The 57,671-nt window shown below is 65.6% G+C and carries 50 protein-coding genes and 1 other RNA gene (1 of these 51 running past the window's edge); 28 read left to right on the top strand and 23 right to left on the bottom strand.

Annotation, left to right across the window (positions count from 1 at the left end; all coding sequences use genetic code 11):
- Positions 1-1,350, bottom strand: partial view of a sensor histidine kinase gene (locus AC1D2L_RS23490; protein WP_476848323.1) — the 5' portion only. 171 nt of this gene lie to the left of the window's left edge; 1,350 of the gene's 1,521 nt are visible here — the first part of the coding sequence; its start codon is at positions 1,348-1,350; its stop codon lies beyond the left edge, outside the window.
- Between the two features lie 310 nt (positions 1,351-1,660).
- On the opposite strand from AC1D2L_RS23490, the gene AC1D2L_RS23485 reads away from it, so the two are divergent.
- The 4 genes from AC1D2L_RS23485 to hemA all read left to right on the top strand — a co-directional run bounded on the left by AC1D2L_RS23485 (position 1,661) and on the right by hemA (position 7,108).
- The gene (locus tag AC1D2L_RS23485) at positions 1,661-3,076 is read left to right on the top strand and encodes a sensor histidine kinase (protein ID WP_476848322.1); all 1,416 of its coding nucleotides are present in this window, start codon (positions 1,661-1,663) and stop codon (positions 3,074-3,076) included.
- The gene (locus tag AC1D2L_RS23480) at positions 3,036-4,850 is read left to right on the top strand and encodes a putative bifunctional diguanylate cyclase/phosphodiesterase (RefSeq protein WP_476848321.1); all 1,815 of its coding nucleotides are present in this window, start codon (positions 3,036-3,038) and stop codon (positions 4,848-4,850) included. Before AC1D2L_RS23485 ends, AC1D2L_RS23480 begins: the two co-directional genes overlap by 41 nt.
- 235 nt (positions 4,851-5,085) lie before the next feature.
- Positions 5,086-5,772 carry an OmpW/AlkL family protein gene (locus AC1D2L_RS23475; protein WP_476848320.1) on the top strand — a complete coding sequence of 229 codons (687 nt, stop codon included), beginning with the start codon at positions 5,086-5,088 and terminating at the stop codon, positions 5,770-5,772.
- A 124-nt stretch (positions 5,773-5,896) separates the two neighbouring features.
- Positions 5,897-7,108, top strand: coding sequence for a 5-aminolevulinate synthase (gene hemA / locus AC1D2L_RS23470; RefSeq protein WP_476848319.1), 1,212 nt, complete (start codon positions 5,897-5,899; stop codon positions 7,106-7,108).
- A 45-nt stretch (positions 7,109-7,153) separates the two neighbouring features.
- On the opposite strand, the gene AC1D2L_RS23465 is transcribed toward hemA, so the two are convergent.
- The 11 genes from AC1D2L_RS23465 to rpmH all read right to left on the bottom strand — a co-directional run bounded on the left by AC1D2L_RS23465 (position 7,154) and on the right by rpmH (position 17,977).
- A complete protein-coding gene (locus AC1D2L_RS23465; protein WP_476848318.1) occupies positions 7,154-8,347 on the bottom strand; it encodes an O-succinylhomoserine sulfhydrylase in 1,194 nt (397 codons plus the stop codon).
- A 99-nt stretch (positions 8,348-8,446) separates the two neighbouring features.
- On the bottom strand, positions 8,447-9,184 hold the full coding sequence (locus AC1D2L_RS23460) for a pyrimidine 5'-nucleotidase (RefSeq protein WP_476848317.1): 738 nt from the start codon (positions 9,182-9,184) through the stop codon (positions 8,447-8,449).
- Between the two features lie 173 nt (positions 9,185-9,357).
- Positions 9,358-10,254, bottom strand: coding sequence for an acetylglutamate kinase (gene argB / locus AC1D2L_RS23455; protein ID WP_476848316.1), 897 nt, complete (start codon positions 10,252-10,254; stop codon positions 9,358-9,360).
- Positions 10,255-10,342: 88 nt separating this feature from the next.
- Positions 10,343-10,714 carry a DUF423 domain-containing protein gene (locus AC1D2L_RS23450; RefSeq protein WP_476848315.1) on the bottom strand — a complete coding sequence of 124 codons (372 nt, stop codon included), beginning with the start codon at positions 10,712-10,714 and terminating at the stop codon, positions 10,343-10,345.
- Between the two features lie 95 nt (positions 10,715-10,809).
- Positions 10,810-12,462, bottom strand: a complete 1,653-nt coding sequence (locus tag AC1D2L_RS23445; RefSeq protein ID WP_476848314.1) for an ABC1 kinase family protein — start codon at positions 12,460-12,462, stop codon at positions 10,810-10,812.
- Positions 12,463-12,529: 67 nt separating this feature from the next.
- Positions 12,530-13,741 carry an alpha/beta hydrolase gene (locus AC1D2L_RS23440; protein ID WP_476848313.1) on the bottom strand — a complete coding sequence of 404 codons (1,212 nt, stop codon included), beginning with the start codon at positions 13,739-13,741 and terminating at the stop codon, positions 12,530-12,532.
- A 117-nt stretch (positions 13,742-13,858) separates the two neighbouring features.
- Positions 13,859-14,524: a ribosome biogenesis GTP-binding protein YihA/YsxC gene (gene yihA / locus AC1D2L_RS23435; protein WP_476848312.1), complete on the bottom strand. Its 666-nt coding sequence runs from the start codon at positions 14,522-14,524 to the stop codon at positions 13,859-13,861.
- A gap of 151 nt (positions 14,525-14,675) precedes the next feature.
- Positions 14,676-15,338, bottom strand: coding sequence for a CatB-related O-acetyltransferase (locus tag AC1D2L_RS23430; RefSeq protein ID WP_476848311.1), 663 nt, complete (start codon positions 15,336-15,338; stop codon positions 14,676-14,678).
- Between the two features lie 97 nt (positions 15,339-15,435).
- On the bottom strand, positions 15,436-17,313 hold the full coding sequence (yidC, locus tag AC1D2L_RS23425) for a membrane protein insertase YidC (RefSeq protein WP_476848349.1): 1,878 nt from the start codon (positions 17,311-17,313) through the stop codon (positions 15,436-15,438).
- 54 nt (positions 17,314-17,367) lie between these two features.
- Positions 17,368-17,790 (bottom strand): ribonuclease P protein component, encoded by a 423-nt coding sequence (gene rnpA / locus AC1D2L_RS23420; protein WP_476848310.1) that lies wholly within the window; start codon positions 17,788-17,790, stop codon positions 17,368-17,370.
- A 52-nt stretch (positions 17,791-17,842) separates the two neighbouring features.
- Positions 17,843-17,977 (bottom strand): 50S ribosomal protein L34, encoded by a 135-nt coding sequence (gene rpmH, locus AC1D2L_RS23415; RefSeq protein WP_066616447.1) that lies wholly within the window; start codon positions 17,975-17,977, stop codon positions 17,843-17,845.
- A 231-nt stretch (positions 17,978-18,208) separates the two neighbouring features.
- Here rpmH and ffs point away from each other — a divergent pair.
- The 4 genes from ffs to recR all read left to right on the top strand — a co-directional run bounded on the left by ffs (position 18,209) and on the right by recR (position 21,259).
- Positions 18,209-18,305, top strand: an RNA gene (ffs, locus tag AC1D2L_RS23410) — signal recognition particle sRNA small type.
- 141 nt (positions 18,306-18,446) lie between these two features.
- Positions 18,447-20,300, top strand: a complete 1,854-nt coding sequence (locus AC1D2L_RS23405; protein WP_476848309.1) for a DNA polymerase III subunit gamma/tau — start codon at positions 18,447-18,449, stop codon at positions 20,298-20,300.
- Positions 20,301-20,324: 24 nt separating this feature from the next.
- Complete coding sequence (locus AC1D2L_RS23400; RefSeq protein ID WP_476848308.1) at positions 20,325-20,645, top strand: YbaB/EbfC family nucleoid-associated protein; 321 nt, start codon at positions 20,325-20,327, stop codon at positions 20,643-20,645.
- Between the two features lie 8 nt (positions 20,646-20,653).
- Positions 20,654-21,259, top strand: coding sequence for a recombination mediator RecR (recR, locus tag AC1D2L_RS23395; protein WP_476848307.1), 606 nt, complete (start codon positions 20,654-20,656; stop codon positions 21,257-21,259).
- 54 nt (positions 21,260-21,313) lie between these two features.
- Here the strand turns inward: recR and AC1D2L_RS23390 are convergent, their stop codons facing one another.
- Positions 21,314-22,048 (bottom strand): outer membrane protein, encoded by a 735-nt coding sequence (locus AC1D2L_RS23390; RefSeq protein ID WP_476848306.1) that lies wholly within the window; start codon positions 22,046-22,048, stop codon positions 21,314-21,316.
- Between the two features lie 241 nt (positions 22,049-22,289).
- On the opposite strand from AC1D2L_RS23390, the gene AC1D2L_RS23385 reads away from it, so the two are divergent.
- From AC1D2L_RS23385 to AC1D2L_RS23375, 3 genes are all read left to right on the top strand, one after another.
- Entirely contained in the window at positions 22,290-23,351 is a 1,062-nt protein-coding gene (locus AC1D2L_RS23385; protein ID WP_476848305.1) for a YihY/virulence factor BrkB family protein, read from the top strand.
- Between the two features lie 5 nt (positions 23,352-23,356).
- Positions 23,357-24,598, top strand: coding sequence for an NAD(P)/FAD-dependent oxidoreductase (locus AC1D2L_RS23380; protein WP_476848304.1), 1,242 nt, complete (start codon positions 23,357-23,359; stop codon positions 24,596-24,598).
- A gap of 122 nt (positions 24,599-24,720) precedes the next feature.
- Positions 24,721-25,581, top strand: a complete 861-nt coding sequence (locus tag AC1D2L_RS23375) for a VOC family protein (protein ID WP_476848303.1) — start codon at positions 24,721-24,723, stop codon at positions 25,579-25,581.
- Positions 25,582-25,587: 6 nt separating this feature from the next.
- On the opposite strand, the gene AC1D2L_RS23370 is transcribed toward AC1D2L_RS23375, so the two are convergent.
- From AC1D2L_RS23370 to AC1D2L_RS23345, 6 genes are all read right to left on the bottom strand, one after another.
- Complete coding sequence (locus tag AC1D2L_RS23370; RefSeq protein ID WP_476848302.1) at positions 25,588-26,040, bottom strand: GNAT family N-acetyltransferase; 453 nt, start codon at positions 26,038-26,040, stop codon at positions 25,588-25,590.
- A complete protein-coding gene (gene cysK / locus AC1D2L_RS23365) occupies positions 26,037-27,014 on the bottom strand; it encodes a cysteine synthase A (RefSeq protein WP_476848301.1) in 978 nt (325 codons plus the stop codon). Before cysK ends, AC1D2L_RS23370 begins: the two co-directional genes overlap by 4 nt.
- Positions 27,015-27,097: 83 nt before the next feature.
- On the bottom strand, positions 27,098-27,550 hold the full coding sequence (locus AC1D2L_RS23360) for an RrF2 family transcriptional regulator (RefSeq protein ID WP_476848300.1): 453 nt from the start codon (positions 27,548-27,550) through the stop codon (positions 27,098-27,100).
- Complete coding sequence (gene dut, locus AC1D2L_RS23355; RefSeq protein ID WP_476848299.1) at positions 27,547-28,032, bottom strand: dUTP diphosphatase; 486 nt, start codon at positions 28,030-28,032, stop codon at positions 27,547-27,549. Before dut ends, AC1D2L_RS23360 begins: the two co-directional genes overlap by 4 nt.
- A 3-nt stretch (positions 28,033-28,035) precedes the next feature.
- Positions 28,036-29,298, bottom strand: coding sequence for a bifunctional phosphopantothenoylcysteine decarboxylase/phosphopantothenate--cysteine ligase CoaBC (gene coaBC, locus AC1D2L_RS23350; protein ID WP_476848298.1), 1,263 nt, complete (start codon positions 29,296-29,298; stop codon positions 28,036-28,038).
- Between the two features lie 161 nt (positions 29,299-29,459).
- Positions 29,460-30,914, bottom strand: a complete 1,455-nt coding sequence (locus AC1D2L_RS23345; protein WP_476848297.1) for an AMP nucleosidase — start codon at positions 30,912-30,914, stop codon at positions 29,460-29,462.
- Between the two features lie 206 nt (positions 30,915-31,120).
- Here AC1D2L_RS23345 and AC1D2L_RS23340 point away from each other — a divergent pair, with 206 nt between their 5' ends.
- Genes AC1D2L_RS23340 through AC1D2L_RS23330 form a run of 3 tightly spaced genes read left to right on the top strand, consistent with a single transcriptional unit; the run spans position 31,121 to position 32,640 of the window.
- A complete protein-coding gene (locus tag AC1D2L_RS23340; RefSeq protein ID WP_476848296.1) occupies positions 31,121-31,666 on the top strand; it encodes an SRPBCC family protein in 546 nt (181 codons plus the stop codon).
- A gap of 46 nt (positions 31,667-31,712) precedes the next feature.
- The gene (locus tag AC1D2L_RS23335) at positions 31,713-32,195 is read left to right on the top strand and encodes a DUF1579 domain-containing protein (RefSeq protein ID WP_476848295.1); all 483 of its coding nucleotides are present in this window, start codon (positions 31,713-31,715) and stop codon (positions 32,193-32,195) included.
- A 31-nt stretch (positions 32,196-32,226) separates the two neighbouring features.
- The gene (locus AC1D2L_RS23330; protein WP_476848294.1) at positions 32,227-32,640 is read left to right on the top strand and encodes a VOC family protein; all 414 of its coding nucleotides are present in this window, start codon (positions 32,227-32,229) and stop codon (positions 32,638-32,640) included.
- Positions 32,641-32,826: 186 nt separating this feature from the next.
- On the opposite strand, the gene mutM is transcribed toward AC1D2L_RS23330, so the two are convergent.
- The gene (mutM, locus tag AC1D2L_RS23325) at positions 32,827-33,717 is read right to left on the bottom strand and encodes a bifunctional DNA-formamidopyrimidine glycosylase/DNA-(apurinic or apyrimidinic site) lyase (protein ID WP_476848293.1); all 891 of its coding nucleotides are present in this window, start codon (positions 33,715-33,717) and stop codon (positions 32,827-32,829) included.
- A 97-nt stretch (positions 33,718-33,814) separates the two neighbouring features.
- On the opposite strand from mutM, the gene ubiE reads away from it, so the two are divergent.
- The 14 genes from ubiE (at position 33,815) to AC1D2L_RS23255 (ending at position 54,409) form a co-directional block, all read left to right on the top strand.
- Complete coding sequence (gene ubiE, locus AC1D2L_RS23320) at positions 33,815-34,579, top strand: bifunctional demethylmenaquinone methyltransferase/2-methoxy-6-polyprenyl-1,4-benzoquinol methylase UbiE (RefSeq protein WP_476848292.1); 765 nt, start codon at positions 33,815-33,817, stop codon at positions 34,577-34,579.
- A 130-nt stretch (positions 34,580-34,709) separates the two neighbouring features.
- Positions 34,710-36,266, top strand: coding sequence for a 2-polyprenylphenol 6-hydroxylase (gene ubiB, locus AC1D2L_RS23315; RefSeq protein WP_476848348.1), 1,557 nt, complete (start codon positions 34,710-34,712; stop codon positions 36,264-36,266).
- Positions 36,267-36,614: 348 nt separating this feature from the next.
- A complete protein-coding gene (locus tag AC1D2L_RS23310) occupies positions 36,615-37,388 on the top strand; it encodes an enoyl-CoA hydratase (protein WP_476848291.1) in 774 nt (257 codons plus the stop codon).
- A 234-nt stretch (positions 37,389-37,622) separates the two neighbouring features.
- Positions 37,623-38,600: a threo-3-hydroxy-L-aspartate ammonia-lyase gene (locus AC1D2L_RS23305; protein ID WP_476848290.1), complete on the top strand. Its 978-nt coding sequence runs from the start codon at positions 37,623-37,625 to the stop codon at positions 38,598-38,600.
- Positions 38,601-38,777: 177 nt separating this feature from the next.
- On the top strand, positions 38,778-39,044 hold the full coding sequence (rpsT, locus tag AC1D2L_RS23300; RefSeq protein WP_476848289.1) for a 30S ribosomal protein S20: 267 nt from the start codon (positions 38,778-38,780) through the stop codon (positions 39,042-39,044).
- 869 nt (positions 39,045-39,913) lie between these two features.
- Positions 39,914-41,368 carry a chromosomal replication initiator protein DnaA gene (gene dnaA, locus AC1D2L_RS23295; RefSeq protein WP_476848288.1) on the top strand — a complete coding sequence of 485 codons (1,455 nt, stop codon included), beginning with the start codon at positions 39,914-39,916 and terminating at the stop codon, positions 41,366-41,368.
- A gap of 285 nt (positions 41,369-41,653) precedes the next feature.
- The gene (gene dnaN, locus AC1D2L_RS23290) at positions 41,654-42,769 is read left to right on the top strand and encodes a DNA polymerase III subunit beta (RefSeq protein ID WP_476848287.1); all 1,116 of its coding nucleotides are present in this window, start codon (positions 41,654-41,656) and stop codon (positions 42,767-42,769) included.
- A gap of 5 nt (positions 42,770-42,774) precedes the next feature.
- Positions 42,775-43,908, top strand: a complete 1,134-nt coding sequence (gene recF / locus AC1D2L_RS23285; protein WP_476848286.1) for a DNA replication/repair protein RecF — start codon at positions 42,775-42,777, stop codon at positions 43,906-43,908.
- Positions 43,909-44,101: 193 nt separating this feature from the next.
- On the top strand, positions 44,102-45,955 hold the full coding sequence (gene recQ, locus AC1D2L_RS23280) for a DNA helicase RecQ (RefSeq protein WP_476848285.1): 1,854 nt from the start codon (positions 44,102-44,104) through the stop codon (positions 45,953-45,955).
- A 119-nt stretch (positions 45,956-46,074) separates the two neighbouring features.
- Positions 46,075-48,498, top strand: coding sequence for a DNA topoisomerase (ATP-hydrolyzing) subunit B (gyrB, locus tag AC1D2L_RS23275; RefSeq protein WP_476848284.1), 2,424 nt, complete (start codon positions 46,075-46,077; stop codon positions 48,496-48,498).
- A gap of 203 nt (positions 48,499-48,701) precedes the next feature.
- Complete coding sequence (locus AC1D2L_RS23270; protein ID WP_476848283.1) at positions 48,702-49,319, top strand: TniQ family protein; 618 nt, start codon at positions 48,702-48,704, stop codon at positions 49,317-49,319.
- A gap of 1,683 nt (positions 49,320-51,002) precedes the next feature.
- Positions 51,003-52,166: a patatin-like phospholipase family protein gene (locus AC1D2L_RS23265; protein WP_476848282.1), complete on the top strand. Its 1,164-nt coding sequence runs from the start codon at positions 51,003-51,005 to the stop codon at positions 52,164-52,166.
- A gap of 61 nt (positions 52,167-52,227) precedes the next feature.
- Positions 52,228-52,998 carry an acetoacetate decarboxylase gene (locus AC1D2L_RS23260; protein WP_476848281.1) on the top strand — a complete coding sequence of 257 codons (771 nt, stop codon included), beginning with the start codon at positions 52,228-52,230 and terminating at the stop codon, positions 52,996-52,998.
- 262 nt (positions 52,999-53,260) lie between these two features.
- Positions 53,261-54,409 (top strand): flavin-containing monooxygenase, encoded by a 1,149-nt coding sequence (locus AC1D2L_RS23255; protein ID WP_476848280.1) that lies wholly within the window; start codon positions 53,261-53,263, stop codon positions 54,407-54,409.
- A gap of 242 nt (positions 54,410-54,651) precedes the next feature.
- Here AC1D2L_RS23255 and AC1D2L_RS23250 read toward each other — a convergent pair whose 3' ends face one another.
- The 3 genes from AC1D2L_RS23250 to AC1D2L_RS23240 all read right to left on the bottom strand — a co-directional run.
- A complete protein-coding gene (locus AC1D2L_RS23250) occupies positions 54,652-55,587 on the bottom strand; it encodes a ShlB/FhaC/HecB family hemolysin secretion/activation protein (protein WP_476848279.1) in 936 nt (311 codons plus the stop codon).
- Positions 55,588-55,633: 46 nt separating this feature from the next.
- Entirely contained in the window at positions 55,634-56,449 is an 816-nt protein-coding gene (locus AC1D2L_RS23245; protein ID WP_476848278.1) for a POTRA domain-containing protein, read from the bottom strand.
- Positions 56,450-56,487: 38 nt separating this feature from the next.
- Positions 56,488-57,671: MBG domain-containing protein (locus AC1D2L_RS23240; RefSeq protein ID WP_476848277.1), on the bottom strand; the 1,184-nt coding region annotated here is incomplete at its 5' end.

Below are 57,671 nucleotides of genomic sequence, written 5' to 3'. Positions count from 1 at the left end.
GCCCTGGCCCTCGCGGCTTTCGACGATGATGTCGCCGCGCATCAGCCGGCAGAGTTTGCGCCCGAGCGCCAGGCCAAGTCCAGTTCCGCCGTATTTGCTGGAGCTGGAATCGTCGCCCACGGTGAACTGCTCGAAGAGATGGCCGATCTGATCCCTGGCGATACCGATCCCGGTGTCTTCGACGCGGATCGAGGCGCATCGCGCTCCCTCGGGGCCGACCTTGCTGGCGCGCACCGTGATCGATCCCGCCTTGGTGAACTTCACGGCGTTGTCGAGCAGCTGGAGCAGCACCTGCTTCAGCTTGGCGCCGTCGCAGACGATGGCGCCCAGGCCGGGCTCGAGCTGGACCGTGATCGTGTTTCCGGCCTTGTCGGCCGCGGCCCTGAAATGCTCGGCCGCGCTCTCGATCAGCGGGGCGAGCACGATCTCGTCGTTGTCGAGTTCCATCTTGCCGGCTTCGAGCTTCGAGAGGTCGAGCACCTCGTTGACCAGGTGCAGCAGGTGATGACCGGCGCTGTGGATGCGTTCGAGGTCGGCTGCCGTTTCGGCGTCGTTCTCGTCGGTGGCGTCCTCGAGCAGCAGCTGGCTGTAGCCGATAACGGCGTTGAGCGGCGTGCGCAGCTCATGGCTCATCTTGGCCAGGAAGTCGGCCTTGGCCGCGCCGGCACGCTCGGCCGCCTCGGTCGCTCGCCGCAGTTCGGCGGCGGTCTCGAGATGGCCGCGCATTTCGGCCTCGAGCTCGCTCTGTGAGGCCAGGACCCGGGCGTAGAACAGCGCCATCATGGTGACATAGAGCGAGGCCGCCACGGTCGAGACCAGGCCGAGCCCCTGCAGCGAGGCGAAGTCCATCTCCGGCGCGCGGGCGTAGCCCGCCATGGTGAAGCCCCAGAACGCCATGAAGTTGAGCGCGAACATGCCGAGCACGAGCAGGCGCAGCTTGTGGGAGGAGCCTAGATAGAAGAAGGCCAGCAGCGGGATGGTCAGGACCCAGGGCAGGGTCGGCGAGGTGACGCCGCCATAGAAGAAGCAGCTCCACAGGATGCAGAACATCAGGTTCTGGATTGAGATCAGGGCCAGCACGTTATAGTGCCCGACTGCGCGCAGCACGAACGGGAAGATCCAGAAGCCTGTGATCGAGGCCGCCAGGACCGCGACCGCATAGCCGGGGTTGGGGTCGAGGACGAACAAGGCGAGCGGCACGGTGTTGCCGAGGAACGGCCCGAACAGATGGCTGATCAGGAACATCCGCGCCTGCTTGCGCGTCTCGCGGTCAGCGGCGATATCAGCCGGGATGAACCAGTCGACGAGTTCGTTCAGGGCGGCCTGGGAGGTCGGAAAGGAAATCGCCATGTCGACCTGTCGGGCTGGGCCTGCCGCCATTGCGGCGGCCATCGGGTCCGTCGCGCCGCTTCGGTAGCACTACGACGCAGGCGCTACTATCCGGCGGCACTCTTAAGGCTGCGTAAATCCGCGCCATAGGAAAGCCATGCCGATCCAGGCCAGGCTTCCTCCAATGGTTTGATGGTTCGGGAGCAAGCATAGGCACAAGGGCCTAAAGCCCCTGACCTAACGCAGCGGAGACCGAATTTTAACCAACTCGCCGCTATCACCTTGATTGAAAAAAATTATGCCAGAAGGCTGCGATGTCAGAGACAGGTAAATGAACAGGTTGATCTCTTTCATCGACGGTTTCATTCCGGATGCTGCGAAGTTTGAACGTTCAGAGCTCAGTCTCGCGCGCAACTTCGTCTTCACGCATCTATTCGGTCCCCTGCTGTCGCAGGCGATCGCGCTGTTCCTATACATGACGGATCCGAACCCGGGCCTCGCCTGCTGGATCGTGATTGTCTGCACCTGGCTGTTCTGGGTCCTGCCGTTCGTACTCAAGTACACGCGCAATCTGCAGCTTTCTGCATTGCTGTCGGTAGAGCTGCTCGCTTTCACCGCGCTTTTCGGCTCGTTTCACTATGGCGGCGTCTCGTCGCCCTTCCTACCCTGGCTGATCGTCAGCCTGCTGCTCGGCTTCTTCTATCTCTCCGAGAAGCCGCTGCTGGTGATCGGTCTGCTGGCGCTCAACATCGGCAGCTTCTACATCGCCTATTATATCTATGGCTTCCCGCAGCTTGTGCCGCTGTCCCAGCTTGCGCCGGTCGGCTGGATCTCGATCCTCTCGGCGACGATCTACATGTCCTGGATGGCGATCTACTACGCCAACATCATGTCGATGCGCTCCGATATCGAGCGCGAGACCGAGCGCCACCGCGCCACCGCGATCCGGTTGCGCCAGGCCAAGGAACTCGCAGACGCCGCCAACCGCTCCAAGTCGATCTTCCTGGCCAAGATGAGCCATGAGCTGCGCACCCCGCTCAATGCGGTGATCGGCTACAGCGAGATGCTGCTGGAAACCTTCGAGCCCGACGAGAAGAACGAGCACAAGCGCCTCGACCTCACGCGGATCAACGCCGCAGGCAAGCACCTGCTCGCCCTGGTCGCCGACGTCCTCGACCTCTCGAAGATCGAATCGAACAGCATCGAACTCAAGATCGAAAGCTTCGATCTCGCCGAGTTCGTCCGCGATGTCGTGACGACGACGCAGCGCCTGGCGGCCGAGAAGGGCAACTCCCTGACGTTGAATTGCGTCGGCCAGCTCGGCATGGTCTCGACCGACGCCACCAAGCTCCGGCAGATCGTGCTCAACCTCATCAGCAATGCCTCCAAGTTCACGGAGAGCGGCGCTATCGGGCTCACCGTCCGCCGCGACCGGAAGCTGGCCGGCGACTGGATCGAGATCCAGGTCCGCGATACCGGCATCGGCATCACGCCCGACCAGATGCAGCGCCTGTTCCAGAATTTCGGCCAGGCTTCCGCCGCGACCTCGGGCAAATACGGAGGCACCGGGCTCGGGCTCGCGATCAGCCAGAAGTTCTGCGCGCTGATGGGCGGCGCGATCAGCGTCACCAGCGAGCCGGGTCGCGGCTCCTGCTTCACGGTCCGCGCGCTTGCCGACCTGTCACCCGACGAGGAGGTGGCGACCGATGCCGCCCTGGCCTCCGATCATCCCGCTCTGGCTGTCTGAGGCTCGAACGATGACTGCTATGGACGGATTGCGGGCGGCTGATACCGGGGAGGCCCAGGAGGGCGCCCTTGTGGCTGCGCTTCCACGACTTCTGATCGTCGACGACGTCGAGGACAATCGGAACATCCTGGCGCGGCGCTTCCAGCGGCGAGGCTTCGACATCGTCGAGGCGTCCAGCGGCAAGGACGCGCTGGCCCTGATCGCGGCGCGCAGCTTCGACACCGTGATGCTCGATGTGATGATGCCGGAGATGGACGGCATCGAGGTGCTGCGACGCATCCGCGCCGAGCATTCGGCCAGTGCGCTGCCGGTGATCATGGTCACGGCCAGGAGCCAGAGCGAAGACGTGGTCGCGGCCCTGTCGCTCGGCGCCAATGACTATGTCACCAAGCCGGTCGACTTCAGCGTCGCACTGGCCCGCGTCAACAGCCAGATCGAGCGCAAGCGCGCCGAGGAACAGGCGCAGGTCAGCGCCGAGCGGCTTCGTCTCATGAATGCCGAGCTCGAGCAGCGCGTCACGGAGCGCACCGCCAACCTGCTTGCGGCCAATCTCCGGCTCGAGAACGAGATCGCGCAGCGCCAAAAATCAGAGGCGCGCAACCAGTATCTCGCCCGGCACGATATCCTCACCGGCCTCGGTAACCGTCTTCTGTTCAACGAGACCCTGTCCAGGGCTTTCGCGGACGCCCCCCTCGAGGCGCGCAAGGTTTGCGTCCTGTTCATCGATCTCGACGGCTTCAAGGGCGTCAATGACGGTCTCGGCCACGCCATCGGCGACGGGCTTCTGCGCCTCGTGGCGAGCCGTCTGCGCGACGCGGTCGGCGATGGCGAACGCCTCGCCCGGCTGGGCGGGGACGAGTTCGCGCTGATGACCTGGTGCGACGGAACGGTCGAAGAGCCCGCCGCGATCGCCGCGCGGTTGATCGACGCCCTCGCGGTGCCCGTCGACATCGGCGGACATACCGTCCATATCGGCGCCAGCATCGGCATCGCCATCGAGGATGCCCAGTTCCGCACGCCCGAAGATCTGATCAAGGCGGCCGACATGGCGATGTACCGGTCCAAGACGGATGGTCGCGGCGTCTGGCGCCTGTTCGACCCCGCCATGGACGCCTGCGCGCAGGCGCGGCGCATGCTCGAGATCGATCTGCGCAACGCCCTGAACGAGGGCGAGCTGACGATGTTCTATCAGCCGCTGCTCGATCTCAAGACCAAGAGCATCACGGGCTTCGAGGCCCTGATGCGCTGGCGCCATCCCGAGCGTGGCTATGTCTCGCCGGCAGACTTCATCCCGGTCGCCGAGGATCTCGGCCTGATCGTTCCCCTCGGCGAATGGGCCCTGCGCGAGGCTTGCATGGAGGCGGTGAAATGGCCGGCTCCCATCCGCATCGCGGTCAATCTGTCTCCGATCCAGTTCCTTCGCGGGCAGATCGTCGCCTCGGTCGTGAGCGCGCTCGCCTCGTCGGGGCTTCCCGCCCAGCGCCTCGAGCTCGAGATCACCGAATCCGTCATGCTGGAGAAGAGCTCGACCAATATCGAGACGCTCCAGCAGCTGCGCGAGCTCGGCGTGCGCATTGCCATGGATGATTTCGGCACGGGCTATTCGAGCCTGAGCTATCTCCGCAGCTTCCCGTTCGACAAGATCAAGATCGACCAGTCCTTCATCCGCGATATCGGAGACGATGTCGAAAGCCAGGCCATCGTCAGTGCGATAACAGCCCTGGGGACCAGCTTCGGCGTCACCATCACGGCCGAAGGCGTCGAGACCCAGTAACAGTTCGATCAGCTCAGCGCCAATGGCTGCATCGAAGTCCAGGGCAAGCTCTTCAGCATGCCCGTGCCCGCCTCCGCCGTCGCGCAACTCCTTCTGGATTTCCCGGCGCTGCCCAGAACCGACTAGCGCGAACGCTGCGCGCCCCGCGCGGAGGGGCTTAAATATTCTTTAAGGTTAACAAGCCATGGTCCTCTGATCGGGATCAGCCGCGGTCCCTTGCTTTGGATATGACACGATGCGCCTCCGCTCGGTTGCTCTTGGTCTACTGTATGGCGTTGCCGGGATCGCTGGTGCTAATGCCGCCGACATCACCCTCCCCAAGAGCTACGCTTCGCCGCCGGAACTGGATTTCAAGCGCTTCTACATCCATGCGGGTCCCGCAGGGCTGTTCTACTCCGAAGGCGCCAAGATGCATGCCGCCGGAACGGTCATTCCGGGGGCCGATGTCCGTATCCCGAACTCGCTGACCTTCGCCATCGAGGCCGGCTACTTCCTGACACCGAACTTCGCGATCGGCTTCGCCGGCGGCTACCCGCCTCTGGTCAAGGTCGAGGCCAAGGGCTCGATCAACGGACTCGGGACGCTCGGCAAGGTGGCGGGCGGCCCGACTGCGCTGACCGCCCAGTACCATTTCACCGGCATGGGCAACTTCCAGCCCTATGTCGGTATCGGTCCGAGCCTGATGATCATCTTCAAGGACCAGGACGGCGCGGTCACGGAACTGAAGACCGACCATGCGCTCGGCATCGCCGGCCAGATCGGCTTCAACTACATGATCAACGACAACTGGGGCGTCTTCGTCGACCTGAAGAAGGTCTATCTGCGCGCCCGCACGGCCGGCAATATGGGCCCGGCGCCGATCAAGGCGACCGTGACGCTCGATCCGCTGGTGCTCCACACCGGCGTCACCTACCGCTTCTGAGCAACTGCCGGGGCCGCCTCATGGCGTCGGCATGGCCGCGCGCCAGCGCGAGGCGCGACACCGCGTAGCATTCCCCTGAACGGCGCGCTTGCGTAGGACAACCGGCGACCGCAGGAGGTTGCCGATGGACTACGAAGGCTTTTTCCGCAAGGAACTCGACGGATTGCACGCCGAAGGGCGCTATCGCGTCTTTGCTGACCTTGAGCGACAGGCCGGCCGTTTCCCGCGCGCGACCTGGCATGGCGCGGGTGACCCGCGCGAGGTCACCGTCTGGTGCTCCAACGACTATCTCGGCATGGGCCAGCACCCGAGCGTGCTCGGCGCGATGCATGAGGCCCTCGACCGCTGCGGCGCAGGCGCCGGCGGCACCCGCAACATCGCCGGCACCAACCACTACCATGTCCTGCTCGAGCGCGAACTCGCCGATCTCCACGGCAAGGAGGCGGCGCTGCTGTTCAACTCCGGCTATATGTCGAACTGGGCCTCGCTCTCGACGCTGGCCTCGCGACTGCCCGGCTGCGTCATCCTGACCGACGCGCTCAACCACGCCTCGATGATCGAAGGCATCCGCCATTCGCGCGCCGAGCGCATCATCTTCAACCACAATGATGCCGAGGATCTGCGCCGCAAGCTGGCCGGCGTCGACCCGGCACGACCGAAGCTGATCGCCTTCGAGTCAGTCTATTCGATGGACGGCAACATCGCCCCGATCGCCGAGTTCTGCGACATCGCCGACGAGTTCGGCGCCATGACCTATCTCGACGAGGTCCATGCGGTGGGCCTTTATGGCCAGCGCGGCGGCGGCGTCAGCGAGCGTGATGGCGTCGCGGACCGGCTCACGGTGATCGAGGGCACGCTCGCCAAGGGCTTTGGCATCATGGGCGGCTACATCGCGGCGTCGGCCGCGACCTGCGACTTCATCCGCAGCTTCGCCTCGGGCTTCATCTTCTCGACCTCCCTGCCGCCGGCGCTGGCCGCGGGCGCGCTTGCGGCCGTCCGCCATCTCAAGGTCAGCCAGAGCGAACGGGCAGGGCAGCAGGAGCGCGTCGCGACGTTGCGGGCGCGGCTCGACGCCATAGGCATCCCGCATCTGCGCAATCCCAGCCACATCGTCCCGGTGATGGTCGGCGACGCAGCCCTCTGCAAGCGCATCAGCGACGAACTGCTCGAGCGATTCTCGATCTATGTCCAGCCGATCAACTACCCGACCGTGCCGCGCGGCACGGAGCGGCTGCGCATCACCCCGTCGCCCATGCATAGCGATGCCGACATCGAGCATCTGGTCGGCGCGCTGAGCGCGATCTGGGGCCAGATCGGGCTCAAGCGCGCAGCGTAGGTTCAGCAGGCGCCGCGGCGTTGCCGTCGCCGCGCCTGTGCAGCCTCAGGCGGCGAGTGCCTGCCTGAGATCGGCGATCAGGTCGTCGGGATGCTCCAGGCCGATCGAGAGGCGGATCATGCCGTCGCTGACGCCCATGCTGGCGCGCACTTCCGGCGTGAAGCGCTGATGCGTGGTCGTCGCGGGGTGGACGATCAGGCTCTTGGCGTCGCCGAGATTGTTGGAGATCCGGATCAGCTTCAGCGCGTCGAGCACGCGATAGGCCTCGTCCTTGCCGCCCGCGACCTCGAAGGCGATCAGGGTCGAGGGGCCGCTCATCTGCTTGGCGATGATATCGGCCTGCGGATGGTCCTTGCGGCCGGGATAAACCACCTTGCTCAGGCCGGGCTGTTCGGCGAGCCAGTCGGCGACGAGCCCGGCGCTGTGCGTCTGGCGCTGGACGCGGATCGGCAGCGTCTCGAGCGCCTTCAGCATGACCCAGGCGTTGAACGGCGACATGCTCGGGCCGGTCTGGCGCAGATAGGTCTGGATATCGGCTTCCAGAAATTCCTTCGAGCCCAGGATCAGCCCGCCGAGGCAGCGGCCCTGGCCGTCGATATGCTTGGTGGCGGAGTAGATCACGCAGTCCGCGCCAAGTTCGAGGGGGCGCTGGAAGAGCGGCGAGGCGAAGACGTTGTCGACGACGAGCCGCGCGCCGGCAGCCTTGGCGACCTCTGCGACGGCTGCGATGTCGATGACCTCGAGCGTCGGGTTGGACGGGCTCTCCAGGAAGAACAGTTTTGTGTTGGGCTGCACGGCCTGGCGCCAGGCCTCGATGTCGGTGCCGTCGACCAGCGTCGCCTCGATGCCGTAGCGCGGCAGATGGGTCTCGACGACATAGCGACAGGAGCCGAACAGGGCCCGCGAGGCGACGATGTGGTCGCCGGCGGCAAGCGGAGCCATCAGCGCGGCCGTGACGGCGGCCATGCCGGTCGCGGTGGCCAGGCACATCTCGGCGCCCTCGAAGGACGCCATGCGCTCCTCCAGCATCGCCGTGGTCGGGTTTGAGAGGCGGCCGTACTGAAAGCCCGGATCCGTGTTCAGAAAGCGGCCTTCGGCCTGCGCGGCGCTGTCGTAGACATGGCCCTGCGTGAGGAACAGCGCCTCGGAGGTCTCGCCGAACTGCGACCGCATCGTGCCGTCATGGACGAGCCGCGTTTCCCGATGCAGTTGAGGGGCGCCGCTCTCAGAGGCTGACATTATAACACTCCAATCCGTTCGATATAACGGATGAGGGGAATAACAGCTTCGCCTTCGTTCGTAAAGAAGAACGATTTTCCTCTCAGGGAAACACTCGCGTCAGCCGCCTGTCGCCGCTTTGCCGAGGGGGAGGAGGAAGCCGGTGAGGTCGCTGGTGACGTGATGGACATGCCCGGCCTCGATCGCGGCCTGCTCCCAGGCCTCGCGGAAGGGATCGGGCGTGCGCGGAATGATCAGCACCGTCTTCATGCCAAGGGCGCTCGGCACCAGCAGGTTCTTCTCGATGTCCTCGAACATCGCCGACCGGCCGGGATCGACGCCGTGCTTGGCCAGGAAGTTCTCGTAGGTGACGCGTTCCGGCTTGGGCACGAAGCCGGCATGCACGATGTCGAAGATGTCCTCGAAGTGATGCAGGATGCCGAGCTTGCCGGCCACGTTCTCCGCATGCGCGACCGAGCCGTTGGTCAGGATCAGCTTGCGGCCGGGCAGGGCCGCGATCGCGTCGCCGAGCGCCGGGTTGGGATCGAGCAGGCTGAGGTCGATCTTGTGGGCGAAGTCGAGGAAGACGTCGGGGTCGACGTCATGCTCTTCCATCAGCCCCTTCAGTGTCGTGCCGTAGCGCTGGTAGTAATATTTCTGCAGGGCGCGCGAGGACAGGCCGTCGAGCCCGAACAACTCCGTCAGGAAGAGCGTGATGCGCTCGTCGACCTGGGGCCAGACCTTGGCCTCGTGCGAGTACAGGGTGTTGTCGAGATCGAAGATCCAGTGGTCGACATGCGCGAAGGCTTCGGTCTGGAGCGGCGGGACGGCACTGGGGATGTGGCTATGTGTGTTCATGGGACCCAAGCATGTGGCGAGCCGAAGCTGACATGCAAGGCTTCTGCAAAGGCTTAAGGTCGCAGGGGCGGATCAGGGACGTCATTGCGAGCGTGGCGATGCAATCCGGGAACGCAGAACCCTGCGTTCCCGGATTGCATCGTCGCTGCGTTCATCGCAATGACGCACCGCCTTCAGCGGCGGATGATGGTGCCCAGGCCGGTATCGGTGAAGAGCTCGATCAGCGTCGCATGCGGCACCTTGCCGTCGAGGATCACGACCGCCTCGACGCCCTTTTCCAGCGCGTAGATGCAGGTCTCGATCTTGGGGATCATGCCGCCCGAGATCGTGCCGTCGGCGATCAGGCGGCGGCATTCCTCGACCGTAAGCTCGGGGATCAGCTCCTTGTCCTTGGTCAGGACGCCGGGAACGTCGGTGAGGAGCAGCAGGCGCTTGGCGTTGAGCGCGCCGGCGATGGCCCCGGCGAAGGTGTCGGCATTGACGTTGTAGGTCTGGCCGTCGGCCGCCGCGCAGACCGGCGCCAGCACCGGGATCAGCTCCGCCTTGAGCACGGCGTCGAGCACGGTGGTGTCGACGGCTGCGGGCTCGCCGACGAAGCCGAGGTCGAGCACCTGCTCGATGCGGGAATCGGGGTCGACGATCGTGCGCGTCACCTTGCGCGCGGTCACCATGTTGCCGTCCTTGCCGCACAGGCCGATAGCCTTGCCGCCCTCGCGCGAGATGTAGCCGACGATCTCCTTGTTGACCGAGCCGGCGAGCACCATCTCGACGACCTCGACGGTCGCGGCATCGGTGACGCGCAGGCCCTGCTTGAACTCGGACTGGATGCCGAGCTTCTTCAGCATAGCCGCGATCTGCGGGCCGCCGCCATGGCAGACGACGGGCTTCAGGCCAGACTGCTCGAGCAGCACCACGTCCTCGGCGAAGTCCTCGGCGGTCGCGGCATCGCCCATGGCGTTGCCGCCATATTTGATCACGATCACTTCCTGATCGTAGCGCTGCATATGCGGCAGGGCCTGCACCAGAAGGTCGGCGGCCTGCGACGGCGTCATATGGGCAGGAGTGATCATGCGGCGGGCTCCACGAGGCGCGAAGGTGAACCGCGCCGGTGCGCCTTCTAGATGAGTTTGGCCGGCTGCGAAAGCATTCCGGCGCGGCTCACCTGCGCGGTGCGAACAGGGCCGAGAGCGCCAGCAGCAGCCAGCCGCCGAGCATGCAGAAGCCGCCAATCGGCGCTGCGCGCGGGAACAGCGCCTCGTTTGCGAAGCCGCGACGGCTGAGGTCGGCGGCAAACAGCGCGACGCCGAGGATCATGATCGACAAGGCGAGCCGCGCCAGCCAGTCGAGCAGATGCCCCGATTTGCGGGCGACCGTCGCGCCGAACAGTAGCGGCGCATGGAACAGCAGCATCTGCCCCGCCGTCTGGATGTTGCTGGTACCGGTGACATGGGCCGCGGCCGCGAGCAGCGCGACGCCGGCGAGCCCCATCAGGGCGGCCAGCGAAAGATGGATACGCGCGGCGGTCAGCATGGTCGGCTCCGGCTTCTCGATTGCAGGCGTCTCGATAGTAGGCGTCTCAATGGCACGGCTGCGCTCCGCGCGGCAGAGACATGCCGTCGCAGCGTTCAGCGCCGTCGCGGTGTCGCAAGCCAGACGATCCCGCCGGCGATGATCGCAAGCCCGACCCAGGCCGTCAGCGGGATGCCCAGCAGCAGCGGGCCGAAATCGAGCATGCGCGGCGCCAGGCCCAGCGCGAAGGCGGCCGTCACCACGGCCACGGCCAGCCGCGTCGCCGCCCACCGTATGTCCTCGCCGATCCGGTCCAGCCCCTTCAATTCGACATGGGCGGCGATGCGCCCCTGTTTCAGCCGCAGTGCGAGGAGGCGCAGCAAGCCAGGGGCCTGCGCCGAGAGGCCAGCGAGATCGAGCGCCAGCGCCTGGCCCTTCTGCAGCAGTTGCTCGGGGCTGTAGCGCGCCCGCATCTGCGCCTTCACGATCGGCTCCGCCACGGCGATGGCGTCGAATCCGGGGTCGAGCGTCTTCATCACGCCGTCGACCGAAAGCAGCGCCTTGAACAGCAGCGCGAGGTCGGAGGGCAGGGCAAGGTCATTTTCGCGCGCCAGCGCCATGAAGTCGGTGATGGCCGCGCCCAGCCGGAGCGGCGGACGGCCGTGGCGCCCGACGAAGACGTCGCAGGCCGCATCGAGCCGCGCGAGATCGACAGGCTGGGCGCCCGACCACTCGACCAGCAGCGCGCTGACCGCCTCGCTCTTACCGGTGACGATGGCGCCGAGCAGGTCGATCATCTGGTCGCGCCGCCGCGCGCCGAGCCGGCCAACCATGCCGAAATCGATGAAGGCGACCGCGTTGCCGGGCATGGCGCGCAGGTTTCCGGGATGCGGATCGGCATGGAACACGCCGTCGACCAGCGCCATCTGGAGGAAGGCCTCTGCGCCGCGACGGGCGAGAACCTTGCCGTCGAGCCCCGCTGCGGCCAGTGCCTGCCGGTCGGTCGGCACGATGCCGTCGATGAACTCCTGCACCAGCACATGCTCGCTGGTCCACTGTGCATGGATGCGCGGAATGCGGATGTGCGGGACGGTCGCGAGGTTGCCGGCGATCTCCTCGCAATTGCGCCCCTCGGTCGCGAGATCCAGTTCCTCACCCATCGCGACGCCGAGATGGTGGAGGATTTCGCGGGGCCGGTAGCGGGCCAGATCCGCGCGCTGCTTTTCGAGCAGCCCCGCGGCATGGGAAAGCAGGCGCAGGTCGGCCTCGATCATCGGGCGCAGCCCCGGCCGGCGCAGCTTGACCACGACCGCCTCCCCGCTGGTCAGCGTCGCGCGATGTACCTGCGCGATCGAGCCGGCCGCCAGCGCCTGTGTATCGAACGCGGCGAAGACGGCGTCGGGCGGGCCGCCGAGTTCGGTCTCGACCTGCGCGCGGATATGATCGAACGGCGTCGGCGCGACATGGCTCTGGAGCTTCTCCAGCTCCTCGAGCCATTCCGGCGGCAGCAGATCGGCGCGGGTCGAGAGGATCTGGCCGAGCTTGACGAAGGTCGGGCCCAGCGCCTCGATGGCGTGGCGCAGGCGCTCCGGCAGCGACTGCGCCTCCGTGGCGTCCTCGCCAGAAAAACTGCTGCGGCCCGGCAGCAGGCCGGGCAGTCCCAGCCGGGTGAACAGCGGATCGAGACCGTGGCGGGCCGCCACGGCTGCGATTTCGGCCAGGCGCTTGCGATCTCGCGCCGCGGCCCATGTGGTGTCGAGCATGCTCATGTCGGGTTCCGGTGCCTCGGCCGAGAGAAACCCCGGCCGCCCCGCAAGGTTGCCCGCGTGCCGGCTTCTATCGCGCGTCGAACCACTTCTTCCACTCTGGAACCGCCTTGGCGAAGGTGCCGCGATGGCTGGTGTCGCCGGTCGAGACCGCCTCGACCTGATCGTTGCCGATGGCCTTCTGGTAGGTAGCGCCCAGCTGCCCGATTTCGGTGCGTATCGCCTCGTCGGTTTCGCCGTAATAGGTGCGCATCGGCGAGCGGAAGACCCAGCGATAGGCCTGCGTCGCCGCCACGAGACGGCCATAAGCGGATTCGGCGAAGAACTCCGGATTGAAATATTCGGCCCGGATCAGCTTGCGCAGGTCGGTGGGAACGTCGGCGGCGGCGAAGGGCTGCCGCTCATACGCCTTGCGCGCGACCGCATAATACTCGTCGTTCAGGACGGACCGCGCCAGCCCGGGAACGCCGTAATAGCTCTCGAAGGAGAAGGAGGAGAGGATGAACAGCGAGTTCACCCACGGCGCGTCGATCGTGCGCGGAAAGTTGAGAAAGCCGTTCAAGGCGGCAAAGATATCGACCGGGGCGCTGGCCGTTGCGGCAGCCCTGACGACGACACCGGCCTTTTCCAGCTTCTGGAGAAACGCCATCGTCACGAAGCCGCCCTGCGACCAGCCGGCGATGAACAGCTTGGTGGCGGAAAGCTTCATGTCGGCGAGCACGGCGCGGCTGGCTATCAGCAGATCATAGGTCGCCTGCTGGTGGCTGGCAGTGACCATGTAGCCTTCGGGCTCGTTGGAGGTTCCGAGGCCGAAATAGTCGGCGCCGATGACGACATAGCCCTGCCCCGCGAACTGGGCGAGCATGAGCTGCGTCTCGGGCGACTGCGCGGCAAAGGACGGAACTTCCTCTTTCCCGTAGACCGTTCCGTGCTGGTAGGAGACCATCGGGAAGGCGGTCTCGGCCGTGTCGGGGATCGCGATCAATCCGCTCGCCACTGTGGGCTGGTTGCCGCGCTCGGGCACGACGGAGGCATAGGTGACCCGGTAGAGCTTCACGCCATTGCGGGCCGGGCTGTAGGTCACCGGCAGGCCGGAGAATTTCGGCGTGTCGACCGTGAGGATCTGGTTGAGCCTGGCGGTGTCCCAACGCTCCAGGAACTCGTACTGGATGCCGGGTCCGACACGAACCGCGCCGCTCTGCTGGGCCAGCGCCGGATAGCCGGCCAAGAGGCTCGCGAGTGCAAGCATGCCCAGTGTGAGGAAACGTAGGAATGACGTCATGGAGCCCCCCGGCTTGCGGGGCGCGCGATAGCCGCGACGCCCGGCCTCGAAATCGACCGGGACGCTAGCGACGAGCCGTAAACATAAGGTGTTGAAGTCCCCGGGGCGGGAACGCGGTCAGCCGCGCTCGGCCAGCACGCGGCCGACGGCGGCGCGCAGCTCGGGTATGCCCAGCCCTGTCTCGCTCGAGGTCATCAGCACCTCCGGGAAGGCTGCCGGGCGGCGCTTGATCTCGTCATAGGTCGCCTCGCACATGAACTGCTGGTCGGCCTTCTTGAGCGCGTCGCCCTTGGTCAGCACGACCTGATAGGACATCGCCGCCTTGTCGAGCGTCTCCAGCACGGCGTTGTCGACATCCTTGAGCCCGTGGCGGGCATCGATCAGCAGATAGACCCGCATCAGGTTCGGCCGGCCGCGCAGGTAGTTGTGGATCAGGTTGGTCCAGGAGGCGACCTTGGCGCGCCCGACGGCCGCATAGCCATAGCCCGGCATGTCGACGATGCTCAGGCGCTCATCGCCGCCGACCTGCCTGAAAAAGTTGAGCTGCTGCGTGCGGCCGGGCGTGTGCGACGTCCGCGCCAGCGCGTTTCGGCGCGTGACGGCGTTGATCAGGCTCGACTTGCCGACATTGGAGCGGCCGGCAAAGGCGATCTCCTGGCCCACCATCGGCGGCAGGTCGTCGATATGGGTCGAGGCCCAGACGAAGTCCCACGGGCCTTCGAAGAGCTTGCGGGCGTCCTCGATCTCTTCCGTGGTGTAGGGCTTGGTGATTGCGTTGGTCATGGCTTCTGCTCGCCTCGAAAACAGAAGCCCTCATCCTGAGGAGCCGCGTAGCGGCGTCTCGAAGGATGCTTCAGAGGGTGCTGGAGCATCCTGCGAGACGCAGCCTGAAGGCTGCTCCTCAGGATGAGGGCTGAGGATCAATGGGGCCTTGTTACACGGCTGAGCGTAGCGCGTCGATGTCGGCGGCTCCGATCAGCGCGATATTGCGCGAGATCTTGTCCGCGTCCCAGTCCCACCAGCGGATAGAGAGCAGTTCGGCGACCACCTCGGGCGCGAACCGCGTCCGCACCACCCGCCCGGGATTGCCGACGACGACCGCATAGGGCGGCACGTCGCGCGCAACCTGCGCCCGCGTGCCGATGATCGCGCCGTCGCCCACCGTGACGCCAGGCATGATCACGGCCTCGCGGCCGATCCAGACATCGTTGCCGATCACGGTGTCGCCGCGATGGTTGGCGCCGGCCTGCTTCAGCGTCGCGGGATCGCCGAGGCCGAACATCGCGAAAGGGAAGGTCGAGAAGCCCGACATCGGGTGATTGGCGCCGTTCATGATGAACTGCGAGCCTTGAGCGATCGCGACGAATTTGCCGATGATCAGCCGGTCGCCGATGAAGTCGAAATGATAGCGCACGCAACGCGCGACGAAGTGTTCGGGGCCTCGGGAGTCGTCGTAATAGCTGTAGTCGCCGACCTCGATCAGCGGGTGGTCGACGATGGCCTTGAGGAAGGCCGTGCCCTTCCAGCCCGGGATTGGGTGGCGGGTCAGCGGATCGGGCAGGGTCGCTTCTGGCAAGGGCGTTTCCGGCAAGGGCATTCTGGACGAGCTCATTCTCGACGAGCGCATTCTGGACGAGGGCGTTCGGGCGAGGGCTCAAAGGCGAAGGGCGGGGAAATCCCCGCCCTTCATTGTCTCACTTCTTGTTGCTGTTGGCCGGCTTGGCTGGGGCTGCTACCGCCGTGGCGGCTGCCGTCTTCTTGCCGAACAGGCCCTTGAGATTGTCGAAGAGCTCGATCTTCGCGCCGTGCTTTTTCATGATGTAGCCCTGCTGCATCACCGAGAGCGTGTTGTTCCAGGCCCAGTAGATCACGAGGCCGGCCGGGAACGAGCCGAGCAGGAAGGTGAAGAACACCGGCATCCAGGTGAACATCATCTTCTGGACCGGATCCGGCGGCTCCGGGTTCATCTTCATCTGGATGAACATCGTGATGCCCATCAGGATCGGCCAGACGCCGAGATGCAGCATGGCGGGCGGCGTGAAGGGCAGCAGGCCGAACAGGTTGAACATGTTGGTCGGGTCCGGCGCGGCCAGGTCCTTGATCCAGCCGAAGAACGGCGCATGCCGCATCTCGATGGTGATGAACAGGATCTTGTAGAGCGCGAAGAACACCGGGATCTGCAGCAGCACCGGCCAGCAACCCGCGACCGGGTTGATCTTCTGGGTCTTGTACAGCTCCATCAGAGCCTGCTGCTGCTTCATCTTGTCGTCGGCATAACGCTCGCGGATCGCGACCATTTCCGGCTGCACGGCCTTCATCTTCGCCATCGAGGCGTAGGATTTGGAGGCGAGCGGGAAGAACAGCAGCTTCAGGAGCAGCGTGACGCCGAGGATGGCGATGCCGAAATTGCCGACATGCTTGTAGATCCAGTCCATCACGAAAAACATCGGCTTCGTGATGAAGTAGAACCAGCCCCAGTCGATCAGCAGCTCGAAGCGCTTGATGCCGAGGTTCTTCTCATAGCCGTCGATCGCCGCGACTTCCTTGGCGCCGGCGAACAGCCGGGAGTCCGAAGCCATGCTGGCACCCGGCGCGACCGTGACGGCCTCGCCGAGGAAATCGGCCTGATAGGTGCGCGCGCTGCCGGTCTGCACCGAGGAGTAGCGGCCCTCGTATTTGCGGGCCTGATCGGGGACGACGGCGGCAGCCCAGTACTTGTCGGTGATGCCCACGAAGCCGCCGACGGCGTCCTTCCAGACCTTGCCGTTGGTGCCGGCGGATAGCAGCGGCTCCTTGTCGACATGGTCATAGGTGAATTCCTGCAGGCCGTGCTCGCCGAGATTGCCGATCAGGCCTTCATGCAGGACGTAATAGCCCAGCGTCGCCGGCTTGCCGTGACGCACGACCTGGCCATAGGGGAACAGGGTGACGGGCGCGCCGCCCTTGTTCTCGACCTCGTCGCGGATCGAGAACATCGCGTTCTCGTCGATATTGACGATGCGCTTGAAGGTCAGGCCCTGGCCGTTGTCCCAGCTCAGGGTCAGAGGCGTGCTGGGCTTCAGCACCTGTGCGTCGGCGGTCCAGACGGTCGAGGCGTTGGGCAGGGGCGTCGAGGTGCCCGGTGCGCCGACCCAACCGAAATCGGAGTAATAGGCGTTCGGGCCGCCAAGCGGCGAGAGCAGGACGATGATGGGGCTGTTGGGGTCGACGGTCTCGCGATAGGCCTTCAGCGAGATGTCGTCGATGCGGGCGCCGGTCAGCGAGATCGAGCCTGCGATCTTGGGCGTGTCGATCTTGACGCGCGGGCTGCGGGCCAGCGCCTGCTCGCGGGTCTCGACGGCCGGCGTCGCGGGGACGGCGGCCGGCACGGCGGCGCCGGTCTGGCCGGGCACGGAGGGCGCCGGCACGGCTGTCGAGCCGGGCGGGACCGTCTGGGTCTGGGTCTGCTGGTTCTGCTGCGCGATCTGCTTCTGCTTCTCCATCTGCGGCACGCCGTAGAAGAACTGCCAGCCGAGCAGCACGACCACGGAGAGCGTGATCGCGAGAAGCAGATTGCGGTTGTCTTCTTTCATCATGATCGGAAACAGGTCTCGCTGACGCCCGTGGGCTTTATGATTCTGAAGGCTTTAGGATTGCGGACGCGGCTCGCGCTGCTGCTCGCTCGACGGCCGCTTGCCGGCCCGGGGCCCGCGACCTTGGCCAGGTCGGGCCGGCCGGGCGCGCTCGATCGTAACCGAGAGCTCGGCGACGAGCGTATCGAATTTGGCGGTCAGCGTCTCGGGCCGCGCGACGATCACGACGTCGCAGCTGCGGCCGATCTCGGGCGCGAGCGCGATCTCGGCAGCGGCGCGCAGGCGGCGCCGGATGCGGTTGCGCTTCACGGCATTGCCGACCTTGCGCGACGCAGTCAGGCCGAGGCGCAGGCCATCATGGGCCTCATCGGCCGCGGCATCGCGGACCTGGGCGTAAAACGCAGACGAACGAAAACGGCGGCCGTGCTCGGCCGCCGCCAGGAATTGCTTGCGTTGCTTCAGACGGGCGAGGCGCATGGCGATTGGCCAGTCTTAAAAGCGAGGCGCGCGAGGTTCACGCGCCGGCAGCTCAGGCCGACAGCTTCTTGCGGCCGTGCGCCCGACGATTGGCGATGACCTTGCGGCCGCCGACAGTCGCCATACGAGCGCGATAGCCGTGGCGGCGCTTGCGAACCAGCTTGCTGGGTTGATAGGTTCTCTTCATCGTCCGTCTCCGAGGACTTGGTCGGCGCGGCGGTCTCAGGCTCCCCTGGGGAAGCGTGGCCATCCAAGCCTGTCATGCAAAGGGTCAACGCAGCCGATAAGGGCTGCGCAAGTGCCGGGCTTATGGCGGATGGGTCGGTCCAAGTCAATGGCGAAGCGCAGGCCTGCGACACCGCTTCGCGACTTAATCGTTGCGCTTGCACTCCGGCGCGACTTCCCCGATATAGCGCCCGGGAGGTTGGCGAGGGACGTCTCACTCGCCAACCGGGTCAGGTCCGGAAGGAAGCAGCCCTAACGAGACCGAACGGGTCTTCGTCCAGCCTCCCACCTTTCGCTATGCGAAAGCACCTGCGGCGCGGCGGCCATGCGCGGCGAGCCGGCCGCCGAGATCGTTCGGCGCCCAAATTCTCGGGCGCCCCAAATTCTTGGGCGCCATTGACCCTCGCCTCCCGATTGGCGAAACCAGCTTCATGACCGACGCCATCGACGCAGCCTCCGCAGACGAGCCGGGATTTTCCGGCTTCGATCCCGCGCCCTTGCCTGCAGGCACGGCCGCTACGCCCTATCGCGTGCTGGCGCGCAAATACAGGCCGGCGCATTTCGGCGACCTGATCGGCCAGGACGCGATGGTGCGCACCCTGACCAACGCCTTCACGGCCGGGCGCATTCCGCAGGCCTGGATGCTGACCGGCGTGCGCGGTGTCGGCAAGACGACGACGGCCCGTATCCTCGCGCGCGCCCTCAACTACCAGAATGAGGACGGCACCGGCGCGCCGACGACCGATCTCGCGCGCTTCGGCGTGCACTGCAAGGAGATCATCGAGGGCCGCCACATCGACGTGATGGAGATCGACGCGGCCTCCAACAACGGCGTCGACAATGTCCGCCAGATCAATGATGCCGTGCGCTATGCCCCGGTCTCGGCGCGCTACAAGGTCTACATCATCGACGAAGTCCACATGATGACAGGCTCGGCGTTCAACGCCTTCCTGAAGACCCTGGAAGAGCCGCCTCCGCACGCAAAGTTCATTTTCGCGACGACCGAGATCCGCAAGGTGCCGGTGACGGTGCTGTCGCGCTGCCAGCGCTTCGACCTGCGCCGCGTCGATGCCGGCCTGCTGGTCGGGCATCTCGGTGGCATCTGCAAGGCTGAAGGCATCGCGGCAGAGGATGAGGCGCTTGCTGCCATCGCCCGCGCCGCCGAAGGCTCGGTGCGCGACTCCCTCTCGATCCTCGACCAGGCGATTGCCCATGCCGCCGGTACGATCGTGCTCGACGATGTTCGCTCGATGCTGGGCCTGGCCGACCGCGCCCGTGTCATCGATCTCTTCGAATCGCTGATGAAGGGCGACATCGCGGCGGCGCTGGGCGAATTGCGGGCGCAATACGATGCCGGCGCCGATCCCGTCGTGGTGCTCAACGATCTCGCCGAGTTTACCCATCTGGTGACGCGGCTCAAGCTCGTGCCAGAGGCGCTCAACGACAACAGCCTGAACCAGGCCGAGCGCCAGCGCGGCGGCGATTTTGCGCAGCGCCTGTCGATCCGTGTGCTGGCGCGCGCCTGGCAGCTGCTGCTGAAGGGCATTGCCGAGGTCAAGCAGGCCGACAGGCCGGTCATGGCTGCCGAGATGGTGCTGGTCCGGCTGGCGCATGCCGCCGACCTGCCGACGCCCGACGAGGCACTCAGGTTGCTGCGCGACGGCAGCGGCGCGGTTCCTGCCGGCAATGGCGGGCAGATGTCCGCGCCTCGTCCGCCATCGGGTGGTGGCAACACCGCGCTCGCCGCCCGCCCGATTCTCGCCAGCGCCAATCCGATGCCGGCCGCCGCACCCCGCGCCGCGGTCCAGCCGCAGGTCATGGTGTCCTCGCTCGAGGACGTCGTGGCGCTGGCCTCGCAGCATCGCGATATCACCCTGAAGATCGCGCTCGAGCGCGACGTTCGCCCAGTGCGCTTCGAGCAGGGGCGGATCGAGTTCGCGCTCGCCCATGACAGTTCGCGCACGCTGGCGACCGACCTGTCGCGTCGCCTGAAGGAATGGACCGGCCAGACCTGGATGGTCGCCGTCGTCAACGCCGAGGGTGGGGCGACCCTGCGCGAGCAGGCCGAGGCCGCCCGCGGCCAGCGCGAGAGCGACGCGGCCTCCCATCCCGCGGTCAAGGCCGTGCTCGAGCTCTTTCCGGGGGCCCGCATCGTCGACGTCCGCGATCCCCGCGCTGCAGCCGCCGAGACGGTTTCGACGGCGCCGTCCGAGGACGAGTATCTGGCCGAGGCCGAGCCGCTGTTCGACGACAGCGAGCCGGATTTCGACGACATCGATTTCTGAAAACATCGCCGAGGAGACGAACCCATGCGCGACATGATGGGCCTGATGAAGCAGGCGCAGCAGATGCAGCAGAAGATGGCCGACGTTCAGGCCGAACTCGACACCATAGAGGTCGAGGGCGCGGCCGGCGGTGGCATGGTTTCCGTCAGCATGACCGCCAAGGGCGCGCTCAAGGCCGTGAAGATCGATCCCGCTTTGATGCTCCCCGACGAGCGCGAGATCCTCGAGGACCTGATCGTGGCGGCCTGCACGGACGCCCGCAACCGCGCAGAGCGCGTCATGCAGGAGCGCATGGCCGAGATCACCAAGGGCCTGCCGATCCCGCCCGGCATGAAGCTGTTCTAAGGGCACGCATGTCCCGCGCCATTGCCGGCCCCGAGATCGAGCGCCTGATCCAGCTCCTGGCCAAATTGCCGGGGCTGGGACCGCGTTCGGCGCGGCGTGCCGCCCTGCATCTGGTCAAGAAGCGCGAGCAGTTGCTCGGCCCGCTCAGCGAGGCGCTTGCCGTGGCGCGCGAACGCATCGTCGTGTGCTCGGCCTGCGGCAATATCGATACCTCCGATCCCTGCTCGCTCTGTCGCGATCCCCGCCGCGACGATGGCCTCATCGTCGTGGTGGCCGATATCGGCGATCTATGGGCGCTGGAGCGCTCCGGGGCAGTGTCGGGCCGCTACCATGTGCTGGGCGGCATCCTTTCGGCGCTGGACGGCATCAGGCCCGAGCACCTGACGCTCGACGCGCTGGTGGCCCGTGTCTCGCAGGAGGGCGTGAAGGAGGTCATCCTGGCGCTCAACGCGACGGTCGACGGCCAGACCACCGTGCATTTCATCACCGACCTGCTGGCGCATCTGCAGGTCAAGGTGACCAAGCTCGCCCATGGCGTGCCGGTGGGCGGCGAACTCGACTATCTCGACGACGGCACGCTGGCTGCCGCGATCAGGCAGCGGACGGGCTTCTGAAACGAAAAAGCCGCGCCCTCTCGGACGCGGCTTCGAACCGGACCTGAGTCGATCTCAGAACTTGTAGGCGACGCTAGCGCGAACCGTATGCGTGGTCGGGTTCTGTGCGGCGGTCAGGCCCAGGAAGGCGCTGCTCGCGACATAGTCGAACTTGCCATAGTCGGTGTAGCGGTAGTCGGCACCCAGGATCAGGTTGTTGGTGATGGCGTAGTTGACGCCGCCGCCGACCGTCCAGCCGGTGCGCGAGAACGTGCCGCCCTCGCCGATGCCGGCCAGCGGGTTGAAATAGGTGTAGTCGAGTTCGGTGAAGGCCACGCCGCCGGTGCCATAGATCATGAACCGATCGAAGGCGTAGCCGATACGGGCACGCACCGAAGCCTGCCAGTCCTGCTTGACGCGCACGAGGCCGCCGGGATCGAACGGGCTGCGGACCAGCGAGGGATCGTGGAAGCCGCTGCGGGCATTCATGCCTTCGATGTCGCCTTCGACGCCGAGCACGACCGAGCCCATCTGGTAGTTGAAGCCGGCATGAACGCCGCCAAATACCGATTCCGGATGGTATTCGAAGGCGTTGATGAACGCGCGATTGCCCGTCAGCAGCTCCGTGGTGGTGTCGTTACCCCAGGAATAGCCGGCTTGGGCGCCGACATAGACGCCGGTCCAGTTGTAGAACGCCGGCAGGGCGGGGGCCTGGGGCAGATATTTGGCGGATGGCAGGTCGGCCGCAGCAGCCGCGCTGGCGCCGAGGATCAGAACACTTGCCAGCGCCGCTTTCAGATGAGTTTTCATCGCGACCTCTACTCTCGACGATATGAAAAGCTAGGTCCGCCGCCGCGCCGAAGGCGCTGGCACGCTCGGACCAACCAAGCTCTCCGCGCATCTCGTCATTCACGCGGATCTGAATGCATATGAAAGTGTTAAGGTTAACAAACGGCTAAGCATGGCGAGCCTGCCCGGCGCGCGCGGAACATTTGTTACGCGGCGCTGTTGCTGGCAGGCTGCCGTCAATGGCGGTGGAGTCGGGCGGCATATGGCTTTCCTGAAACGCATTACCGGCGCAGCCGGCGCCGCGGTGGCGCTGGGCTATGTCTACGAGGCCGTCGCGAGCCGTTTCTCGCGCACGGCGCGTAAGCAGGCGCGCGAAAAGGCGCGCGGGCGTCTCGCCCGCTCGCCGCTGGAGATGACCTGGCTCGGCTGGAAGGACGTGCTGCTGCGGTTCGTCGGCAACATCGCCGACAACCGCCTGACCTCGCTGGCCGGCGCGGTGGCCTTCTACACCCTGCTCTCGCTGGTGCCGGCGCTTTCGCTCTTCGTCACGATCTACCGCTATTTCACCGACCCGCTGACGATCGCCTCTCAGCTCGATGGCCTGACCGTGGTCTTTCCCGATGCCGCCCGCGACCTGATTCGCGAGCAGGCGATCAGGCTGGCCTCGCAGGGCGCGGCCTCCCTCTCGCTGACCTTCCTGATCAGCTTCGTCGTCGCGGCCTGGAGCGCCAATGCCGCTGTGAAGGCCGTCTTCGATGCACTCAACATCATCTATCGCGAGCGGGAGAAGCGCAGTTTCATCAAGCTGAACGCGATCTCCCTGATGACCACGATCTCAGGGGTCGTGATGCTGGCGATCGCGCTGATCGTGATCGCGATCGTGCCGGTCATCGCCGCGCTGTTTCCCTTCGCCCATGAGCTCGAGCGCCTGGTCCGCCTGGTTCGCTGGCCGACCTTCTTCCTGGTCGGCGCGATGGCGATCGCCTGGCTCTACTGGATCGGCCCGAGTCGACGCCGCCCGCGCTTCGGCTGGGTCCTGCCTGGCGCCGTCGTTGCGGCCCTGCTCTGGGCGGCGGCCTCCTGGGCGTTCTCCTGGTATGTCGGCACGCTGGGCAACTATACGGCGACCTATGGCTCGCTCGCCACGGTCGTCGTCTTCATGACCTGGCTCTGGCTTTCGGCGACGATCGTGCTCGCCGGCGCCGAGCTCAACGCAGAATTAGAGCACCAGACCGCTCACGACACCACCACCGGCCGACCCAAGCCGCTGGGCATGCGCGGCGCGACGATGGCCGACAATATCGGCGAGCCCAAGGCTGACTGAGCCGCATGCTGGACCCCGACGAAACCCGCCAGGATGATCTTCGCACCGGGCGCGGCCCCTGGATTCCGCGCTATCTCCGACCCTCCGGGACGGTGCTGGACGCCGATATCGCCTGTGACGTCGCGGTCATCGGCGCCGGCATCACCGGCGCATTGGTCGCGCAGCATCTGATTACGCTCGGGCACAGGGTCGTGGTCGTCGACCGCGAGCGTGAGGGTTTTGGCAGTACGGCGGCGAGCACGGCCATGCTGCAATGGGAGATCGACCTCTCCCTGCGCGATCTCAGCGCGCTCTATGGCTTCGATGCTGCGGCGGATGTCTATCGCCGCAGCTTCCGCGCCGTTGCCGGCCTGCGCGAGCTGTCCGCGCAGCTCGGGCTCGATAGCGGCGTAATCGCGCGCGACTCCGTCTATCTCGCTGCAGGCGACATAGGCCCGCGCGAGCTTGCCGACGAGCATGCCCTGCGCCAGCGCGCGGGCCTGCCTGGCGACCTGATCGACCATGCCACGCTGCTGGGCGCGTTTGGCCTCGATCGTGCGGCGGCGATCGTATCACCGGGCTCGGCCGAGGCCGATCCGCTGAGCCTGTGTCATGCCCTGCTGGCGCAGGCGGCGAGCCAAGGCACGCGGCTGGTCCGCGACGAGGCCGTTGCCTACGATGGCACGGCGCAACGGGCGGAAGTGCAACTGGCAGGCGGGCGCACCATCGAGGCGCGCCATGTCGTGCTCGCCACCGGCTATGTCATGCCCGATTGCGTGCAAACCGAACTCCATCGCGTTGCCTCGAGCTGGGCGATCGCGACCCTGCCGCAGCCGCCCCAGGCGCTCTGGCCCGGACCGGCCCTCGTCTGGGAGGCGTCCGAGGACTACATCTACTGCCGCACCACCACGGATGGCCGCATCGTCTTCGGCGGCGAGGACGAGGACAGCGACGACCCCGGGGAACGCGCCCGACTCGGCCCACAGAAGACGAAAGACCTGCTCGCCAAGCTCCAGGCGCTCTTACCGCGCGCCCAGCCGACGCTGGGGTTCGCCTGGTCCGGAGCCTTCGGCCAGACTACGGACGGCCTGCCGCTGATAGGCCGCGTGCCCGGCCATCCGCGCATGCTTGCTGCCTATGGCTATGGTGGCAACGGGATCACCTTCAGCTTTCTGGCCTCCCGCGTCATCGCGAGCCTGATCGCGGGCGACGAAGCGCCCTGGTTCCGGCATTTCGCCATCGACCGACCTGACCCGACCGGCCCCTGACCTTTCGGGATTGCGCCGCTGCAATCTCGGATTTGCCGCGAATGGGGGCGACAACAGGCGCGAGTGAGCCCATCTCTCCTGAAGGCGGCCGACCGGCCGCGCCCTTTTTCTCGGAGGCTGCCATGCTCGCGGTCGAGACCGTCGACACCCCTGTTCTCGAAGCGCTCGATGCGCCCTTTCACATCGGCGCGGTCGCCCTGCGCGTCAGCGACCTCGCTGGCCTGACCGCATTCTATCGGGATGCGATCGGGCTTGCCGTCATCCGCGAAGAGCCTGGCGTAGCGCTGCTGGGCGTTGACGGCGAGGTCCTTGTGCGCCTCGAGCAGGGCGCGACCCGCCCGACCTCGGCTGCGGGGCTTTTCCATCTCGCAATCCTGCTGCCCTCGCGCGCCGCGCTGGCCGACTGGGTCGGCCATGCCGCCACCACGCGCATCGCGCTGGAGGGAGCGTCGGACCATCTCGTCAGCGAAGCGCTCTATCTTTCCGACCCCGAGGGCAACGGCATCGAGATCTACCGCGACCGCAAGCGCGCCGACTGGCCGCGCCGCGATGGCGCAATCCAGATGGCGACCGACCGGCTCGACCTGCAGAAATTGCTGAACGAGACCAATCCCGCACCTTATGCCGGCATGCCGAGCGGCACCCGCATGGGCCATGTCCATCTGCGGATCGGGGCCACCGCCGAGGCCGAGGCCTTCTATATCGGGAAACTCGGCTTTGAGCTGATGGTGCGCTATCCCGGGGCGAGCTTCATGGCGAGCGGCGGCTATCACCACCACATCGCCGGCAATATCTGGAACAGCCGGGGCGCCGGCGCGCGCCAGACCGGCGAGGCGGGCCTCGACTGGTTCGAGCTCGTTGCGCGCGATGCCGCTGATTTCGAGGCGATGCGCCAGCGCATCCTGGCCGCAGGCGGCAGCGAGGGCAGCGAGGGGCCCTCTATCGTCGACCCCTGGGGCAACCGGGTGGTGCTTCGGCGCTGAGCGGGATCAGCCTTCGAGCAGATGCGTGCGACGGATGCCCGTCGCGACCCGATGAAAGCCCATCGCCTCCCAGAATGCCGCCGCCCGCGTGTCGGCGGCGTTCAGGGAGAGGCGGGGCGCCAATTCCAGCCCCTGCTGAACCAGAGCGGCCGCAAGCGCGCGCCCGGCGCCGCCGCGCCGGAACGTCGGACGGACATAGACATGCCGCATCCGCAGCAGGTCCGGGGCGGGGTCATAGGGATCGGGCGTCACGGCGCCGAGAGCCGCAAGGCTGCCGAGGCTGAACGCCGCGAACAAGGCGCTGCGCTCGTCGCCGCCGGCATAGCGCCCGGCGGTCCACTCGTCCCATAATCCCTCGACGAAGCCGTAGCCTTCCCCCGACGCTTCCGCGCGCAGGGCAGCAAAATCGTCCGGAATCGTGTCGAGCACCCGGACGATCTGCAGGGCGTTTGGCGTCACAGCCCCTCGAACAGGGCGCTTGAAATGTAGCGCTCGGCGAAGGAGGGGATGATCACCACGATCGTCTTGCCGGCATTCTCGGGCCGGGCGCCGACTTCGAGCGCGGCGGCAACTGCCGCGCCTGACGAGATCCCGGCCGGGATGCCCTCGGCCTTGGCGAGCGCCCGCGCCGTCTCGAACGAGGTCTGGTTGCCGACGGTCACGACCTCGTCGATCACCGAGCGGTCGAGGATGCCCGGCACGAAGCCCGCCCCGATGCCCTGGATCTTGTGCGGGCCGGGCTGGCCGCCCGACAGCACCGGCGAATCCTCGGGCTCGACGGCGATGATCTTCACGCCGGGCTTGCGCGCCTTCAGCACCTGGCCGACGCCGGTGATCGTGCCGCCCGTGCCGACCCCCGAGATGAAGATGTCGACATTGCCCTGGGTGTCGTTCCAGATCTCCTCGGCCGTCGTCTTGCGGTGGATTTCGGGATTGTGCGGGTTCTCGAACTGCTGCGGGATGATCGCGCCGGGAATTTCGTTCTTGAGTTCCTCGGCCCGGGCGATGGCCCCGCGCATGCCGCCGGGGCCGGGCGTCAGTTCTAGCTGGGCGCCGAGCAGCGCCAGCATCTTGCGGCGCTCCAGCGACATCGTCTCGGGCATCACCAGGATCAGGCGATAGCCGCGCGCGGCGGCCACGAAGGCGAGCGCGATGCCGGTATTGCCCGAGGTCGGCTCGATCAGCGTGCCGCCGGGCTTGAGCGCGCCGGAGGCTTCGAGCGCGTCGATCATGTTGACGCCGATGCGATCCTTGACGCTAGAGATCGGGTTGAAGAATTCGAGCTTGGCCAGGATCGTCGCCTTGACGCCGCGTTCCGCCGGAAGGCGGTTCAGCTTGACCAGCGGCGTATCGCCGATCGTATCGGTGATGGAATTGTAGATGCGGCCACGTCCGGGCGTGTGGGACTGGGCATTCTGGGCTGCGTCGGCCATCGAATTCCTCCTTCGGTCATATCGAGTTGGGATGAGGCTAATCCAATTCACGGCCTACGTCGATTAAAGACGTATTTCACATTTCATATTGTAAAATCGCTGTTGGCGCCGCTTTTGCCAAAGACGCCCCGGGTCTCGGCATCCCGGCACAGCTCTTCGATGGTGACCCCGTCGAGCTCGGCCAGATACGCGTCCGATGCGCGCTGGATACGCGGGCAGATGACCTCGTCGATCAGCCGGGACTGTGCCAACGGACCCTGCTCGTCCTCCATGGCGTCCTGCATGGCCACGCGCGCAATCTCGCCGGCCGTGATGCGGCGACGCTCGCGCGCCAGCTCGTAGCCGCCGCGAGGGCCGCGCACGCCCTTGAGTATGCCGACCCGGACCAGCACTTGCAGCAAGGTCTCGAGATGACGCGGTGGAAGCTGGTGCCGCGCCGCCAGCAGTTTCGCCGCGACCGGCTGCGGCCGCGCATGCAGCGCGATATCGACCACGGCGGCGATCGCAAGCTGGCTGCGACGTGACAGGAGGATCAAGGCAGCTGCTCCGATACCGTCGTGACGCCGCCCTCGACGCCGGTGGAACCGAAGCCGCCAGCCCCGCGCGCGGTCTCGCCCAGGCTCCCCGTCTCGACCAGGCGGGCCTGCGTCACAGGAGCGATGACCAACTGCGCGATGCGGTCGCCACGCTGGATCGTGAAAGGTTCCTGACCGTGATTGATCAGGATTGCGGTGACCTCGCCGCGAAAATCGCTGTCTACAGTGCCCGGAGCGTTGAGAACGGTGACGCCATGCCGGAAGGCGAGTCCCGAGCGCGGCCTGACCTGCGCCTCGAAGCCCACGGGAAGTTCCAATGCGAGGCCGGTAGGGATTGCGGCATGCCGGCCCTGCGCCAGCACCAGCGTCTCGCCTTCCGGCAGTGCGGCGCGCAGGTCGAGCCCGGCGGCGCCGGCGCTTTCGTAAGCGGGCAGGGGCAGGTCGCGGCCATGGCCGACGCGCTTGACGGGCACCGTCACCATCGCTCAGACCTCTGAAGTGGCGGAAGCGGCCAGGCCGGCGATATGCGCGACCAGCCGGCTGGCGACGACGTCCTTGGCGAGCGTCGGCCAGGTCTCGACGCCGTCGCGGCTGACCAGGTGCACCGTGTTGGAGTCCCCGCCCATCACGCCGGTGCCGCCGACATCATTGGCGACGATCAGGTCGCAACCCTTCTTGGCGAGTTTTGCCTGCGCAAAGGCGATGACGTTCTGCGTCTCGGCAGCAAATCCCACCACGAACGGCGGTCGCCCTTCGCTACGGTGGGCGATGGTGGCGAGGATGTCGGGATTCTCGACGAGCGACAGCGCCGGCAGGGCACCGCCATCCTTCTTCATCTTCTCTGGCGCCGCATCGGCCACGCGCCAGTCGGCGACGGCGGCTGCGAAGATGGCGATGTCGGCGGGCAGGGCCTGCTCGACCGCCAACAGCATCTCGCGGGCGGATTCGACGCGGATCGTGGTGACGCGCTGGGGATCGGGAAGGCTCACGGGCCCCGAGACCAGCGTCACGCGTGCGCCTGCTGCGGCTGCGGCTGTGGCGATGGCGTGGCCCTGCTTGCCCGAGGAGCGGTTGGCGATATAGCGCACCGGGTCGATCGGCTCATGCGTCGGGCCCGAGGTGATCAGCACATGCTTGCCTGCAAGCGGTTTTGCAGGGCTTTCACCCAGCCGCCCGAGAAAGCCGATGGCGCGCGGCGCATCGCCGGCCAGCGCCTGCTCGATCGCGCCAAGGATCTCGGCAGGCTCCGCCATGCGGCCGAGGCCGCTCTCGCCGCGCTCCGCCATCGCCCCGGAATTGGGCCCGACGACGAGCACGCCATCGGCCTCCAGTTGCGCCATGTTGCGGCGTGTCGCGGGATGGCTCCACATGCGCGGGTTCATGGCGGGCGCGATCAGCACGCGCTTGTCGGTCGCCAGCAGCGCCGTGGATGCGAGGTCGTTGGCCAGCCCCGTCGCCATTTTTGCGATCAGATCGGCGGTTGCGGGCGCCACCACGAGCAGGTCGGTCGAGCGCGACAGGGCGATATGGCCGATATCGGCCTCGTCGGTCAGCGAGAACAGGTCGGTGAAGCAGCGCTCCCCCGCCAGCGACGAGACTGAAAGCGGCGTGACGAATTCCTCGCCCGCCTTGGTCAGGATGCAGCGCGTGGCGATGCCGCGATCCTTCAGCCGCCGGATCAGCTCCAGGCATTTATAGGCGGCGATGCCGCCACCGATGATCAGCAGGATGGAGCGTGATGCGGACAAGGACTTATGCTCCCGGGTCGATAGCCCGGTTGTCGTAGCATCGGGACGGTGCGGATGTCATGGGGCGCGGCCTTGGTCCCCACGGTCATGGTCGGCCTTGTGCCGACCATCCACGCCTTTCACGCGGTTACTCAAGGCAAGCCCGAGCATGACGATGCAATCTACCGGAATGGCGGCTCGTCAAAGCTCCTGAGCTTGCGGGAGTGGATCGTCGATCCCGCCTCCTTGAGCTTTTCCAGCGCCGCGAGCCCGATCTTGAGATGCTCACTTACGGCGCGCTCGTAGAAGGCATTGGCAGCGCCCGGCAGCTTGATCTCGCCATGCAGCGGCTTGTCGGAAACGCAGAGCAATGTGCCGTAGGGCACACGCAAGCGGTAGCCCTGAGCCGCGATCGTGCCCGATTCCATGTCGACCGCGATGGCGCGCGACAGGTTGATGCGGCGGCGCTCCTTGGTCCAGCGCAGCTCCCAGTTTCGGTCGTCCTGGGTCACGACCGTGCCGGTGCGCAGCCGGTTCTTCAGCTTGTCGCCCTGTTCGCCCGTGACCTCGGCCGCCGCCTCCTGAAGCGCGACCTGAACCTCCGCCAGCGCCGGGATCGGGATATCGGGGGGCACGAGTTCGTCCAATATGCCGTCCTGCCGGAGATAGGCGTGGGCGAGCACATAGTCGCCGATGATCTGGGTCTGGCGCAGGCCGCCGCAATGGCCAACCATCAGCCAGCAATTGGGGCGCAGCACCGCGAGGTGGTCGGTGATGTTCTTGGCGTTGGAGGGGCCGACGCCGATATTGACCAGCGTCACCCCGTCGCCGCCCTTCCGGATCAGGTGGTAGGCCGGCATCTGGAAGCGGTGCCAGGGCGCCGACATCACACGTTCGGCAGCGGAAACGTCGATGCCCTCGCGGTCGATCCGGACACCGCCAGGTGTCACCAGCGCCTCAGCCGTGCCCGCCTCGATCTCGGCCAGGGCCAGCCTGACGAACTGGTCGACATAGCGGTGATAATTGGTCAGCAGCACCCAGGGCTGCACGAACCGCCAGTCTGTGCCGGTGTAGTGCACCAGCCGGCGCAGCGAGTAGTCGACGCGCACGGCGTCGAACAGAGAGAGCGGGCGCGGCTCGCCCTCGACGATGTCGAAGGTCCCGTCGGCGATCTCGTCTCCGACCAGCGAGAGCAGCGGGGTCGGGAAATACCGCGCCAGTTCCGCGGCGGTGACCTTGCCGCGGCCGAGTTCGTCGCCACCATCGAGCGCATAGGGATACGGAATTTCCTGCGTGCTGATCCCCGTCTCGATGGTCGCGCCATAATCGGCAACCAGCGGCCGGAGCTGGTCGAGCAGATAGTCGCGGAATTCGCCGGGCTGGGTCACGGTCGTCGAGTAGATGCCCGGCGCTGCGAACTTCGCATAGCCGCGCCGCGTCGCGGCCGGCAGCTTGGCCGGCTCGTAGGTCACGCGCAGCAACGGGTAGCGATAGAGCGAGCGGTCGTCGGGGGTCGGCGGCACGCCTGTCTCGAAGAAGCGCTGCAGATCGGCGCGCAGTGCCGCCGTGGCCTGCTCGTAGAGCGCCTCGAGCCGGTCGATGGCGGCTTCGGGCGTGGCTGCAGTCTCGAATGTCATGAAATGAACGCATCCTCTCGTTCGATCGCGATTCTAGCCACGTCGCGGCGCTCCTGACAACAGCTGGCGCGGGGAAGTGGAAGCCTGTGCCGGCAGCACTTGACGGATCGTCAGTCCTATTTTACTAAACCGGCAGGTTAAGTAATAAGGGGCCGGACCGGGAGTAGCCCGGCCTTCATCTCCGATCACCGCCAGGGAGAGACGGCATGCTCAAGACGATCCTGCTCAGCCTGTTGGCCATCGTGGTGGTGGGTGTTGCCGTCGTGCTGATCCTGGCTGCGATGAAGCCCGACACCTTCGAGGTCCGGCGTTCGATCGCGATCAACGCGCCGCCCGAGCGGATCTATCCGCTGATCACTGATTTCCGGGCCTGGGGCGCCTGGTCGCCCTGGGAGAAGAAGGATCCCGCCCTGAAGCGCAGCTTCAGCGGGGCCGAGAGCGGGGCGGGCGCACGCTATGCCTGGGCCGGCGACAAGAATGTCGGCGAGGGCAGCATGGAGATCGTCGAGGCGACCGCGCCGAGCAAGGTCGGGCTCAAGCTCGACTTCATCAAGCCGTTCCAGGCCCATAACGACATCGTCTTCGCGCTGCAGCCGCAGGGACCGGCGACCAACGTGACCTGGATCATGACCGGCCCCGTGCCGTTCGTCGCAAAGATCATCCATGTCGTCTTCAACATGGACAAGATGGTCGGCGGCGATTTCGAGGCCGGGCTCTCCGCGATGAAGGCCCAGGCCGAGAGGCCGGTCTGAGCCAGGCGTCACACCCCAAACCCCACATCCAGAGGAGGAGCAGGAAATGCAGGCGGAACCGCAGGGCCAGCATCGCTGGCTGAAGCAGCTCGTCGGCGACTGGGTCTATGAGACCGAGTGCGATGGCGGGCCCGGCAACCCGACGATGAAGGCCACAGGAAGCGAGCGCGTGCGCGCGATCGGCGATCTCTGGATCGTCGGCGATGGCCAGGGCGAGATGCCCGGCGGCGGCCCGGCCACGATGCAGATCACGCTCGGCTACGATCCCGGCCGGGGCCGCTTCGTCGGCTCCTGGGTCGGCTCGATGATGACCCATTTCTGGACCTATGACGGCTTTCTCGACGAGACCGGCACCGTCCTGACGCTGGAATCGGAGGGGCCGAGCTTTGCCGGCGACGGCGGGCTCTCGAGCTATCGCGACATCGTCACGGTCAAGGGTCCCGACCATCGCATCATGACCGGAAACCTGCGCAACCCCGACGGCAGCTGGACCACCTTCATGACCTCGCATTACCGCCGCAAGGCATAGGATTTTCAGCCCCCGAACGAAGGAGACGGCGATGAAACTCTCGACCTACCTGTTCTTTCCGGGCAATTGCGAGGAGGCTTTCAAGGCCTACCAGACGATCCTGGGCGGCGAGATCACCGCAATGATGACGCATGTCGGGACGCCGGCCGAGAGCCAGGTCGCCCCCGAATGGGTTCCCAAGATCATGCATGCCTGCCTCGAGATCGAGGGGCAGATGCTGATGGCGTCGGACGCACCGCCCGACCGTAGCGAGGGGCCGATGCAGAGCGTCTCGGTCAGCGTCAACGTAACGGAGGTCGCAGAGGCCGAGCGCATCTTTGCGGCGCTGTCGGACGGCGCGCGGATCAAGATGCCGATGGCCGAGACCTTCTGGTCACCGCGCTTCGGCATGCTGCAGGACCGCTACGGCACGCATTGGATGATCGGCGCCGAACCGGCCGCGTGAGGCTGTGGAGGCGAAGCGCGTCATTCCCGATCCAATGCAGCCGTCATCCCGCACAAGCGGCAAAGCCGCGCCGATCCGGGATCTGTTCCGGACCATTTCAGACACGCGCTCAGGAATGGATCCCGGGTCTTCGCTGCGCTGCGCCCGGGATGACGTCTCGGTTCCCAATGCCAAACCGCAAGAGAGCTACCGCTTCGGCTGGCAGGTCGCGCAGTAGAAGGTGGAGCGGCCGGACTGCACGAGGCGGCTGACAACGCTGCCGCAGCCCGGGGTGGTGCAGGGATCGCCCTCGCGGTCATAGACGCGAAAATGGTGCTGGAAATAGCCGAGCGAGCCGTCCGCATGAGCGAAATCACGCAAGGTCGAGCCGCCAGACGCGATCGCCTCCTCCAGCACGTCGCGGATGATCTGAGCGAGTGCATGGGCACTCTGGCGCGGCCGACCCGTCGCGGTCGCGATCGAGCCCGCATCGGCTTCGGGGTGCAGGCCTGCGCGGAACAGCGCCTCGCAGACATAGATGTTGCCGAGCCCCGCGACGAGGCGCTGATCGAGAAGAGCGGCCTTGAGAGGCGCAATCTTGCCCGCGAACAGCTTTGCCAAAACCTCCCCCGAGAGCTCGTTGCCGAGCGGCTCGATGCCCATCCCGGCAAAGTGCTTTGACGTCGCGAGTTGCGCGCGCGGGACGAGATCCATGAAGCCGAAGCGGCGCACATCGTTATAGGTGACGCGCGCCCCGTTCCCGAGCTCGAACACGACATGGTCGTGCTTCAGATGCCGGCCGATCTCGTTGTAATAGGCGCCGGGTTCCGCAGGCGGGGTGCCGGGGGCCTCGACGATGAAGCGTCCGCTCATGCCCAGATGCATGATCAGCGCCTCGCCATCGTCGAGATCGGCGATCAGGTATTTGGCGCGCCGCGACAGGACCTCGATCCGCCGTCCCGTCAGCCGCTCGGCGAAGCGCTCGGGCAGGGGAAAGCGCAGGTCGGCGCGGTTTTGCACGACGCGGACGATGCGCTGGCCCAGCATGGCCGGTTCCAGTCCGCGCCGGACGGTTTCGACCTCGGGAAGTTCGGGCATCCGCATTCACCCTTCAGCATGCGTCGACACGGGCCGCGACAAGGCCCGCCGGTTTGGCTATGCATCGGGAGAGCGAAGCACAAGAGCAGACCGCACCGTGACAGCAGCCTCCGATACCACCCATTTCGGCTTCGAGACCGTGAAGCTGGCCGAGAAGCAGGCCAAGGTCGACGACGTCTTCCACAAGGTCGCCGGCCGCTACGACCTGATGAACGATCTGATGTCGGTCGGGCTGCACCGCGTCTGGAAGGATGCGCTGATCACCACGCTCAAGCCTGCCAAGGACAGGCCCTGGCGCCATCTTGACGTCGCCGGCGGTACCGGGGACGTCGCCTTCCAGGTCCTGGACGCCGGTGGGCCGCAGACCGATGTGACCGTGCTCGACATCAATGCGGAGATGCTGGCCGTCGGCCGCGAACGGGCGCAAAAACGCTTTCCCGACGACGACCGCATCCGCTTCGTCCAGGGCAATGCGGAAGAGCTCGCCGGCCTGCCCGACAATCATTTCGACGCCTATACGATCGCCTTCGGCATCCGCAATGTGCCGCGCATCGACAAGGCTCTGGCGCAGGCATATCGCGTGCTCAAGCGGGGCGGGCGCTTCCTGTGCCTGGAGTTCAGCCATGTCGACGTGCCGCTGCTCGACAAGGTCTACGAGGCCTATTCCTTCAACGTCATCCCGCCGATGGGGCGGATGGTGACGGGCGAGGCCGAGCCCTACCAGTATCTCGTGGAGTCGATCCGCAAGTTCCCGAAGGCCCAGGCCTTCGCCGGGATGATCGAGGATGCCGGCTTCCGGCGGGCGAAATACACGCCGTTCACTGGCGGGGTCGTGGCGCTGCATTCGGGCTGGAAGCTGTGACGCGACTGCCTGATGCGTCTTCCCCGTCATGGTCGGCCTTGTGCCGGCCATCCACGTCTTGCGACGCGGATGAAACGAAGACGTGGGTGCTCCGGACAAGCCCGAGCATGACGTCGCGGTTCGTGCCCGCATGATCTCCTCGCTCTTCCACCTCGCCCGCACCGCTCGCGTCGGCTTCGTGCTGGCGCGCGAGGGCGCGCTCGCGCTCGTCGATCCCTCCGTGCTGCCGCCGCTGGCGCGCGGACTGATCCGGCTCGGGCGCCTGATCGAGCGCAAGGGCGCGGGTTCCTCCGCGACGCGGCTGGCGGCGGCGCTGACGCGGCTCGGCCCTTCTTATGTGAAATTCGGCCAGTTCCTGGCGACCCGGCCCGATGTGGTGGGCATGAAGATCGCGGCCGATCTCTCGGCCCTGCAGGACCGCATGGCGCCGTTCCCGATGGAGCAGGCCAGGGCGGTTGTCGAGGCCGCGCATGGCCGCCCGGTCGAGGCCGTGTTTAAGGAATTCGGCCCGCCGGTGGCAGCCGCCTCGATCGCGCAGGTGCATCGCGCAACCCTCCAGGATGGCTCGCAGGTCGCGGTGAAAATCCTGCGGCCGGGTATCCGCGACCGCTTCCACCGCGATCTCGGCGCCATGCGTTTTGGCGCGGAACTGGCCGAGCGCCGCTCGCCGGAGGCGCGTCGTCTGCGCATGTCGGGCGTGGTCGAGACGCTCGCGCGCTCGGTGACGATGGAGATGGACCTGCGGCTCGAGGCCGCCGCCCTCTCCGAATTCGCCGAGAATACCAAGGACGATGCCGATTTCCGGGTGCCGACGCCCGATTGGCAGCTGACCGCGCGCGAGATGCTGGTCGATGAGTGGATCGACGGCACTCGCCTGTCGGACATCGAGGGCCTGCGCGCTGCCGGCCACGATCTGCCCGCGCTCGGCAAGGCCGTGATCCAGTCCTTCCTGAAGCACGCCATCCGCGATGGCTTCTTCCATGCCGACATGCATCCCGGGAACCTGTTTGTCGATGTGCAGGGGCGCCTCGTGGCGGTCGATGGCGGCATCATGGGCCGGCTCGGGCTGAAGGAGCGCCGCTTCCTGGCGGAAATCCTGCTCGGCTTCATTACCCGCGACTACACGCGCGTGGCGGAGGTGCATTTCGAGGCGGGCTACGTCCCCGCCCATCACGCGGTCGCCGATTTCGCGCAAGCCATCCGCGCCGTCGGCGAGCCCATCCACGACAGGAGCGCCGACCAGATCTCGATGGCCAAGGTCCTGACCCTGCTCTTCGAGATCACCGGCATGTTCGACATGGTGACGCGCACCGAACTGGTGATGCTGCAGAAGACCATGGTGGTGGTCGAGGGCGTCGCGCGCACGCTCGACCCCCATCTCGACATGTGGTCGACGGCCGAGCCCGTGGTGCGCGACTGGATCACGCGCAATCTCGGTCCGCTCGGCAAGGTCGAGGATGTCGGGCGCGGCGTACGCTCGCTCGCCTTCAGCCTAGCAAGCCTGCCCGAGACGGTCGGCCGCGCCGAGCGCGTGCTGGGCCAGCTCGAACAGGCCTCGCGCGATGGTTTTGCACTCGACGCGCGCAGCGTCGAGGCGATCGGCCGAGCCGAGGCCAGGGGCAATCGCTGGGGCAATGCCGCGCTCTGGCTGATCGCCGGCCTGCTGGCCTATGCGGTGCTGGGCTAAGGACCTCGCGCCGTCCGTCATTGCGAGCGCGGCGAAGCAATCCAGAGAGACGTAGCGCTCTGCCGCTTCTGGATTGCTTCGTCGCTGACGCTCCTCGCAAGGACGGGGAGGGCGTGTCTTCAATTCCTCGTCCGTGCTCATCGGCCCCCGTCATTGCGAGCGCAGCGAAGCAATCCAGAGAGACGTAGCGCTCGGCCGTCTCTGGATTGCTTCGTCGCTGACGCTCCTCGCAATGACGGGTTCCGGTTCGCAGACGCAGAACCGGCTTGGCCCGCCTGCGCATAGACCGCGGCAACCCATCCCGCTAAAGCTCGACGCCAACAGCAAGCGTCAATCGCGGAGGCCGCCATGGCTTATGAGACCATTCTCGTCGAGGTTAAGGGCAAGGTCGGCGTCATCACGCTCAACCGCCCCCAGGCGCTCAATGCGCTGAACGGTCAGCTCATCGCCGAGGTCAACGAGGCCATGGACGGCTTTGAGAAAGACCCGGCCATCGGCTGCATGGTCGTGACCGGTTCCGAAAAGGCCTTTGCGGCCGGCGCCGACATCAAGGAGATGCAGTCCCGGACGTTTCCGGAGACCTATCTCGACGACCGTTTCGAGCCCTGGGAGCGCATCGGCCAGCGTCGCAAGCCGATCATCGCGGCGGTTGCGGGCTTTGCGCTCGGCGGCGGCTGCGAATTCGCGATGATGTGCGACTTCATCATCGCCGCCGACAATGCAAAATTCGGCCAGCCCGAAATCAATCTCGGCGTCATCCCCGGCGCCGGCGGCACGCAGCGCCTGACCAAGGCGATCGGCAAGGCCAAGGCGATGGATCTGTGCCTCACCGGCCGGATGATGGATGTGAACGAGGCCGAGCGCGCCGGACTGGTGGCGCGGATCGTGCCGCTCGCGGAGCTGATGACCGAGGTGATGAAGGCGGCCGACGCCATCGCCGCCAAGTCCCTGCCGTCGGTGCTGATGGCCAAGGAGGCGGTGAACCGGTCTTTCGAGGTGACGCTGACCGAGGGGCTGCGCTTCGAGCGCCGCATCTTCTCCTCGCTCTTCGGCACGCACGACCAGAAGGAAGGCATGACCGCCTTCGTCGAGAAGCGGAAGCCCGACTTCAAGAACCGGTAGAGGCCGACCCGTCATGGTCGGGCTTGACCCGACCATCTCGGAAACCAGCGCCTTCTCGTCATGAGAGTCTCGGGTCTGCGCTCCGCTTCGCCCGAGAATGACGGGTGGTGACTGCTCCGGCTCACACGATCGATCAACGCCGCGCATGGCTGGCGCGCCGATCCGTCACTTGAAGCCAGGCCGGCTTTCCCTGCACATAGCGCGACGTAAAACGCGCCGCAGGATCGAGCCGCCATGACCGCCCCTTTGAGCCTTCCTACCTATGCCGACGTGCTGATCGCGGCCGAACGCCTGAAGGGCGTCGCCCATCACACCCCGGCGCTGACCTCGGCGACCGCCAACCGCCGCACCGGCGCCAGCCTGGTCTTCAAGGCCGAGAACCTGCAGCGCATGGGCGCCTTCAAGTTCCGCGGTGGCTACAACGCCATTTCCGCGCTTTCGCCCGAGCAGAAGAAGGCCGGCGTCCTCACCTACTCCTCCGGCAACCACGCCCAGGCGATCGCCTATGCCGGCAAGCTGCTCGGCGTGCCGACCACCATAATCATGCCCGAGGACGCGCCGGCCGCGAAGGTTGCGGCGACCGAAGGCTATGGCGGGCAGATCGTGCGCTATGACCGCTACAGCCAGGACCGCAACGAGATCGCCAAGACGCTCTCGGCCGAGCGCGGCCTGACCGTGATCCCGCCCTACGACCATGCCGAGGTCATCGCGGGTCAGGGCACGGCGACCAAGGAGCTGATCGAGGATGCAGGCCCCCTCGACATCCTGCTGGTCTGCCTCGGTGGCGGCGGCCTGCTCGCCGGGGCGGCGCTGGCCGCAAAAGCCCTGAACCCGGCCTGTCGCGTCTACGGCGTCGAGCCCGAGGCCGGCAATGACGGCCAGCAATCCTTCCGCTCAGGCAAGATCGTCACGATCTCGGTGCCCAAGACGATCGCAGACGGTGCGCAGACCGCCTTCCTGGGCGATCTCACCTTCCCGATCATCCAGTCGCTGGTGGAGGACATCGTCACCGTCAGCGACGCCGCGCTGATCGACGCGATGCGCTTCTTCGCGGAACGCATGAAGCTCGTGGTCGAGCCGACGGGTTGCCTTGCCGCTGCGGCAGCTTTCACAGGCGCCGTTCCGGTCGAGGGCAAGCGCGTCGGCGTCATCCTGAGCGGCGGCAACGTCGATCTCGCCAGTTTTGCGCGCTTCATCGCGCCTGCCGCCTAAAATCCGGAGTCGTTGCGCGCTCCGGCGTTGACGTGGCCTGCGTGAGCGACTATACGCCACCCACTCGCGACGGCCCGCGCAAGCACCGGCTGTCGCTAACGCATTTCAGCAAAGTTGCGGACCCGACCCGTCAGGCGATCAGCCGAGACGGGTGGCGCAGTGAAAACGAGGACTACCATGGCCAATACGACGTCGGCCAAGAAGGCCACGCGAAAGATCGTGCGCCGCACCGAAGTCAACAAGGCGCGCCGCTCGCGCATGCGCACCTTCCTGCGCAAGGTCGAGGAGGCACTGGCCTCCGGTGACCAGAGCGCCGCAGCCGCCGCCCTGAAGGCTGCACAGCCTGAGATCATGCGGGCTGCCCAGAAGGGCGTGGTTCACAAGAACACCGCCTCGCGCAAGGTCTCGCGCCTCTCGGCTCGCGTCAGCGCCCTGGCCTCCTGATCGCGCCCTCGGCGCATCGGATTTGACTGCTTTGAACCCGGCCGAGAGGCCGGGTTTTTCGTTGGCTGCATACCTGTCTGTTGCAAGCTTGCAACGGGGTTCGAATGATCAAATTAAGCGCGATGTCAGCAAGATTCTGCAGCCTTTCCACGGCTTTGGCGGCTTGACTCTGGTGGCTGGTTAGGGGCGGAAAAACGGCCTAAAAGGGCGTTTTGACCGCGCAGTGAAAGCCCTTATTTTTCATCAGTTTAGTGGGCAAAGGACTTGCCCTCGGAGATTCAACGCGAGTCTCCTCGGCCTGATTTGGTGTCCGCGAAAAAAAGATTCGGGCGAAACCGAGGCCCCCCGCTGTAAAGAAAATCTTAAGTTCCACAGTCAATTGCGGGGTGCGCCGGGATAGTTGGAGGGGGGGCTTCCGGGCCCGACTCCGGCGGGCTGCGCGACCTGCATGTTGCTCCCGTTCGAGGGCGCCCTGTATGGTCCCTTCATCGCCGGCCGGGCAGCAATGTCCGCCGGGGATTTCCGAAAGATTATCGGTGTTTTGGCTCGCGACCTGGGGGTTGGAGGATGCAGCTCTTTGTCTTGTGCGTTGAGATGAAGCGCGGCGTCGTTCTGCAGCGAGCCGTCAAGACATAATCGGACAGAACGGGGTCAGGAGACCCGCGGGCGCCTCTGCGCCCATGGGGGCCCTTTTTATTATCGACCGGACACTCAGTGCCGGCGAGGGCGCCGCTTTGCGGTGCTTCCGCCACCGCACGCTATTTTTTGAAGATGGGGCAAGACGAATGTTTGAACGGCGGGAGACAATGGGCGCAGGCGAGACAGTGGTTGCGACAATGCCTCCGGAGTCACTGGAGGGTGCAGTCACGATGATGCCCTATTCCACGCAGGCACTGCCGATGCAGGGATCGCTGCCGGAGGCCTGGGACCGCGTCCGCCGCCGCCTGCGCGCCGAGCTCGGCGAGGATGTGTTCTCGAGCTGGTTCGCCCGCGTCGAGATCGCCACGGTGACCGACGGGGTCGCCTACCTCACGGTGCCGACGCGCTTCCTCAAGAGCTGGCTCGAGGCGCATTACGCCGAGCGCCTGCAGGTCAACTGCCAGGCCGAGCTGGGTGCCGCCAACGGCGTCGTGCTCTCGGTCCGCCAGGTCTCGCGTGACACGGTCTCGGTTCCGGTCCGGGACATGCCCGCACCCGGTGCCAAGCCAGCAGCTCCCGTGGCCGCCTTTGCGCCGCCCCGCGCAGGCTCGTTCGCCGAGACAACCGACGCCGAGCTCGTCGATGCCTGCGGCACGCTGCTCGACCGGCGCATGACCTTCGCCAATTTCATCATCGGCAAGTCCAACCAGCTCGCCTTTGCGGCGGCCGAGCGCATTGCCGCCGCGCCCGCCGGTTCCTCGCCCTACAACCCGCTCTACCTCCATGCCGGCGTCGGCCTGGGCAAGACGCATCTGCTGCAGGCCATCGCGCAGGAAGCTCGCAGCCAGGGCAAGCGCGTCGCCTATTTCACCGCCGACCGCTTCATGTACGGTTTCGTCGCCGCGCTGAAATCGCAGACGGCGCTCGCCTTCAAGGAGAAGCTGCGCGGCATCGACCTGCTCGTGGTCGACGACGTCCAGTTCATCCAGGGCAAGTCGATCCAGCAGGAATTCGGCCACACGATCAATGCGCTGATCGACGCCGGCAAGCAGATCGTCGTCGCCGGCGATCGTCTTGCCAATGATCTCGAGGCGCTCGACGAGCGCATCCGCTCGCGCCTCGGCGGCGGGCTCGTGGTCGAGGTCGGCGATCTCGACGAGGGGCTGCGCGCCAAGATCCTGGGTGGCCGGCTCGACGTGCTGCAGGCCGCGCATCACAACTTCCAGGTCAACCCGGACGTCGTGTCCTATGTGGCCCGCGTCGTCGCCACCAATGGCCGCGATCTCGATGGCGCCGCCAACCGCCTGCTCGCCCATGCCACGCTGTCGGGGCAGCCGGTGACGCTCGAGACGGCCGAGGCCGCGATCCGCGATCTCGTCCGCACCCGCGAGCCGCGCCGCGTCAAGATCGAGGACATCCAGAAGCTCGTTGCGACGCGCTACAATGTCAGCCGCGCCGACATCCTCTCGGAGCGTCGCACGGCCGCCGTCGTCAAGCCGCGCCAGATCGCGATGTATCTCTCCAAGGCCCTGACGCCGCGCTCGCTGCCCGAGATCGGCCGTCGTTTCGGCGGGCGCGATCACACCACGGTGCTGCACGCCGTGCGCAAGATCGAGAAGGCCATCAGCGAGGATCGTTCGCTGCATGACGAGGTCGACCTGCTCAAGCGCATGCTGCAGGAGTAAGCGCTGCAGGAGTAAGCGCTGCCGGGTGAGGGGTGTCGCCAGATAGCCCTCACCGTCATCGCGCGAAGCGAAGCAATCCAGCAGCTGTCGAGCGAGCCCTTCTGCCTTGCTTCGCTCCACCCGCAATGACGAGATGCTTCGCGGCCAAACCGACAGCTGGGACGTTTGCGTGTGCAATCGGCCGGCGGCTCTTGCGCCGCTGGCGCGCCTCCGGCAATGTCGCGGGCCATTCCGTTGCCCGTGTCCTTCAGATCCGGGCGCAATCACGCCAGAAGACTTGAGAATATGAAGGTCACTGTCGAACGTTCCACGCTGCTGAAGTCGCTGGGCCACGTCCATCGCGTGGTTGAGCGCCGCAACACGATCCCGATCCTCTCGAACCTCCTGCTCAGCGCCGTGGATTCCGGCCTGAAGCTCAAGGCGACGGACCTCGACATCGAGGTCGTGGAGACGATCGCCGCCGAAGTCGCCGAATCCGGCGCGACGACGGTTCCCGCCCATACCTTCTACGACATCGTGCGCAAATTGCCCGACGGCGCCCAGGTCTCGCTCGAGACCACCGGCGAGACCGGGCTGGTGCTGCGTTCCGGCCGGTCGCGCTTCCAGCTGCAGACGCTGCCTGAAAGCGACTTCCCCGATATCACCGCCGGCGAGATGGCCCATCGCTTCGCTCTGCCTTCGGGCGAGCTCAAGCGCCTGATCGACAAGACCCAGTTCGCGATCTCCACCGAGGAGACGCGCTACTACCTGAACGGCATCTATCTCCATACCCTCGAGGTCGATGGCCACGGCCTGCTTCGCGCGGTCGCCACCGACGGACACCGCCTCGCCCGTGTCGACACGGCGGCTCCGGCGGGCGCAGCCGGCATGCCGGGCGTGATCGTGCCGCGCAAGGCCGTCGCCGAGATCCAGAAGCTGCTCGAGGATGGCGAGGCCGAGGTCACCGTCGAATTGTCGGCGACCAAGATCCGCGTCGCCACGCGCGACGTCGTGCTGACCTCGAAGCTGATCGACGGCACCTTCCCCGATTACCAGCGGGTCATCCCGGCCGGCAACGACAAGCGTCTCACCGTCGACAAGGGCGACTTCGCCGCGTCGGTCGACCGCGTCTCGACGATCTCGTCGGAGCGCGGCCGCGCGGTAAAGCTGTCCATGGCCGATGGCCGCATGACGCTCTCGGTGACCAATCCCGATTCCGGCTCGGCGACCGAGGAGATCGAGGTCGACTACGACGCGGCCCCGCTCGATATCGGCTTCAACGCCCGCTATCTCATGGACATTGCAAGCCAGCTCGACGGCGATACCGCGCTGCTGAAGCTCGCCGACCCCGGCTCGCCGACGGTGATCCAGGATCGCGAAGGCGCCTCGGCGCTCTATGTGCTGATGCCGATGCGCGTCTAGGCGCATTGCCTGCCGTGGCCGCTGTCGCGCGCCTGATCCTCCAGGATTTCCGCTCCTATGAGGCCCTCGATCTCGCGATCGAGGGCCAAATCATTGCGCTTGTCGGAGAGAACGGCGCGGGCAAGACCAATATCCTCGAGGCGCTCTCGTTGTTTGCGCCCGGGCGCGGCCTGCGCAGGGCCGATCTCTCCGACATGGCCCGCCAAGACGGCCCCGGCAGCTTCGCCGCCTCGATCACGCTGGCGGACGACGGCACGCGGCTTGGGCTCGGGCTCGGCGAAAGCGATGGCGAGGGGCGCCGTCCGCGGTTGGCGCGGATCGACGGGGCCCCGGCGGGCTCGGCGCTCGCCTTCAGCGACTACCTCCGGCTGGTCTGGCTGACGCCGGACCTCGACGGCCTGTTCAGGGGCGCTGCCGGCGACAGGCGACGCTTCCTCGACCGGCTGGTGCTCGCCATCGACCCCGGCCACGGCACCCGCTCGAATGCGCTCGATCGTGCACTGCGCTCGCGCAACCGCATCCTCGACGAAAGCCCCAACCAGGCCCAATGGCTCGATGCGGTCGAGCGCGAGGTGGCCGAGCTCGGCGTCGCCGTCGCCGCCGCGCGGGCGGAAACCGTGGCGCGCCTGTCGGCCATCATGGCCGAGACCCGCGACGACGCCTCGCCCTTTCCGCAGGCGACGCTCGCGCTCGAAGGCGAGCTCGACCGGCTGGTCGGGCAGGGTTCCGCGCTCGATGCCGAGGACCAGTATCGCGCGCTTCTGCATCAGGGCCGTGCGCGCGATCGCGCCGCCGGCCGTACGCTGGTGGGACCGCAGGCCTCCGATCTCGAAGTGCGCCATCTCCAGAAGGACATGCCGGCAGGGCTGGGCTCGACCGGCGAGCAGAAGGGGCTGCTGATCGGTCTCGTGCTGGCCCATGCGAGGCTGGTGGCCTCGATGAGCGGCATCGCCCCGCTTGTGCTGCTCGACGAGATCGCCGCCCATCTCGACCCCCGCCGGCGCGCGGTCCTGTACGACGCGTTCACCGCGCTGGGGTGCCAGGTCTGGATGAGCGGGGCCGACCCGGCGCAGTTTTCCGACTTGCCCGCAGGGGCACAGCGGTTCATCGTCAGCGGGGGCGGGGCTGTAGCCATTTAAGGCGTCCACCCGCTGCGTTCTGGCGCCTCTTTCGCTGGCTGCTGCGGCTCGCGCTCCAGTTCCTGTGGTTCGACCTGCGCCCCCTGGCTTCGCGGGGCATGCGGCGATTTTTGCGCTGACATCGCTGGTGCACCTGGGCGCCGGCCTGTTCTGAAGCTGGCAATTCGCGCCGGGCTCGGGCAAACCGGGTCCCATGCCGCAGCCCTACGAATCAGACGCCCGCGCCATCCTCAAATCCGTCTTCGGCTATGACGATTTCCGTCCCGGCCAGTGGGAGGTGATCGAGGCCGCACTGGCGGGGCAGGACGTCTTTGCCGTGATGCCGACCGGCTCGGGCAAGTCCATGTGCTACCAGCTGCCGGCGCTCGTCGCCGGGGGCCTGACGCTCGTCGTCTCGCCGTTGATCGCCCTGATGCGCGACCAGGTCGGGCAATTGACGCGCGCCGGCGTCGCGGCCGCCTCGCTCAACTCGATGAACACCGAATCCGAGGCCGCCGAGGCCTGGGACAAGCTCAATTCCGGCGAACTTCGCCTGCTCTTCGTCTCTCCGGAGCGCCTGGCGGGCGAGGGGCTCGTCAACCGCCTGCGTCGCCTTGGCGTGACGCGGCTGGCCATCGACGAGGCTCATTGCGTCTCGCAATGGGGCCATGATTTCCGGCCCGAATACCGCCTGCTCGCCAAGACCCGCGAGGCGCTCGGCGGCGTGCCCGTCACCGCCCTGACCGCGACCGCGGACCGGCAGACGCGCGAGGACATCGCCCAGCAGCTCTTCCCGAAGCCGCCGCATCTGGTGGTGCATTCCTTCGACCGGCCCAACCTGAAGCTCGCCTTTGCGCCCAAGGACCAGCCGCGCCGGCAGATCGCCGATTTCCTGACCCGCCACAAGGGCGGCTCCGGCATCGTCTACTGTTCCTCGCGTGGCCGCACAGAGAAGCTGGCCGAGGGGCTTCGCGAAAAGGGCTACAACGCGCTGCCCTATCATGCCGGCCTCGACCAGGAGCTGCGCAACCGCAACCAGGACATCTTCCTGCAGGAGGACGGCGTCGTCGTCTGCGCCACGATCGCCTTCGGCATGGGCATCAACAAGCCCGATGTCCGCTTCGTCGTCCATGCCGACATGCCGGGCTCGATCGAGAGCTACTACCAGGAGATCGGCCGCGCCGGCCGCGACGGGCTGCCGGCGGACACGCTGACGCTCTACGGCATCGACGACATGGTGCTGCGCCGCCGCCAGATCGACGAGAAGGCGATCGACGACGAGCGCCGCCGCATCGAGCACAAGCGGCTCAATGCCATGATTGACCTCTGCGAATCCGCGCTCTGCCGGCGCAGTGCGCTGCTCGCCTATTTCGGCGAGCAGACCCCACCCTGCCGTCACAACCAGGCGCAATCGGGCAACACGGCCTTTCGCTGCGATCTCTGCGGTACGGATGCGCCCGAGCTGACCGACGCCACGCTCGACGCGCGCAAGCTGCTCTCGGCGGTCGCGCGTTCGGGCCAGCGCTTCGGTGCCGCCCATCTCGCGGATATCCTCACCGGCACGGCGACCGAGGCCATCCGCCGCCAGAACCATGACGGGCTGAAGACCTTCGGCGTCGGCCAGGACAAATCCAAGGCTGCCTGGACGTCCCTGACGCGAAAGCTCTTCGCGGCCGGCGCCCTGGCCGAGGCCAGCGCCGAGCATGGTGGTTTCTGCCTGACGCAGAAGGGCGAGGAGATCCTGTTCGGGCGCGAGCCGATCGCCCTGCGCGCGGACGCTCACGCCGATCGCCGCGCGCGTCGCACCGGGCGCGAGGCGGCCCGTGCCGACGGGCTCGACGAGGGTACCGCCGGCATGTTCGAGCATCTGCGCCGGCTCAGGCTCCAGATCGCCCGCGAGGAGGGCGTCGCGGCCTATATCATCTTCACCGACCGCACCCTGATCGCGATGGCGAGCGCGCGCCCGCTGGGGCTCGACCAGATGCGCGCGATCGAGGGCGTGGGCGAGCGCAAGTTGACCCAGTACGGCGAAGCATTCATCGAGGCGATCGCCAGTTTCGACGGCTGAAGGCGGCTGCTCTCGCGCACGCACGCGTACACGCGTGAAAAAGCCGCAGTGAACCCCTATATTCGTGGTACGAATCAAGACGACCGTGGACGCCAGTGCGCCCGCCGAAGGACCATGACATGAACGAAGCTGCCCGCGACCTTGAAGACGCCGCCTATGGCGCCGATTCCATCAAGGTTCTCAAAGGCCTGGATGCGGTGCGCAAGCGCCCCGGCATGTATATCGGCGACACCGATGACGGCTCGGGCCTGCATCACATGGTCTACGAGGTCGTCGACAACGCCATCGACGAGGCGCTGGCGGGCCATGCCGACGTCGTCACGGTCACGCTCAATGCTGAGGGTTCGGTCACAGTCACCGATAACGGCCGCGGGATTCCGACCAATATCCACAGCGAGGAAGGAATCTCGGCCGCCGAGGTCATCATGACCCAGCTTCACGCCGGCGGGAAGTTCGACCAGAACTCGTACAAGGTCTCGGGCGGCCTGCACGGCGTCGGCGTGTCCGTGGTGAACGCGCTCTCGATCTCGCTCAAGCTGCGCATCTGGCGCGGTGGCAACGAGCATTTCATGGAATTCCGCCATGGCGACGCGGTCGCGCCGCTGGCGGTCGTGGGACCTGCCGGCGACAAGCGCGGCACGGAGGTGACCTTCACCCCGTCCCAGGAAACCTTCACGATGATCGAGTTCGACTACAAGACGCTCGAGCATCGTCTGCGCGAACTCGCCTTCCTGAATTCCGGTGTCCGCATCCTGCTGACCGACGCCCGCCACGCCGAGGTGGTGCGAGAGGAGCTGATGTATGAGGGCGGTGTCGAGGCCTTCGTGCGCTATCTCGACCGCGCCAAGACACCCGTCATCTCGAAGCCGGTGATGCTGAGCAACGAGAAGGACGGCATCACCGTCGACGTCGCGCTCTGGTGGAACGACAGCTACCACGAGAACGTGCTCTGCTTCACAAACAACATCCCGCAGCGTGACGGCGGCACCCATCTCGCCGGCTTCCGCGCCGCGCTGACGCGCCAGATCACCGGCTATGCCGAGACCTCAGGCATGCTCAAGAAGGAGAAGGTCTCCCTCACCGGCGACGATTGCCGCGAGGGCCTGACCGCGATCGTCTCGGTCAAGGTGCCTGACCCGAAGTTCTCCTCGCAGACCAAGGACAAGCTGGTCTCTTCGGAAGTGCGTCCCGTCGTCGAGAACGTCGTCAACCAGGCGCTCTCGACCTGGCTCGAGGAGCATCCGCCGGAAGCCAAGCTGATCGTCGGCAAGGTCGCCGAGGCCGCCGCCGCCCGCGAGGCAGCCCGCAAGGCCCGCGACCTGACCCGCCGCAAGGGCGCGCTCGACATCGCCTCGCTGCCCGGCAAGCTCGCCGACTGCCAGGAACGCGATCCCGCCAAGTCCGAGCTGTTCATCGTCGAGGGTGACTCGGCCGGTGGCTCCGCCAAGCAGGGCCGCGCCCGCGAATATCAGGCCGTGCTGCCGCTTCGCGGCAAGATCCTGAACGTCGAGCGGGCGCGCTTCGACAAGATGCTCTCCTCCGAGCAGGTCGGCACGCTGATCACGGCGCTGGGCGCCGGCATCGGCCGCGAAGAGTTCAACATCGAGAAGCTGCGCTACCACAAGATCATCATCATGACCGACGCGGACGTGGACGGTTCCCACATTCGCACGCTGCTGCTCACCTTCTTCTACCGGCAGATGCCGGAGGTGATCGAGCGCGGCCATCTCTTCATCGCCCAGCCGCCGCTCTACAAGGCGGCGCGCGGCAAGAGCCATGTCTATCTCAAGGACGAGCGCGCGCTCGAGGATTACCTGGTCGAGACCGCGCTCGATGGCGCCGTCTTCAAGACCAGCGAAGGCTCCGAGCGGGGCGGCACCGATTTGCGCGGCCTGATCGAGGAGGCTCGCGGCATCCGGAATACGCTGACGCAGCTGCATTCGCGCTATAATCGCAAGGTGGTCGAGCAGATGGCGATCGCTGGCGCGCTGCACCCCTTCCCGGAGGGGAACGAGGGCGTTGCCACCGAAGCGGCGGCCTATGTCGCCAAGCGTCTCGACGCGATCTCGGACGAACTCGAGCGGGGCTGGGAAGGCACCGTCAGTGAGGGCGGCTTCCTGTTCTCGCGCGTGGTGCGCGGCGTCAAGCAGGTCGCGGCGATCGATGCCGGCCTGCTCGCCAGCGCTGACGCACGCAGGCTGGACGGCGCGGCGGCCTCGCTCCAGGAAGCCTATGCCAAGCCCGGCGTGCTCAGCCGCAAGGGCGACGACCACATCGTCAACGGCCCGACGGACCTGTTCGAGGCCGTCACCGCGATCGGCAAGAAGGGCGTTTCGCTGCAGCGCTACAAAGGACTGGGTGAGATGAACCCCGACCAGCTCTGGGAGACGACGCTCGACCGCGACGCGCGCTCGCTGCTGCGCGTCAAGAACGACCAGAACGACGAGGCCGACGATCTCTTCGTCAAGCTGATGGGCGACGTGGTGGAGCCCCGCCGCGAGTTCATCCAGACCAACGCCCTCAACGCGACCGTCGATACCTGACGGGGAGGGCGCTGGTCCGGCAACCAATAAATGAGAATCGGACACCAAAAAGCGAGACTGGTAAACCAAATCAAATCGTATGTGCCTGCGGCTGGGACGCCCGGTCGACGGCGCGCGCAAACCGGCGCGATCGGCACCGCAGCACGGCGGATTGCTGAGCTTTAACAACAGTGTAGGGGCAAGCAGGGACGCTGGAGATTTAAATGCGATTGCCCGTCCGTGTCTGCCCGGACCCGCGCGAAGGATTGTGGGGTTGGGCGTTACGAGCTGCTGAGGCCAATCGATATCTGAATGCAGCAGCCGTTCTCAGTATGGTCGAATATCTCGCGCCCATTCGGCCGCGAGCGGAAGTTATAGCCAATCTCGCAGAAGCCGCAGGAGTTACGCGCGATTACTTCGAGCCCCTGGTCGCTCCGCGTCGCGGTAGCGGATATGTGCGACTAGGCGTTCGGGGTACAGACGTCCCTCAAGGGTTCCTCGACGTCTCGAGCGCGCGCGTCTGCCAAGCTTGCTTGAAGAAGGCCAAACTTATTCCCGCGGAATGGGATCTCGTTTTTTGGAATGCCTGCCCATGCCACGGGGTCAAATTACTTTCGCAATGCCCGCAATGCGGGCACGCCGTAACATGGAAGCGTTCTCATTTGGATCGCTGCGGAAATAAAAATTGCTCGTTTGTATTCAGCCAAAGCCCTTCCATTAAGGCGTCCAATAGTGAATTGACGCTGCCTGTCTTCGTAGCGAAATCAATGAGTCATGAAACTCTTATGATAGACCCCGACTTGAATGAACCTTTCGGAATCCGACATCGAGTGAGGCTCTGAATATTATTCACTGCGTTGGCGCCATCACCAAATCACTTTCGAACGAAGGGCGATCCACTTCTCGCCTTAAGACTCTGGAGGGCGCAGAGCACGCGCTGACAGACTGGCCAAATGAATTTGGTGCCATTGTAGAACGCCGAGCAAGCTCCCCTGATCTCCAGGGGTCCAATCAGATATTTCGAGTATTTGACCAGATTGCAGGTCAAGGCCGAATCTCTTCTGCTCATGCCGGCATTCTTCGGGACGTAATTTTTTTGCAGCTGGGCGAGGGCCCACTCGGGGACCATCATCAGCCTCAGCTCAAAAGCCTGCAACGAGCCCACAGAAATTCGTAACTCAGGTTGCTGCGGCACACCTGCTAAATGTCACTCATCACACTGTAAGGAAACTGTTTCACCAAAATAAGGTTGGAGGGCACCTGAAGATCGGGAAAACCGGAAATGAATACCTTTTTATCGATATAGATGATCTCTCAAGAGAGAAAGCACGTCGCGATAATATAGCTTACCGCCGCTCAAGTCGGTAATTCTATCTGAGCGTAATTGAGATTTATGAAATTTTTGGCATTTTGCCGCGCTTTTTGAACGATTTCGCGAGCTGCGGCCTGATCATCAAATCACCTCAGCAAGAGGGCGGGCTTTATGTCGGGCAATCCGTCGAAGATCTATTTCGGACGCTGGCAGAGAAATGTCTATACAAAATCGAAAGCAACGTGATCGACAAAGTTATTGTAACTCTCAATAAAGTGTGCCGCGGCTTCGATATACAATTGATCAAAGTCATTCAATCGATCTTATATTCTGGAATAACACCCAAGTGTCATTACGAAAAAAGGTATGACTTGATATCATAGGGATTTCCTGGAACGATATTCTCAAGTGTTCTAATCAGTACCGATCTAGCCTTGGCGGCATACAGAGGCGTCACGCGGCCGCCTCCACTATATTGTAACAAAGGGAGATGAAAGAGATTATCGACCGCGGCTTCCTGGAGGAACTTCAATTTAATTCCGTTCGGCCTTTCAAATATATTAGCATCGAGAGCGTTCGGAATTTCAAGCGCAGCTATGTTCCGACAGTTTTTATTTCGAGGTTTTTGAAAACCCGCGGCGACACTTTGGAGAAGTCGTTCTTGGAATCGAAATTATCTCCTATTATACCGAGAGCACACCCCGATTTCACTGCATACTGGAGCTGGACTGACCTGTTCGGAAAATTACCTGAAGCACAGAGTTGGCGAAGCACGTTTCTAGATCACAACGAATTCCATTAGAAGGCGTCGGTACTGTCTCGACCAGTTGCGGCCGTCCTCCTTTCCCAGCGCCGCCGGCCTTCACAGCCTGAGTGCGGGCAAAAGGAAAGGGATGGCCCGTTGCAGTCGCTGGCAAGGTCCGCTTCCGGGCGGCTCAGTTTAAATTTGCCAGCGAAGCCGGGCTCGGCCCTGGTGGCGGTGTGCGTGTGCGGTGTCATGCTCAGCGGGCACAGAACGTGTGCTGCGCAACCTTAGCGTCGGCAACACCGCACGTATGAATGCGAGCGGCGGGGTCCAAATGGCGTTGTTCAAGCCCTACGAATTCGGCCACAGCACTACCGTGCGTCCTTAGCTCAACGATGCGGGTTGATAATAGGCTCTCCGTCGCGTCAGGTGAGCCCACCGGCGTCTGCTGTCGACAGGGTGCTTCCCATGACCAATCGTCCGCCGTTCGAACGGATCGCGCTATTGCTCCAAGGCGGTGGAGCACTCGGATCGTATCAGGCCGGAGTGTATCAGGCGCTCGCCGAGGCCGATCTGCACCCCGACTGGGTGGCGGGAATTTCGATCGGCGCCATCAACTCCGCCCTGATCGCGGGCAATCCCCCTGAGAAGCGGGTGGAGGCGCTGCAGGCGTTCTGGGAAGCGGTGACCGCGCCTCCTCCGGGGCTCCCCGCCATGATCTCGTCGATGATCGGCGCGATGGCCGTGAGCAACGACCTCGCCCATGGCTGGCTCAACCAGACGCAGGCCTTCGCCACGCTGATGGGCGGTGCGCCCGACTTCTTCAGCCCACGCCCCGTTCCGCCCTTCCTGTCGGCTCCCGGCAGCCCGGCAGCCGAGAGTTTCTACGATGTCCGCCCTCTCAAGGCGACCCTCGAACGGCTGGTCGATTTCGATCGCATCAACGCCGGCCCAATGCGCTTCAGTGTCGGGGCCGTGAATGTGAGGACCGGCAATTTCGCCTATTTCGATACGACGACGCACACCATCGCGGCGGAGCATGTGATGGCCAGCGGCGCACTCCCGCCGGGCTTCCCGGCGGTCGAGATCGATGGCGAGCATTACTGGGATGGTGGGCTGGTTTCAAACACCCCACTGCAATGGGTGCTGGAAAGCCGGCCTCGCCGGGACACTCTGGCTTTTCAGGTCGATCTGTGGAGCGCGAAGGGGGCGTTTCCGGGGGATCTCACCAGCCAGGACTCGCGCCTGAAGGACATCCGCTTCTCGAGTCGAACCCGTGCCGCGACCGATCAATTCCGGAAAAACCAGAGCCTGAGGCGGGCACTGGGCCATCTCATCAAACAGGTCCCGAAATCGGCGCTTGTCAGCGCCGACCCCGACGTGCTCGGCTTGATCGCCGAGGCGGACGAGAAGATCTACAACATCGTCCATCTGATCTACCGCTCGAAGAGCTATGAAGGCGCTTCCAAGGACTACGAGTTCTCGCGCACGACCATGGAGGAGCACTGGGCGTCGGGCTACGCGGATGCAACCCTGACCCTTCGCCATCCAGAGGTGCTGCGGCCGGCGGACGCCCCCGATGGCGTCGCCACCTTCGATCTGGCGGAGCTGGAGCAGCCGAGCCGCCCGTAGCGGCCAATCGCTCTCTCTCAACACACTCCCGTTAGCTGCCGAACAACGAGGACACAGGCTCATGAAGATTGCCGATGTGTGCGCCAATGCTTTCGCGATGCTGTTGAACAACCCCGCTTATCCGAAGCCGCCCTACAAGTTCTACAATCGCGAATTCGTCGTCATCAACTACCGGACCGATCCGGAACGGATGCGCGCGCTGGTGCCCGAACCGTTGGAGATCGTCGGCGACACCGTCGCTTATGAGTTCATCCGCATGCCGGATTCGACCGGGTTCGGCGACTATACCGAGACCGGGCAGGTCATCCCAGTTCGCTTCACCACCGCTTCGGGCGAGGTGCAGGAGGGGGGCTACGTCCACGCCATGTATCTCGACGATAATTCACCCATTGCCGGCGGGCGCGAGATCTGGGGCTTTCCGAAAAAGCTGGCGACGCCGAAGCTGACGCATGAGCAGGAGACGCTGGTCGGCACCCTGCATTACGGCTCGGTCCTCTGCGTGAGCGCCACCATGGGCTACAAGCATCGCGAGCTCGATCTGGCGCCGCTGGCCAAGGCGATGAGCAAGCCCGCCTTCATGATCAAGATCATTCCCCATGTCGACGGCTCGCCGCGCATCTGCGAGCTCGTACGCTACTACATGGAGGACGTAACGCTGAAGGGCGCCTGGTCCGGCCCCGCCGCCCTGCAGCTCTTCGAGCACGCGATGTGCGATGTGGCGCGGTTGCCGGTCCACGAGGTCCTCTCCGCCAGCCACTACATCGCCGACCTGACGCTGGGCCTCGGCGAGGTGGTCTTCGATTATCTGGCAGCAGGTGAAGCGACCGGGTGAAGCACCGTATTGGGGGAAGCGGCCCTTTCCCGCCGACCGCGGACCGGACGCTCTTGGCCGCGGCGGTGCGAGCCTCATTTACATCATCCACGTTCACGAGAATTCTTTGCGCTCGCGTGAGCGTCTCGCATCCTCTCTGCAGCAAGGCCGATCATGTCTAGAAACGTTGCCGAACTTATCGTCGAGACCCTCGAGTGGAAAAGTTCTGTGACCGCGCTGGTCAACACGTGTTAAGCTGGAACCATTCCACAAGGAGAGCGGGGTGGATGCGACGCCTGCCGCAAGTGTCTCGCCAGCCTCCCAACAGATTGACGTTGCAATCGTTGGAGGAGGCCCAGCCGGACTCGCCGCCTCATACGAGCTCTCTCGAAGGGGGCTTTCCCACGTTGTTTTCGAGAAGGGTGAACAAGCCGGTTCGGTGTGGGCCGGTCTCTATGACGGCCTGACCCTTCATACCGGCAAGCACATGTCGCACTTGCCGGGATACAAGTTCCCGGCCCGCACTCCGATCTTCGTGACGCGCGCGGCTTTCGTTCGATATCTTCAGGATTACGCGCGCCGATTTCAGGTGCCGCTACGGACGGGCGTCGAGGTCCTGCGCATCTCTCGCGATGAGGATCAGTGGCTCTTGATAACGAGAGCAGGCGAGGCTCGGGCGGCGGGGCTTATCATGGCGACGGGAATCGTCTCGAACCCCACTGTGCCTGCATTCGCGGGTAGGTCAGCGTTCCCAGGACTTGTTCTGCATTCGTGTGAGTACCGTCGCCCCGATGACATTCCCGACACCCGTATTCTTGTGGTTGGCGCAGGCAATTCCGGGGCTGAGATCGCGGCAGAGTTGGCTGGGGCTGGCCGGGAGGTCGATGTGGCCGTGCGATCAGGAGCGAACGTGGTCCCGCGTGAACTCTTGGGGATACCGATCCAGTATCTGTCATACTACCTGCGCAAGTTGCCTAGAAGCGTCCAGGAACTCGTGACGAAAGGCGTTCAAGCCGTCGGGGAACGACGACGCGGCCCTTCGCCTTTGCCGCGCTCAACGATCGGTCCGCTAGATGCGATCCCGATCATCGGCTTCGAACTCGTCAATGCAATCCGCGTTGGAAAAGTCCGACTGCGGCCAGGTGTGGCGGAATGGACGAGGGAGGGGGTACGCTTCAGCGACGGATCGTCATCGCCTTATGACGCAGTAGTTCTCGCGACCGGTTATCGACCCGCCCTCCAGCCGCTTGGAGATCAAGTCAGGCACGACGCGAAGGGCTTCGCGCTTCGCCGGGACCGAGTAACCAGTAGCGATCGGTCGAATCTCTGGTTCGTAGGACACAACTACGATGCCACCGGAGGCTTGGCGAATATAACAAGGGACGCGCCGCTTGCCGCTCAGGCGGCAGCGACTTCCTTGAAGAAGCGATGAAGGCACCTTCACTCGACCACCTCATCCGCGGCGCACGCTGGCCCCGGACGCCTTGTCCGGCGGAATAGCCGACATGGGTCGGCCCTGCGCCATTTGCAGGACTTTGACGCCTGTCCGAAAGCCGACATTAGGAATGAGGTGTGCTCCTCGCAATGACGGGTCTGCGACCCCGCGATCTCGCTGCGGAAGACCCAGCGCGTAATGCTGCGCTCGACGAGGGCGCTTTTGACAGCTGCCGCTGATCAGAACGTGGCCATGGCACGCATCTGAGCCGTTACGGCGCCTCGGTCGGTAAGTGGTCCCTCCGTGAGCGCAACACCGACGATGGCGCCAATCTGCAGGTTGGTCGCCAGGGCATAGTCGAGGCCGGCGCCGACGCTGACAGCCGACACATCCGCCTTGCGCCGGTTGATGGTGAGGGCCGCGTAATTGAAGCTGTGCCCATAACCCACATCGGCGAACAGGAACGGGGTCAGCGCATCCCGCAGGCCTGCCTGCGCCACTGCCGGCCCCAGCCTGGACAACAACGAGAGGGTCGGGAGGCGAAGCTCGTTGCGCAGCACAAATCCCGTGTCGACGCTGCCGTCGTCGAGCGAGAAGCCGCGGACGCCATAAAAGCCCCCGAGCGTCATCTGCTCGGTGTCGGGAAGCGCCTGCCCGGCCAACTGCCAAGACAGGGTGGTACTCCAGACGAAGCCCGACAGCCCGCCGATCGGGGGCAGGGGCAGGGTATTCTGGATGGAGCCAGCGGCATAGGCGTAGCGCATCCCTGTCACGCGGCCATTCGAGAAGGAATTCCAGACCTCGGATGCGCTGCCAGGCGTCACGCCGCCGGGATTGACCACCAGGCGCAAGTCGGCGCTGGTCGTGCCGCCGCCGGACCAGTGCCGGGTGTTGTTCCAGCCGAGCATCAAGTTGAACACGCTTGCATGGCCATCGGCCACGGGCAGCCCAGAAAAGCGGGTCTTGCGTTCGAGCCATCGCGGGGCGACGCCGGCATAGAGGTCGCCGTAGCCTGCCAGCGTGGACGAAAAATTCGACAGCGCGGAACGATAGGTGACCGGCAACTCGAAAGTTGTGTTCTGTTGCGTGATGATGCGGTCGGGCGCGCGCTGGCTCGTCGCGACGAAATTGGGCGCGAATTCCAGGGATTGCCGGTGGCCGAGCGGGATCGTCACGCGCCCGGACTGGCTGAGATAGTGCGGCCATTCATCGCCCGAGAGCTTAGCCAGCGATGGATCGCGGAGCAGGTTCGTGCCCGTCGTCAGCTGATAGCTGAGCGTCAGGTCGTTCAGCGCCTCGACGCCAGCCGCGAAGCCCGCGAAATAACGGCTGCGACCGCTGCTGCCCGTGCCGGTATTGGCCCAGCCTCCGAAAATCTGCGACGGCTTCTTGCGCGTGATTTCCAGGGTTAGGTCGGTTTGGGCGACGCTCGAACCAGGCTCGAACACGATTGACCTGTCGATAGGGGAACCGGTTGAGCCAGTCGAGGTCCTCAGAGATCTGGTCAGCTTCGATCAGTTGGCCCAGCGGCGCCCGTATGGCTCGCGCCAGGCGCTCGTCCTCAGGAGCCCCGTCGCGCAGCTTCACGCTGCCGGCGTGAAACGGCACGATCCGCAGCTGCAGCATGCCGGAGGTGATCTCCTGCGGCGGCGCGGTCACGGACACGAACGGGCGGCCCGCCTTGCGCCACGCTCGTGCGACTTCCGCCTGGATATCGGCCAGCAGCTTGCGCGACAGCGGTTTGCCTATGAACTGCTCCAGTGCGGGGCGCAGGGATTGCGGGCCGGTTTCCAGTCCGCGGCCGGTGACGCCGGATTGCGGGCGGCTGGCGACGTCGTCGTTCAGGCCCAGGAGATGGATGCCGCGGACATCGACGCCGAATGGCGCGCCGTCCTTCTCGACGGCCTCCCGGGCCGCGAGATCGAGCGCGGGAGTGCCGACCGCGAGCGCAGGCGGCAGGTTGCGCTCCAGCGACTGCTGCGCATGCGCCGGAATGGCCAGGGCAAGCGCTGACAGGGCGCCCGACAGCGCCAGCACGCCCGGCTTGCGCAGCCCGTTGAAGGACGTCGTACGCATCACCTTGCCTCCGCGGCGCGCAGGAAACGCCCGTATCGCTTGTTGTGGGGGTGGGGGACCCGATCGCAGGCAGCGTCGTCGACGGCGCCGCCGACGCAGCGGCTGACCGTGTCGCTCTCGGCCTCTCCGCCTTCATCTATGAGTGTCGGCATGGGCAGCAGAAGGTGCAGCGGATCCAGGATCTGGAACAAAGGGGCAGGGGGGGCGGCTGGCTTCTCGTCGACGGTCAGGACCCCGTCACGGAAATCGATCCGGTAGTTTGCGCCGGCTGTCAGCGAGCCCTGGGTGATCGGGTAGATGCCCGCTGCCGACTGGCTCGTCGCGCGCGTGGCGAGATCGCCGGTCAGGCTGTCGCCATTAATCAGGGCCTCGCCGCGGATGTCCCAGGTCAGGGCCGGCACTGCGGCCCCCTCGACCATGGTGGCGTCGCTGGCGATCACCGCGAGCGGCCGTGGCGTCACCTGGAGGAAGCCGTTGACGTAGCTGATGGCGTAGTTGGAGAGGCCTGTGCCCTGCGCGCCGCTCGCCGTCATGACGTAAGAGCCGACACTGGCGGTCTGCGCCGTGCCGGGGCTGGCCAGATCGACCTTGTCGAGCTGGTCGCCAGTCATCAGGCCTGTTGCGGTCCAGCCGGCGCCGACGACCGATCCGCCATAGACCTTGGTGGCGTCGTTCACCGTAATGACCAGGCCTGCCGTGGCGATCGTCAGGTTGGCGCCGCTGTACGACATCACATAGTTGGAGCTGGCTRCCAGCGTCCCCTGCAGAATGCCGTAGCTGCCGACGTTTTCGCCGGCGGTACGGCCGAGCGCGCCGGTGATCACGGCCGCGGTGTCGCCGCGCTGGTAGCCCGTCGCGCTGTAGGTCAGGGACGGATCGGCCTCGCCATAGACCTTCGACTGGGCGTTGGCGGCCACGGTCAGCGTCGCCGGTGCGATTGCGAGGTTCGCGCCCGCATATGTCACGACGTAGTTGGACCCCGCCGACAGCGTCCCCTGCAGAATGCCGTAGCTGCCGACGTTTTCGCCGGCGGTACGGCCGAGCGCGCCGGTGATCACGGCCGCGGTGTCGCCGCGCTGGTAGCCCGTCGCGCTGTAGGTCAGGGACGGATCGGCCTCGCCATAGACCTTCGACTGGGCGTTGGCGGCCACGGTCAGCGTCGCCGGTGCGATTGCGAGGTTCG

It is taken from the genome of Allobosea sp. P1_B10 (assembly GCF_056406735.1).
This window is presented reverse-complemented; position numbering and strand designations above follow the sequence as displayed.

Bases quoted from the DNA above. Each gene is read 5' to 3' on its own strand.
- mutM (WP_476848293.1), bottom strand. From the start codon at position 33,717: ATGCCCGAACTTCCCGAGGTCGAAACCGTCCGGCGCGGACTGGAACCG.
- ubiB (WP_476848348.1), top strand. From the start codon at position 34,710: ATGATCTCCTCGCTCTTCCACCTCGCCCGCACCGCTCGCGTCGGCTTC.
- rnpA (WP_476848310.1), bottom strand. From the start codon at position 17,790: ATGCGCCTCGCCCGTCTGAAGCAACGCAAGCAATTCCTGGCGGCGGCC.
- AC1D2L_RS23330 (WP_476848294.1), top strand. From the start codon at position 32,227: ATGAAACTCTCGACCTACCTGTTCTTTCCGGGCAATTGCGAGGAGGCT.
- dnaA (WP_476848288.1), top strand. From the start codon at position 39,914: ATGATGCCCTATTCCACGCAGGCACTGCCGATGCAGGGATCGCTGCCG.
- AC1D2L_RS23340 (WP_476848296.1), top strand. From the start codon at position 31,121: ATGCTCAAGACGATCCTGCTCAGCCTGTTGGCCATCGTGGTGGTGGGT.
- AC1D2L_RS23400 (WP_476848308.1), top strand. From the start codon at position 20,325: ATGCGCGACATGATGGGCCTGATGAAGCAGGCGCAGCAGATGCAGCAG.
- AC1D2L_RS23460 (WP_476848317.1), bottom strand. From the start codon at position 9,184: ATGAACACACATAGCCACATCCCCAGTGCCGTCCCGCCGCTCCAGACC.
- AC1D2L_RS23480 (WP_476848321.1), top strand. From the start codon at position 3,036: ATGCCGCCCTGGCCTCCGATCATCCCGCTCTGGCTGTCTGAGGCTCGA.
- AC1D2L_RS23260 (WP_476848281.1), top strand. From the start codon at position 52,228: ATGAAGATTGCCGATGTGTGCGCCAATGCTTTCGCGATGCTGTTGAAC.
- AC1D2L_RS23375 (WP_476848303.1), top strand. From the start codon at position 24,721: ATGCTCGCGGTCGAGACCGTCGACACCCCTGTTCTCGAAGCGCTCGAT.
- gyrB (WP_476848284.1), top strand. From the start codon at position 46,075: ATGAACGAAGCTGCCCGCGACCTTGAAGACGCCGCCTATGGCGCCGAT.
- AC1D2L_RS23430 (WP_476848311.1), bottom strand. From the start codon at position 15,338: ATGCCCTTGCCGGAAACGCCCTTGCCAGAAGCGACCCTGCCCGATCCG.
- AC1D2L_RS23270 (WP_476848283.1), top strand. From the start codon at position 48,702: ATGCGATTGCCCGTCCGTGTCTGCCCGGACCCGCGCGAAGGATTGTGG.
- hemA (WP_476848319.1), top strand. From the start codon at position 5,897: ATGGACTACGAAGGCTTTTTCCGCAAGGAACTCGACGGATTGCACGCC.
- AC1D2L_RS23265 (WP_476848282.1), top strand. From the start codon at position 51,003: ATGACCAATCGTCCGCCGTTCGAACGGATCGCGCTATTGCTCCAAGGC.
- AC1D2L_RS23465 (WP_476848318.1), bottom strand. From the start codon at position 8,347: ATGTCAGCCTCTGAGAGCGGCGCCCCTCAACTGCATCGGGAAACGCGG.
- AC1D2L_RS23445 (WP_476848314.1), bottom strand. From the start codon at position 12,462: ATGAGCATGCTCGACACCACATGGGCCGCGGCGCGAGATCGCAAGCGC.
- AC1D2L_RS23345 (WP_476848297.1), bottom strand. From the start codon at position 30,914: ATGACATTCGAGACTGCAGCCACGCCCGAAGCCGCCATCGACCGGCTC.
- dut (WP_476848299.1), bottom strand. From the start codon at position 28,032: ATGGTGACGGTGCCCGTCAAGCGCGTCGGCCATGGCCGCGACCTGCCC.
- recQ (WP_476848285.1), top strand. From the start codon at position 44,102: ATGCCGCAGCCCTACGAATCAGACGCCCGCGCCATCCTCAAATCCGTC.
- AC1D2L_RS23475 (WP_476848320.1), top strand. From the start codon at position 5,086: ATGCGCCTCCGCTCGGTTGCTCTTGGTCTACTGTATGGCGTTGCCGGG.
- AC1D2L_RS23385 (WP_476848305.1), top strand. From the start codon at position 22,290: ATGGCTTTCCTGAAACGCATTACCGGCGCAGCCGGCGCCGCGGTGGCG.
- yidC (WP_476848349.1), bottom strand. From the start codon at position 17,313: ATGAAAGAAGACAACCGCAATCTGCTTCTCGCGATCACGCTCTCCGTG.
- AC1D2L_RS23380 (WP_476848304.1), top strand. From the start codon at position 23,357: ATGCTGGACCCCGACGAAACCCGCCAGGATGATCTTCGCACCGGGCGC.
- AC1D2L_RS23450 (WP_476848315.1), bottom strand. From the start codon at position 10,714: ATGCTGACCGCCGCGCGTATCCATCTTTCGCTGGCCGCCCTGATGGGG.
- AC1D2L_RS23335 (WP_476848295.1), top strand. From the start codon at position 31,713: ATGCAGGCGGAACCGCAGGGCCAGCATCGCTGGCTGAAGCAGCTCGTC.
- recR (WP_476848307.1), top strand. From the start codon at position 20,654: ATGTCCCGCGCCATTGCCGGCCCCGAGATCGAGCGCCTGATCCAGCTC.
- AC1D2L_RS23440 (WP_476848313.1), bottom strand. From the start codon at position 13,741: ATGACGTCATTCCTACGTTTCCTCACACTGGGCATGCTTGCACTCGCG.
- cysK (WP_476848301.1), bottom strand. From the start codon at position 27,014: ATGGCCGACGCAGCCCAGAATGCCCAGTCCCACACGCCCGGACGTGGC.
- AC1D2L_RS23485 (WP_476848322.1), top strand. From the start codon at position 1,661: ATGAACAGGTTGATCTCTTTCATCGACGGTTTCATTCCGGATGCTGCG.
- argB (WP_476848316.1), bottom strand. From the start codon at position 10,254: ATGATCACTCCTGCCCATATGACGCCGTCGCAGGCCGCCGACCTTCTG.
- AC1D2L_RS23390 (WP_476848306.1), bottom strand. From the start codon at position 22,048: ATGAAAACTCATCTGAAAGCGGCGCTGGCAAGTGTTCTGATCCTCGGC.
- yihA (WP_476848312.1), bottom strand. From the start codon at position 14,524: ATGACCAACGCAATCACCAAGCCCTACACCACGGAAGAGATCGAGGAC.
- AC1D2L_RS23305 (WP_476848290.1), top strand. From the start codon at position 37,623: ATGACCGCCCCTTTGAGCCTTCCTACCTATGCCGACGTGCTGATCGCG.
- rpsT (WP_476848289.1), top strand. From the start codon at position 38,778: ATGGCCAATACGACGTCGGCCAAGAAGGCCACGCGAAAGATCGTGCGC.
- AC1D2L_RS23310 (WP_476848291.1), top strand. From the start codon at position 36,615: ATGGCTTATGAGACCATTCTCGTCGAGGTTAAGGGCAAGGTCGGCGTC.
- dnaN (WP_476848287.1), top strand. From the start codon at position 41,654: ATGAAGGTCACTGTCGAACGTTCCACGCTGCTGAAGTCGCTGGGCCAC.
- rpmH (WP_066616447.1), bottom strand. From the start codon at position 17,977: ATGAAGAGAACCTATCAACCCAGCAAGCTGGTTCGCAAGCGCCGCCAC.
- AC1D2L_RS23405 (WP_476848309.1), top strand. From the start codon at position 18,447: ATGACCGACGCCATCGACGCAGCCTCCGCAGACGAGCCGGGATTTTCC.